At 37.2% G+C, this 46,567-nt stretch carries 35 protein-coding genes and 1 pseudogene; 27 read left to right on the top strand and 9 right to left on the bottom strand.

Going from position 1 to position 46,567, the window contains the following annotated elements:
- Nucleotides 1-132 precede the first annotated feature (132 nt).
- The gene (locus ACFP65_RS02690; RefSeq protein WP_379915647.1) at nucleotides 133-753 is read right to left on the bottom strand and encodes a general stress protein; all 621 of its coding nucleotides are present in this window, start codon (nucleotides 751-753) and stop codon (nucleotides 133-135) included.
- Nucleotides 754-1,062: 309 nt separating this feature from the next.
- Between ACFP65_RS02690 and glmU the strand changes: the two genes are divergently transcribed.
- From glmU to ACFP65_RS02705, 3 genes are all read left to right on the top strand, one after another.
- Complete coding sequence (glmU, locus tag ACFP65_RS02695) at nucleotides 1,063-2,436, top strand: bifunctional UDP-N-acetylglucosamine diphosphorylase/glucosamine-1-phosphate N-acetyltransferase GlmU (RefSeq protein WP_379915649.1); 1,374 nt, start codon at nucleotides 1,063-1,065, stop codon at nucleotides 2,434-2,436.
- 111 nt (nucleotides 2,437-2,547) lie between these two features.
- Nucleotides 2,548-3,522 carry a ribose-phosphate diphosphokinase gene (locus ACFP65_RS02700; RefSeq protein ID WP_379915651.1) on the top strand — a complete coding sequence of 325 codons (975 nt, stop codon included), beginning with the start codon at nucleotides 2,548-2,550 and terminating at the stop codon, nucleotides 3,520-3,522.
- A 117-nt stretch (nucleotides 3,523-3,639) separates the two neighbouring features.
- Nucleotides 3,640-4,077: a NusG domain II-containing protein gene (locus ACFP65_RS02705; protein ID WP_379915653.1), complete on the top strand. Its 438-nt coding sequence runs from the start codon at nucleotides 3,640-3,642 to the stop codon at nucleotides 4,075-4,077.
- A 70-nt stretch (nucleotides 4,078-4,147) separates the two neighbouring features.
- On the opposite strand, the gene menA is transcribed toward ACFP65_RS02705, so the two are convergent.
- The 3 genes from menA to ACFP65_RS02720 form a co-directional block, all read right to left on the bottom strand.
- Nucleotides 4,148-5,086 (bottom strand): 1,4-dihydroxy-2-naphthoate polyprenyltransferase, encoded by a 939-nt coding sequence (gene menA / locus ACFP65_RS02710; RefSeq protein WP_379915655.1) that lies wholly within the window; start codon nucleotides 5,084-5,086, stop codon nucleotides 4,148-4,150.
- A complete protein-coding gene (locus tag ACFP65_RS02715; RefSeq protein WP_379915657.1) occupies nucleotides 5,083-6,162 on the bottom strand; it encodes an FAD:protein FMN transferase in 1,080 nt (359 codons plus the stop codon). The genes menA and ACFP65_RS02715 overlap by 4 nt, the downstream gene beginning before the upstream one ends.
- A gap of 126 nt (nucleotides 6,163-6,288) precedes the next feature.
- Nucleotides 6,289-6,786 (bottom strand): FMN-binding protein, encoded by a 498-nt coding sequence (locus ACFP65_RS02720; RefSeq protein ID WP_379915659.1) that lies wholly within the window; start codon nucleotides 6,784-6,786, stop codon nucleotides 6,289-6,291.
- Nucleotides 6,787-7,106: 320 nt separating this feature from the next.
- Here ACFP65_RS02720 and ACFP65_RS02725 point away from each other — a divergent pair, with 320 nt between their 5' ends.
- Together ACFP65_RS02725 and ACFP65_RS02730 are read left to right on the top strand one after the other, a co-directional pair.
- On the top strand, nucleotides 7,107-8,948 hold the full coding sequence (locus ACFP65_RS02725) for an FAD-dependent oxidoreductase (RefSeq protein ID WP_379915661.1): 1,842 nt from the start codon (nucleotides 7,107-7,109) through the stop codon (nucleotides 8,946-8,948).
- 86 nt (nucleotides 8,949-9,034) lie between these two features.
- Nucleotides 9,035-10,015 carry a polyprenyl synthetase family protein gene (locus tag ACFP65_RS02730; RefSeq protein WP_379915663.1) on the top strand — a complete coding sequence of 327 codons (981 nt, stop codon included), beginning with the start codon at nucleotides 9,035-9,037 and terminating at the stop codon, nucleotides 10,013-10,015.
- A gap of 144 nt (nucleotides 10,016-10,159) precedes the next feature.
- Here ACFP65_RS02730 and ACFP65_RS02735 read toward each other — a convergent pair whose 3' ends face one another.
- Complete coding sequence (locus tag ACFP65_RS02735) at nucleotides 10,160-11,134, bottom strand: L-lactate dehydrogenase (protein ID WP_379915665.1); 975 nt, start codon at nucleotides 11,132-11,134, stop codon at nucleotides 10,160-10,162.
- Nucleotides 11,135-11,495: 361 nt separating this feature from the next.
- Between ACFP65_RS02735 and ACFP65_RS02740 the strand changes: the two genes are divergently transcribed.
- The 3 genes and pseudogenes from ACFP65_RS02740 to ACFP65_RS02750 all read left to right on the top strand — a co-directional run bounded on the left by ACFP65_RS02740 (nucleotide 11,496) and on the right by ACFP65_RS02750 (nucleotide 17,011).
- Nucleotides 11,496-13,472, top strand: a complete 1,977-nt coding sequence (locus ACFP65_RS02740) for a S9 family peptidase (RefSeq protein WP_379915667.1) — start codon at nucleotides 11,496-11,498, stop codon at nucleotides 13,470-13,472.
- Between the two features lie 217 nt (nucleotides 13,473-13,689).
- Nucleotides 13,690-15,264, top strand: a complete 1,575-nt coding sequence (gene aspD / locus ACFP65_RS02745) for an aspartate 4-decarboxylase (RefSeq protein ID WP_379915669.1) — start codon at nucleotides 13,690-13,692, stop codon at nucleotides 15,262-15,264.
- A gap of 409 nt (nucleotides 15,265-15,673) precedes the next feature.
- A pseudogene (locus ACFP65_RS02750) lies at nucleotides 15,674-17,011 on the top strand (PTS sugar transporter subunit IIC).
- A gap of 56 nt (nucleotides 17,012-17,067) precedes the next feature.
- Here the strand turns inward: ACFP65_RS02750 and ACFP65_RS02755 are convergent.
- Together ACFP65_RS02755 and ACFP65_RS02760 are read right to left on the bottom strand one after the other, a co-directional pair.
- Nucleotides 17,068-17,706: a uridine kinase family protein gene (locus tag ACFP65_RS02755; RefSeq protein WP_379915671.1), complete on the bottom strand. Its 639-nt coding sequence runs from the start codon at nucleotides 17,704-17,706 to the stop codon at nucleotides 17,068-17,070.
- Between the two features lie 75 nt (nucleotides 17,707-17,781).
- Nucleotides 17,782-19,152 (bottom strand): MATE family efflux transporter, encoded by a 1,371-nt coding sequence (locus ACFP65_RS02760; RefSeq protein ID WP_379915673.1) that lies wholly within the window; start codon nucleotides 19,150-19,152, stop codon nucleotides 17,782-17,784.
- A gap of 79 nt (nucleotides 19,153-19,231) precedes the next feature.
- Between ACFP65_RS02760 and ACFP65_RS02765 the strand changes: the two genes are divergently transcribed.
- The gene (locus ACFP65_RS02765; protein WP_379915675.1) at nucleotides 19,232-20,053 is read left to right on the top strand and encodes a MerR family transcriptional regulator; all 822 of its coding nucleotides are present in this window, start codon (nucleotides 19,232-19,234) and stop codon (nucleotides 20,051-20,053) included.
- A 64-nt stretch (nucleotides 20,054-20,117) separates the two neighbouring features.
- Here the strand turns inward: ACFP65_RS02765 and glmS are convergent, their stop codons facing one another.
- Nucleotides 20,118-21,926 (bottom strand): glutamine--fructose-6-phosphate transaminase (isomerizing), encoded by a 1,809-nt coding sequence (gene glmS, locus ACFP65_RS02770; protein WP_379915677.1) that lies wholly within the window; start codon nucleotides 21,924-21,926, stop codon nucleotides 20,118-20,120.
- A gap of 429 nt (nucleotides 21,927-22,355) precedes the next feature.
- Between glmS and ACFP65_RS02775 the strand changes: the two genes are divergently transcribed.
- The 15 genes from ACFP65_RS02775 to hpt all read left to right on the top strand — a co-directional run bounded on the left by ACFP65_RS02775 (nucleotide 22,356) and on the right by hpt (nucleotide 39,685).
- Nucleotides 22,356-23,816, top strand: coding sequence for a PTS mannitol transporter subunit IICB (locus ACFP65_RS02775; RefSeq protein ID WP_379915679.1), 1,461 nt, complete (start codon nucleotides 22,356-22,358; stop codon nucleotides 23,814-23,816).
- Between the two features lie 114 nt (nucleotides 23,817-23,930).
- Nucleotides 23,931-26,015: a BglG family transcription antiterminator gene (locus ACFP65_RS02780; RefSeq protein WP_379915710.1), complete on the top strand. Its 2,085-nt coding sequence runs from the start codon at nucleotides 23,931-23,933 to the stop codon at nucleotides 26,013-26,015.
- Nucleotides 26,016-26,029: 14 nt separating this feature from the next.
- Entirely contained in the window at nucleotides 26,030-26,473 is a 444-nt protein-coding gene (locus ACFP65_RS02785; RefSeq protein ID WP_379915681.1) for a PTS sugar transporter subunit IIA, read from the top strand.
- The gene (locus tag ACFP65_RS02790; RefSeq protein WP_379915683.1) at nucleotides 26,473-27,624 is read left to right on the top strand and encodes a mannitol-1-phosphate 5-dehydrogenase; all 1,152 of its coding nucleotides are present in this window, start codon (nucleotides 26,473-26,475) and stop codon (nucleotides 27,622-27,624) included. Before ACFP65_RS02785 ends, ACFP65_RS02790 begins: the two co-directional genes overlap by 1 nt.
- A gap of 287 nt (nucleotides 27,625-27,911) precedes the next feature.
- Nucleotides 27,912-28,466: a hypothetical protein gene (locus tag ACFP65_RS02795; RefSeq protein WP_379915685.1), complete on the top strand. Its 555-nt coding sequence runs from the start codon at nucleotides 27,912-27,914 to the stop codon at nucleotides 28,464-28,466.
- A 152-nt stretch (nucleotides 28,467-28,618) separates the two neighbouring features.
- Entirely contained in the window at nucleotides 28,619-29,020 is a 402-nt protein-coding gene (locus ACFP65_RS02800) for a hypothetical protein (protein WP_379915686.1), read from the top strand.
- A 173-nt stretch (nucleotides 29,021-29,193) separates the two neighbouring features.
- Entirely contained in the window at nucleotides 29,194-29,754 is a 561-nt protein-coding gene (gene pth, locus ACFP65_RS02805) for an aminoacyl-tRNA hydrolase (protein WP_379915688.1), read from the top strand.
- A gap of 57 nt (nucleotides 29,755-29,811) precedes the next feature.
- Nucleotides 29,812-33,354 (top strand): transcription-repair coupling factor, encoded by a 3,543-nt coding sequence (gene mfd / locus ACFP65_RS02810; protein ID WP_379915689.1) that lies wholly within the window; start codon nucleotides 29,812-29,814, stop codon nucleotides 33,352-33,354.
- The gene (locus ACFP65_RS02815; protein WP_379915691.1) at nucleotides 33,347-34,936 is read left to right on the top strand and encodes a putative polysaccharide biosynthesis protein; all 1,590 of its coding nucleotides are present in this window, start codon (nucleotides 33,347-33,349) and stop codon (nucleotides 34,934-34,936) included. The genes mfd and ACFP65_RS02815 overlap by 8 nt, the downstream gene beginning before the upstream one ends.
- A gap of 18 nt (nucleotides 34,937-34,954) precedes the next feature.
- Nucleotides 34,955-36,007 carry a MazG nucleotide pyrophosphohydrolase domain-containing protein gene (locus tag ACFP65_RS02820; protein ID WP_379915693.1) on the top strand — a complete coding sequence of 351 codons (1,053 nt, stop codon included), beginning with the start codon at nucleotides 34,955-34,957 and terminating at the stop codon, nucleotides 36,005-36,007.
- 1 nt (nucleotide 36,008) lies between these two features.
- Nucleotides 36,009-36,272 carry an RNA-binding S4 domain-containing protein gene (locus ACFP65_RS02825; protein ID WP_379915695.1) on the top strand — a complete coding sequence of 88 codons (264 nt, stop codon included), beginning with the start codon at nucleotides 36,009-36,011 and terminating at the stop codon, nucleotides 36,270-36,272.
- A gap of 183 nt (nucleotides 36,273-36,455) precedes the next feature.
- Nucleotides 36,456-36,899 carry an FtsB family cell division protein gene (locus tag ACFP65_RS02830; protein WP_379915697.1) on the top strand — a complete coding sequence of 148 codons (444 nt, stop codon included), beginning with the start codon at nucleotides 36,456-36,458 and terminating at the stop codon, nucleotides 36,897-36,899.
- A 198-nt stretch (nucleotides 36,900-37,097) separates the two neighbouring features.
- Complete coding sequence (locus ACFP65_RS02835; protein ID WP_327756887.1) at nucleotides 37,098-37,541, top strand: S1 domain-containing RNA-binding protein; 444 nt, start codon at nucleotides 37,098-37,100, stop codon at nucleotides 37,539-37,541.
- Between the two features lie 178 nt (nucleotides 37,542-37,719).
- A complete protein-coding gene (gene tilS / locus ACFP65_RS02840; protein WP_379915699.1) occupies nucleotides 37,720-39,108 on the top strand; it encodes a tRNA lysidine(34) synthetase TilS in 1,389 nt (462 codons plus the stop codon).
- A 40-nt stretch (nucleotides 39,109-39,148) separates the two neighbouring features.
- Nucleotides 39,149-39,685, top strand: coding sequence for a hypoxanthine phosphoribosyltransferase (hpt, locus tag ACFP65_RS02845; RefSeq protein ID WP_225744680.1), 537 nt, complete (start codon nucleotides 39,149-39,151; stop codon nucleotides 39,683-39,685).
- Nucleotides 39,686-39,844: 159 nt separating this feature from the next.
- On the opposite strand, the gene ACFP65_RS02850 is transcribed toward hpt, so the two are convergent.
- Nucleotides 39,845-41,161: a Na+/H+ antiporter NhaC family protein gene (locus tag ACFP65_RS02850; protein ID WP_379915702.1), complete on the bottom strand. Its 1,317-nt coding sequence runs from the start codon at nucleotides 41,159-41,161 to the stop codon at nucleotides 39,845-39,847.
- Between the two features lie 485 nt (nucleotides 41,162-41,646).
- Here ACFP65_RS02850 and ftsH point away from each other — a divergent pair, with 485 nt between their 5' ends.
- The 3 genes from ftsH to lysS all read left to right on the top strand — a co-directional run bounded on the left by ftsH (nucleotide 41,647) and on the right by lysS (nucleotide 46,459).
- Complete coding sequence (gene ftsH, locus ACFP65_RS02855; RefSeq protein ID WP_379915704.1) at nucleotides 41,647-43,758, top strand: ATP-dependent zinc metalloprotease FtsH; 2,112 nt, start codon at nucleotides 41,647-41,649, stop codon at nucleotides 43,756-43,758.
- Nucleotides 43,759-43,867: 109 nt separating this feature from the next.
- Nucleotides 43,868-44,752, top strand: a complete 885-nt coding sequence (gene hslO / locus ACFP65_RS02860; protein WP_379915706.1) for an Hsp33 family molecular chaperone HslO — start codon at nucleotides 43,868-43,870, stop codon at nucleotides 44,750-44,752.
- A 204-nt stretch (nucleotides 44,753-44,956) separates the two neighbouring features.
- The gene (lysS, locus tag ACFP65_RS02865; RefSeq protein ID WP_379915708.1) at nucleotides 44,957-46,459 is read left to right on the top strand and encodes a lysine--tRNA ligase; all 1,503 of its coding nucleotides are present in this window, start codon (nucleotides 44,957-44,959) and stop codon (nucleotides 46,457-46,459) included.
- The last annotated feature ends 108 nt before the right edge of the window (nucleotides 46,460-46,567 follow it).

Below are 46,567 nucleotides of genomic sequence, written 5' to 3' on the forward strand. Positions count from 1 at the left end.
CCAATCGAGTATCGACGAACTCATACAAACGAGTGTAAAATAGCATAAAAAAACAGAGCAGAATATCTGCTCTGAAAAAAGTCTAACTTTTTGGGGTCACTATAAATAAATCCATAGCTTTTTCTATGTGCTTTAAAGTTCGTCGTCTATACGTTTTTCTCTTTTGTTCTGAGTATGGTCGACATCAGCCTGAGCATCTGTATCCTCAAGTTCTGGAGGTGTGCCCTCTGACTGCTCTGGCTCTAAAGGCGGTTGTCCACCGTCAGTCATTCCCTGAACAGCGCCTTCTTCAGGAAAACCAGCAATAGATCCCATAGCTCCGGTTGCTTGTGAAAAATCTTGAACTTCATCTGAAGAATCAGTCGGTTTAGAAGAATGATCTGGACCTTTTTCTTTGAAGTTATTGACAACAACAATAATTTCACCTGAAGATAAATTATCTCTATAGTGATGGAGCAAATCATCTTCAGTTGTATAGTTCGGATCATCAAAATGGTGGTCTTCTCTTACTTTAAAGGCATCCTTAATAGAATCCCAGAAAGTTTTTTCATTTCCATGGTCTGCATCATTGCCATTAATATCTGGCTCAGCCACATCTAAATGCTCAGGATTTTTAAGAGAATCTTTTCTTTTCTGGTTAGTGAATAACGTGATTTCGTCTTTCAAATAACCTTCGCTTATTAAACGATCGACAACTTTAATGACTTCTTTTTCAGTTTTGTAGCTACCAATAACGGTTTGATTTTTTTTCATACGAACCTTCCTCCTATTGTAAGTTATAAATTTTAATAGAAAATGAGAAATATTCTCTAAAACACTTAATTGTGACCAAAATATGTCAAGTCCTATAACTACAGTATAAAAAACTTCCCCTTTTCAAACAAACGAAACAACTCAGTAACTTGAAAAGGATCGTTAGGTAAAGTATGATAGATTCAGTATTTAAAACAAAATTTTTGAAACTTTTAGTGAAATAGCTTATAAAGCAATAGAACGCAGATGTAGAATATGAGAACAAAAATAGTTCAAGTAATAACAGAATAGTAGAATGGGAGAATGATCGTGAGTAATCGTTATGCAGTTATATTAGCCGCTGGACAAGGCACGCGTATGAAATCAAAATTATATAAAGTAATGCACCCGGTAATGGGTAAGCCAATGGTAGGACACGTTGTAGATCAAGCACAAATCGTTGGAATGGACCAAATCGTTACCGTTTCTGGTGTAGGAGCTGAAACCGTTCAAGATTATTTGGGAGACAAAAGTGCCTATGTGCTTCAAGAAGAACAATTGGGAACGGCTCATGCAGTGAAACAGGCTTCTTCTGTTTTAAAAGATAAAGAAGGGACGACACTTGTAATTTGTGGAGATACGCCGCTTCTTACAGCTGAAACGCTGAAAGGTTTAATTGAATTTCACGAAAACGAACAGGCAAAAGCAACTGTTTTGACTGCATATGCAGAAAATCCTTTTGGATATGGTCGTGTCATTCGCACGGAAGAAGAAGGCGTTACGAAAATAGTAGAACAAAAAGATGCCACAGATGAAGAAGCAAAAGTAAAAGAAATCAACACAGGAACGTATTGCTTCGACAACAAAGCACTTTTTGAAGCGTTAGAAATGGTCAAAAACGAAAATGTGCAGGGAGAATATTACCTTCCTGATGTTATTGAAATTTTGAAAAAGCAAGATGAACTAGTTGAAGCTTATCAGTTAGCCAACATGGATGAAGCGTTAGGTGTTAACGACCGTGTCGCACTTGCGCAAGCGAATAAAGTCATGAAAGAACGAATTAACGAAAAACATATGCGTAATGGTGTTTCTATCATAGATCCGTCTAATACGTATATTGAAAGTGACGTTCAAATCGGACAAGATACGACGATTGAACCAGGTGTTTACTTGAAAGGTGAGACAACGGTTGGAGAGGAAACTTTTATCGGAGCTCACTCTGTTATTGTAGACAGTACAGTTGGTGATCGAGTCAAAGTAACCAGCTCAATGCTTGAAGAATCTATTATGGGCAATGATAGCGATATCGGACCGAATAGTCATTTGAGACCGCAAACGGTGTTAGAAGAATCCGTTCATATCGGAAACTTTGTAGAAATTAAAAAAGCAACTGTTGGTAAAAATACGAAGATTGGCCATCTGACTTATGTTGGAGATGCCGAACTTGGTGAAAACATAAATGTTGGATGTGGAACGATTTTCGTTAATTATGATGGAAAAAATAAGCACAAAGTTATTGTGGGAGATCATTCTTTTATCGGGTGCAATGCAAATCTGATTGCCCCAGTAACTGTAGAAAAAAATGCTTATATTGCTGCTGGATCAACGATTACGGATACGGTTCCTGAAAATTCTTTAGCGATTGCACGTGCTAGACAAACCATTAAAGAGTCTTATTTTACAAAAATGAAACAAAAAGATTAGAACTCTCTCTAAAAAAGCGTTATTATTGAAGAAGAATATTGATTTATCTCAAACTTCATCATAAACTAATAGATGGAAAAAATAGATGCATAGAAAAAATTGGAGGCCCACATGTCCGAATTATATTCTGATCCAAAACTTAAGATTTTTGCTTTGAGTTCTAACGTTCCCCTTGCAGAAAAAATTGCAAAAGACGTAGGTGTTGAACTAGGTGACGTTTCTGTCAAGAAATTTAGTGATGGAGAGATTCGTATCAATATTGAAGAAAGTATCCGTGGTGATCATGTCTACTTGATTCAATCTACATCCGCTCCTGCTAATGATCATTTAATGGAAGTATTGATCATGATCGATGCATTGAGAAGAGCAAGTGCTAAAACGATTAATGTCGTGATTCCTTATTATGGTTATGCAAGACAAGATAGAAAAGCTAGATCTCGTGAACCAATCACAGCTAAACTAGTTGCGAATATGATTACTCAAGCAGGTGCAGACCGCATCCTAACGCTTGATTTACATGCTTCTCAGATTCAAGGGTTCTTCGATATTCCAGTAGATCATCTTTTAGGTGCTTCACTACTTGCAAACTGGTTCTTAGATAAAGGGCTCTCTGGAGAGGACACAGTTGTTGTATCTCCCGACCACGGTGGGGTAACTCGTGCACGTAAACTAGCAGAATTTCTTAAATCTCCGATCGCCATCATAGACAAGCGTAGACCTAAAGCAAACGTAGCTGAAGTCATGAATATTGTTGGAAATGTAAATGGTAAAACAGCGGTATTGATTGATGATTTAGTGGACACAGCAGGCACAATCACACTTGCTGCAGATGCCTTAATCAATCAAGGTGCAAAAGAAGTGTATGCATGTGGGACACATGCAGTATTTTCAGGTCCAGCTATTGAGAGACTGGAAGCTTCTCCGATCAAGAAAATGGTTGTTACGGACTCAATCAACTTGCCGGAAGAACAGAAAATTGAAAAAATTGCTCAAGTAAGTGTTGGTGAATTGATGGGACACGCAATCAAGCGTATCCACGAAAATAAATCAGTTAGCCCGTTATTTGAGAAAAAATTCAAAAAATAAACGAATCGTGTATGATAAAACACTAGACTTTTAATCCGTAAATCTTCAAGAGATTTACGATGTCTAGTGTTTTTGATGCTTACATAGATCCACCGGATAGAGAGGATGAATGAAGTGATGAAGAAGATCAGGTTTCATTTAAGTAAAATGAAACCATTAGATGCCGTTATTATTGTCTGCTTGTTTATCGCATCTTTCATTCCGCACATTGTCTATGGGGTTCATTTAAGTACGATCGATGAAGGTGCTAAAACAATTGCTACAGTTAAAATTGCTGGAGAAGAAGTATATAGCGTAGAATTGTCCGAGGAAACCCCTCACGAACTGATGACGTTCTATCCGTCTGACGATCAGTACAATATCGTCGAGGTAGAAGGAACTAGAATTCGGAATAAAGAAGACAATAGTCCAGATCAGTTGGGCGTAAGAAAAGGCTGGATCAGTCGTCCAGGAGAAACCGTTGTGGTCCTCCCGCATAAATTGATTATTGAAATTCAATCAAAATCATCTGATGAGGAACCAGATGATCAAGAAGAAATTATTATCCCACTTTAGATAATAAGCAAGAGTATTAAAAAGAAGCTGACAGTTTTTTGAACTGTTAGCTTCTTTTTTTAGTGTGTCATTATAAAAATAAACTGATAGCAAGTAAAATAGTTTCCGCTCCACAAAATAGGACAAGATTCTTGATTGCGATAACAAATGTCTTTTCTTTGATCTGAGCTTGATTAAACTTCTGCAGATTTTTTCTGATAGGAAACAAAGTTAATAGTATCAGTAATAGAATAGGATGCAATAAAGTAGACAAAACGGCAACTACAACGACAATATAACTAGCATACACCAATATATTAAATAACTGAATGCCTCTTTTTTTGCCAATATAATACGGTAGAGTATAGCGGTGATTTGAAATATCTTGTTCAAGGTCACATAAATTGTTCGCCAGCATAATATTTGCAATCAAAAAAACGAGAGGCAGCGAAACGAATAAAAGCACAATTAGCAACAAGCTATTTCCTGTAACATTAAAATTAGGAAACTGGTAAATCAAGTCCAGTAATAATCCACTTTCTGTATTAACAAACACAGAAAGGAAAAAAATACCGAATCCCATTGTCATACCAGAAACAGCTTCCCCTAAAGGCATTCTAGAAATAGGAATAGGACCAAAAGTATAAAAAATACCAATCAAAAAACATAATCCTCCCATAAACAACAGTAAGATACTGGTTCTAAAAACGAGTAAAATCCCTAGTAAAGAAGCAGCTGCAAGCATTGCAAAAATCAATGTAATAACGAGTTTTTCTGAGATTCGAGCTTTCCCAATGATGTTGACCTCTTGCTTATATCCATCAGCTTGAGCTTTCTGATAATCGATTAGATTATTAATAGCCGTTGTGGTCATATCAAAGATCAGCATGGAACAGAAAAAAATCAGTGTGTTCATAAAATCAAACATATGAAAATAGTAAACTGTAAATAACGTGCCAATCATGAATGGGAATAAACTGGCCAGTTTAGTTTTAATTTCTACTAAATCAAAAAAAGCTCTAACTGTCATTGGTCGTCTCCGTTCATTAGAGTAAACGCATCATTGGTAAGATCAAAGTCTTTCAATCCATTAGATACATAAACATCTTTATCTTTAGTAACAAAAATAGCATCGACATCATCTAGCTGATTAACAAAATCCAGGCCCTCATTTAATCCTTTTGAAAAAAGAGAAGTAGACAATCCATCTCCATCAATAGATTCCTTTGTAACGACACTGACTCCAGCGAGTTCGTTATCAAAAGGATAACCTGTCTCAGGATTCATTAAATGAGCATATTGTTTGCCATCAATTTCGAGGAAACGTTCATAGACTCCGGATGTCACAATAGATTCATTGCTAGCCGGTAATGATCCAAGAATAGTCCCCCGATCTTCAAAAGGATCTTGAATACCTACTTGCCACTCGGCTTGCTCATCTCTTGGGCTCTTACCCATTACAAACAGATTCCCACCTAAGTCAATTATAGCCGTGTTTACGTCGTTTTCTTTTAGCACCTGGACGATTTCATCTGTAATAAATCCTTTTGCGATAGCGCCAAGATCCAGACGCATACCAGGATCTTTTAAAAAGACAGTCTGATCCTGATCATTAAGGACAACCTTATGATAATCAACGAGTGCCAAGGCTTGATCAATTTCAACTTGATCAGGTAATCGAGCATCAGGATAACCAATTCTCCACAAGTTTGTAAGAGGACCAATCGTTAAATCAAAGCGCCCATTTGTTTCTTCGCTATAAGTTACAGCTGATTTAATGAGCTTGTAAAGATCGTCTGATATGGCAACCGGTTCTTTACCGGCTTGCTCATTGATTTTAGAAATCAAAGAATTTTCTCCATCTTCTTCTGTTGTAATAAATCCTGCAAGTTCTTTAATACGATCAAAAGCAACATCTAAAACAGCCTCTGAATCTTTATTATAAATAGCTATCCTCACAACGGTTCCCATTAAAAATTCCGTTTCTTCATAAGGTGTAGCTGCCAGATTTCGGTTATCGGAAGAAGTAAATGGACCGCAACCTGATACAAATAACAATAGGAAACACAAAAGTAAAAAAGCATGGTACCCCTTAGTTTTTTTCATTTATATGAACTCCTTTAAAAATAAAACTGAATACAAAAGCAGACCTTAGACGATTATCCAAGGTCTGCTTACCGTAAGGTTCTTTTCCTATTATAATTCAAAACGATAGGCGATGAAAGACCTAGATTAGTTGCTCACTTCAATAGTATCTGTATTGCCTTCTTTAGCAGCATCAACTAATTGCTTGGCATACTTGATAAAGCTTTCAGAAGAATGTGTTGCACCAGATACAGCATCGACTTCAGATGGATCTTGTTTCTCTTCCAATTCTCCGTTTAACTGAGGAATATAATCAGCTGGACCAACGCCAACCTTTTCAGACATATTTTTCTGATACTCTTCATTTTCAGATTTCAAATTTCCGTCTGCATCTTCATAATCGTAATTTGACTTTGTAATTTTGCCGTCATTGACAGTTAAATCAAACAAAACGCGCCAGCCATTTTCATCAAAGTTTTCTTCTTCTAAAGAATAAGTGCCATCTTGTAGTTCAGCAGAAGAGGTTTCTTCTGTTGTGCCTTCGTTAGCGTTAGATGCTGAATCATCCGAATTTCCACAAGCTGTTAATACGATTGTTGAAGCAAATAATGTTGTTGCGAACATGATACCTTTTTTGATAAACATAGTATTCCCTCCATAATAAGTATGATAATCAAAAGAAGAATTCTCTTGATAAGTATTTAACAAGTGTAGTATACAACACTAAAATAATATTGTCTATATATTCACAAATAATTGTTAATAATTATTTTCTTTTTCTGATAAAAGGTAGTAAACTTCTCTATTTATAGCTTAAGGGGTGAATTTAAAAAGAAAATAAAGATTATATAGACAAACTATCTCATATTAGTTATAATAAACATGTAAATTAATTTGTGAATAAATTATCAATAATGATTGAAATTAATTCACAAATAATAAGTATCTTAAAGGAGTATACCATTATGCCACAGATTAATGTTGTTGTTGTTGGAGGAGGTTTTGCGGGAGTATCTGCTGCGAAACTACTTTCAAAAAAGCTGAAGAAAAACAATCGAGTAGAGATTACTTTGATTGATCGTCATCCATATCATACTTATATGACAGAATTACATGAGGTTGCTGGAGGAAGAGTTGAACCAGATGCCATCCAGTATGATTTACAGCGCTTATTCTCTAGAAGAAAAAACGTTCAACTTGTTACGGATAATGTTATTGAACTTAATCATGATGACAAAACAGTGGTCACAGAAAATGGTCAATACAAATATGACTATCTTGTACTTGGTATGGGTGGAGAAGCGAACGACTTTGGGACCCCTGGTGTTAAAGAAAATGGTTTTACGCTATGGTCATGGGAAGACGCTGTTCGTATCAGACGTCATATAGAAGATACTGTTGCTCTAGCTGCTAGAGAGCGCGATTTAGAGAAAAGAGCAGCAATGCTTAGATTCGTTGTTTGCGGTTCTGGTTTAACAGGAATTGAAATGATTGGGGAATTAGTTGATTGGAAACCTGTCCTTGCAGAAAAATATCATATCGATGCGAGTGAAATTGAATTAATTGTAGTCGAAGCACTTCCAGAAATACTGAGTACGATTCCTAAAGTTTCTTCTAGTAAAGTAGAAAAATACTTACGTAAAAAGAAAGTACGCATATTAACGGAAGCGCCAGTTGTCAATGTTACGGCGCATTCAGTTGAACTGAAAACAGAGGAAGTACTAGCGACGCATACACTTATTTGGGCAGCCGGTGTAAAAGCAAATTCAGATATAGAAGATTTCGGAACTGAAAAAGCACGTGCTGGAAGATTAGTTGCGAATGAGTATATGGAAGCGAAAGATCTAGAAGACGTTTATGTCATTGGAGACTTGGTTTACTATGAAGAAAACGGAAAACCTACACCACAGATTGTTCAAGCAGCGGAACAAACAGGACACACAGCAGCAAAAAATATTGTGGCTAAAATAGAAGGTGGAGAAAAACATCCTCACGAATCGAATTATCAAGGTACGTTGGTGTCCGTAGGATCAACCTATGGTGTAGCCTACCTATTCGATAAAATTCATTTAAGCGGTTTTCTTGCTATTTTGATGAAACATATTGTGAATTTAAAGTACTTCTTTGATATTCGGTCAGGCTATTATATGACACAATACATCTTTCATGAATTTTTCCATATCAAACACAAGCGAAATATTTTCCGCGGACACCTTTCTAGATATGGCAATGTTTTATGGAGTGTTCCTCTAAGGGTATTTTATGGTAGCATGTGGTTAGTAGAAGGTTTGAAGAAAGCGTTTGGTATATTAGGGTCGGAGAGTTGGTTTAAAGATCAGGTACTGCTGCCATTCTCATGGCTTCAAAATCCAACTTCCGGAGCTTCAGAAGCTGTTGAAGAGGTTGCGAAACCAATATTCGGTTTAAGCTATGCGTACGGAGAACAGCCGATGATGATTTTAGATCACGCACCTGGCTGGTTTGAGAGTATAATGAAAATTTTGATACCTAATACAGAAATGGCTCTATTCTTCCAGAAATTTATGACATGTGTTGAAATCGCGATTGCATTAGCTCTAATTTTTGGATTATTCACTTGGTTAACGAGCGCAGCAACCATCGGCTTAGTTTTATCATTTACACTTTCTGGAATGTTCTACTGGGTAAACATCTGGTTTATCTTTGTAGCCATCGCGTTAATGAATGGATCCGGTCGAGCATTCGGTCTGGACTATTATGTCATTCCGTGGATACAAAAGAAAGCGGGCACCATCTGGTATGGAAAAAGTACGTCTATACACACATAAAAATTGAATAGAACTAAACAGAGTGGAGGCGGGGGAAACAGCTCGCTTTCACTTTTTTTAACTTATGGGATTAAAAGGAGATACCAATGAAACTACATTCGATATGGGAACCGTATCCTGAATTAGCGACCGAACTAGGAGAAGTAACTAAGCTCATCGAAGGTTCGATTCAGATGCGGAACAAAGAAGTGGAAACCGTTTTAAAAGATGTCTTCAATAAAGGCGGGAAGATGCTAAGACCAGCGTATACTCTTCTTTTTTCGACATTCGGATCAGAACATGATGCAAAACGAGCACAAGCAGTAGCTGCTTCAATCGAATTGCTTCATACAGCCACGCTGATCCATGATGATATCATAGATGATTCACCAAAAAGAAGGGGACAGGAAACGATTCAGTCTCGTTATGGAAAAAATGCTGCTGTTTATGCAGGAGATTATTTGTTTACAGTCTCCTTTCGATTACTTGCACAATATGCAAAAAGTAATCAGCAGTTTGAAATCAATACAAAAGGAATGGAACGAATCTTAATGGGTGAGCTGGATCAGATGAGGCTGTATCATCATACGGATATGACAATCCGACAATATCTCACACAAATATCTGGAAAAACAGCACAGTTATTTGCTTTATCGTGCTATGCGGGAGCACTTGAAGGTGGATTAACAGAAAAGAGAGCTAGGATTGCTTATCACATAGGTAGTCATATGGGGATGGCCTTTCAGATATTAGATGATATTTTGGATTACACAATATCCTCAGAGGAATTTGGTAAGCCGGTTCTAGAAGATGTTAGACAAGGAATTTATACTGCACCACTAATTTTTGCCATGCGAAAAAATCGTCGTGCGTTGCTCCCTTTACTAGAGAAGAAAGAACAGATGACAGAAGAAGAGGCAAAAAAAGTGCGTCAGTTGGTTATTGAATCGGATGGAATAATTGAAGCGAAACGACTAGCAGAAAAATACACGGAAAAATCATTGAAAAAAATCTTGTCTTTACCAGATACGAAAGAGAAAGAGATTATTTATCAATTGACTAAACAATTACTCAGCAGAAAAAGTTAAAAAAGATCATTCGGGTATAATTTATCCGAATGATCTTTTTTAACCGTCAATAATGATCCTCTATAAAAATAAATAAACAGTAAATGCCCGTTCTTTAAAGTGTAATAAAAAGCATGAATCTATGTAGACTCATGCTAAAGGTCATTATTCGAAAGCTAAATCAGGACTCTTTTTGATTACTTCATCCAAGTGTTCTCTGATTGTCTGTGCTGAATGTTTCATTTTCTCTTTTTCAGAATCATTTAACGGAATTTCAATAATCGTTTTGATTCCACCACGATTAATTATGGCGGGTGTACCAAGGTAAATATCATTTTCTCCATACTGACCTTCCAGATAGACAGATAGCGGAAGAACAGCGTGCTCATTGTTTAAAATCGCTCGAGTGATTCTTGCTAGAGAAACACCGATACCATAAAAAGTAGCGCCTTTTTTCTCAATGATTGTATAAGCTGCATCTCTTACAGAGAAGAAGATATCTACCAGCGCTTGTTCATCTGTATCAGGGTTGTGTTCTAACCATTCATTGATTTGTAGACCAGCTACATTAGCATGAGACCAAACTGGGAATTCAGTATCGCCATGTTCTCCGATGATATAACCGTGAACATTTCTTACATCGACGTCTAAAAGGTTTGCAATCGCTTGACGGAACCGAGCGCTATCTAAAGAAGTACCAGAACCAATAACTTGTTTAGAAGGTAGCCCAGACCATTTGTATACGGCATAAGTCAAAATATCTACGGGATTTGTTGCGACTAAGAAAATACCATTGAAACCACTTGCCATAACACTATCCACAACGCTCTTAGTTATACGTAGATTTTTTTCGGTTAGATCAAGTCTTGTTTCTCCAGGTTTTTGATTTGCGCCAGCAGTATAGACGATCAAGTCAGCATCTGAGCAATCTTCATAATCAGCAACATATAGTTTTTTAGGCGCGGTAAAAGCGAGAGCACTACTTAAATCCATCACATCGCCTTCAGCTTTGTCTCGATTAACATCAATAATACCTAGTTCTTGACCGATATTCTGATTGATCAGAGAGTAAGCATAACTAGATCCTACGGCGCCATCCCCGATTAAGATGATTTTTTGTTTGTCATTTAGTGAACTCATGTGAACACGCTCCTCTTAAAATTAAACTATCCCTTACAAGTTCATTATATCACAAACTTGAATTGAGTACAGTATTATCATCAAATAATCAAAAGAAATTATTGGTAATTAGCTGAATATACATGTAGTTTTATTTGATTAGAAATTTATCATTAAATACTATTGACTATCTAACGTAGGAGTGGCAGAATTGTATTAAGTTATTTATGCGTAAATTAGAATAGATAAGTAGTTATATTCATTTTACTAATGTTGAAGCTATTTTTGAATTTTTAAATATGTAGTAAGCTAAGTATTTAAAGTGGTTTTATAATGAATAGTTATATTTTAATGTACGCTAAAAATGGAGGATGATTTGATTTTGAAAACTTTAACACCAGAAAGCCTATTTGATTTAAAAACTGTTTCACAACCAAAAGTGTGGAAAGATCATGTTTTTTTTGTCGAAACGAATCTGAAAGAACAAACAAATGAATACCGTACCTCTATTTATAGTGTACATCAAAAGACTGAAGAGAAAACCCACTGGGGAGATAGTGGATCTGCTAATGTGGAAATCAGTATTTCTCCTAATGGTAAGTGGTTGGCCTATCTTTCAAATAATACAGAAGATAAAAAAACTCAAATTTTTTTAATTTCACTATCTGGAGGTTCAGCTTCTCAATTAACTTCAGAAAAAAATGGTGTATTTTCGTATGAATGGACTAGTAATAGTGCAAGTGTTTATTATCAGACTTCAAAGAAAACAAATGAAGATTCAGATGCCAATAAAAATGAAGAGATGAAAGACAAGAAAAAGCACCCAGAACCTAAAGTTATTACGACCCTTCAATATAAAATGGATGGAAGAGGTGTTAATCCCGTAGATCTCACTTATCAGATCAAAAAAGTAGATATCGCGACTAAAAATGACCAGCTTATTTTGGAAAAAGATCGTCCAGTTGGATTAAGCTATGTTTCAAAAGATGAAAGTTATCTTTTGGTTTCTGACAAGCTAGATCCAGAAGATGAATGGGTTTATGGGGGGAGCGTCTATAAGTATTTTATTGAATCAAAAAAGACAACTACCCTTACAAAAGAAATTCCCCAAGGTAGTTTCCAGTTTGTAGCAGCAAACGAGGCTGAAGATTTCTATCTTTTAGTAGGGAATGATTTTAAATTTGCATTTGTATCGCAAGCCAAGCTTTATGGCTACGATGTAAATCAACAAACACTTGTCTGTTTAACCGAAAACTTGGATGCGGAAATAGGTGATACGATCATCGGAGATTTCCAGCAGAATGTATCTGACTTTCCAGTGCAGTGGCTAGATAATGAAAACTATCTTTTCCCAGTAACAGAACACGGAAAGTTGCAAATCTATAAGGGGAATCGAAAAGGGAAGTTAGAGAAACTTGTCGATGAGAAAGTTCAGTTCACTGGTGGAGAGCTAACAGATGAACAAGATAGAGTGGCTGTGACATACTCGACAGCAACGATTCCGAGTGAGGTTGGCTTACTAAATTTAAAAACTGGTGCAATTGAAAAATTATATGATCCGAATGCGGATGTGGTTTCTGAATACACAATCGTGGAACCAGAAATGTTCTGGTATAAAGGGGCAGACGACTGGGATATTCAAGGATGGTATATGCCTCCCGTTGAAAAAAAAGAAAAACATCCAGCAATTCTTTATGTTCACGGTGGACCGCAAGTTTGTTATGGAGAAACCTTCTTCCATGAAATGCAAAAATTATCTGCTCAAGGATATGGTGTCATTTTACTGAACCCGCGCGGAGGAAATGGCTATGGTCAGGATTTTGTTGCTTCAATCTTAGGTGATTACGGTAACAAAGACTATGAAGATTTAATGCTTGGAACAGATTACGTTCTAGAGCAACACCCGGAAATTGATACAGAAAAGTTATATGTTGCAGGTGGTAGTTATGGTGGATTCATGACGAACTGGATTGTTGGACATACGGATAGATTTAAGGCCGCCGTTACACAACGCTGTATTTCTAATTGGATTAGTTTCTATGGAACAAGTGACATTGGCCCTCATTTCGTAGAATTTCAGTTGCAACATGATCTCAGCGAGATGCAAGAACTCTGGAGAATGTCTCCTCTAGCATATGCTGAGAATGTAAATACACCGCTACTTGTTATTCATGGAGAAGAAGATTTAAGATGTCCACAAGAACAAGCAGAGCAAATGTATATCGCGATGAAGAAACATAAGGTCGATACAAAATTGATCACATTCCCCAAATCCAGTCATGGACTTTCGAGAATGGGTCTACCCAATCTACGCCTTGAAAGAATGAATGCGATCACTGATTGGTTCGAACAATATTAGAAAATAAGAGACTAGCCTTCTTGATTTATAGGAAGGCTAGTCTTTTTGCTGAACAGCTCGTTTATTCATTAAATTGTTCACATAATAAGAGGCTTATATGAGAATTTATATAAATTTTTTGTCTAATGTTCTATAGACTTGGGGTCTTTCAATATCTTTGTTACAATTACAAGTGGAGAAAAAATAAAATGATTACAAAAAAACTAGGAGTGGAATTTTGAAGCAGGATCTTGAAAGTCTAAGCCCTTTTGAATTGAATCTTTATTTAGAAGAGCAAATGCAAAAAACCCCTAATACGAAAGAATTTTTGAATGCAGGTAGAGGGAACCCGAACTGGACGGCACCTATACCAAGAGAAGCTTTTTTCCTATTAGGGGAATTTGCAGTCAAAGAAACAATGCTTGGAGAAAACAGACAAATCGCTGGAATGATCAAGGAAGATGATAGTAGATCAAAAAGGTTCGAAACTTTTTTAGACTCCAAAAAGACGCAAGGAGCTGATTTACTTCGAGAGATCTGGGAAAAAGGTAACCACTTAATGGGGTTGTCAAAAGAAGCTTGGTTGAAACAAATGCTAGATGATGTGATTGGAGACAATTACCCACATCCAGAACGTATTTTAAATGCCAGTGAAGAACCGATCAAACAGTATTTGCATCATGAATTATTTGATTCAAAAAGTGCACCATTCGATGTATTTGCAGTAGAAGGTGGAACAGCGGGAATTGTTTATACATTCAATTCTTTAGTGAACAATGCCTTATTAAATCAAGGGGATACCATTGCTTTACTGATTCCTACTTTTGCACCTTATATGGAAATACCAGAACTACCTGAGTACGGATTTAATGTACATTATATTCGCTCAGAGCTCGTGACAATTAATGGAGAAACAAGTTATCAGTTTCCTAAAGAAGAGTTGGATCGTTTAAGAGATGAGGCCATCAAAGCGGTTTTTGTCGTCAATCCAAGTAATCCTACTGCTAACGCAATTTATGGTGACTCGATTGATCAGTTAATTGATATCGTTGAAAAAGATAATCCAGACTTGATGATTCTGTCAGATGACGTATATGGCACTTTCTTGAATCAATTTACTTCGTTATTTACTGTTTTGCCTTATAATACAGCGTGCATCTATTCTTACTCAAAATATTTTGGTGCAACTGGATGGAGAATAGGGACGATTGCAGTCGCAAAAGAAAATATATTCGATGATCGATTGGCTCGACTCCCGGAAAATAAGAAAGCCGAGTTAAATAATCGTTATGCAACGCTTACCTCAGATCCTGAATCAATTCGATTTATTGACCGGATGGTGGCTGATAGTCGGTCGGTCGCTTTGAATCATGCGGCAGGTCTATCGGCTCCACAGCAAGTGATGATGACTTTGTTTAGTCTGTATGCATTACTGGATACAGAAGATGTTTATAAAAAAGAAGTTATTGGGATTTGTCAGGAGAGAGGGAAAGCTCTATATGATTCTCTAGGCATGCGAATGCCGATTAAAGAGTTAAATACCGCTTATTATTGTGAAATCGACTTCGAATGGTGGTTGAAAGAAAAATATGAAGAATCCTTCGTCGAGTATATTCAAACCAACTGGTCTATGACAGACATTGTCACTAAACTCGCAAGAGAAGAGCAATTAATGTTATTGAAGTCTGAGGCTTTTGGTTCAAGTAAATGGACCGTAAGAGTATCTTTAGCGAATCTTCCAACTAAAACTTATACAGAAATCGGTCAAAGAATCACGAACATGATCGACCGGATGTACCTTTCATTCAAATAAAGAAAAGGAGCATGTGACTGAGCATGCTCCTTTTTTATGGTTTTAAGCGATAGATGTTGCTTTTTTATAAGTTCTTTATGTATAAATTCAATGAAGAGTTATAATGAAAAAAATTTTTGAACTAGATAAGTGACAACGACGCATATGTAATGGATTACACACTGTAAACGTTGATATAACAACAAAGAAAACGCTTGCTTAAAATATGGTGTCCACATATAATTGAATTATAGAAAAGGTTATAACTTTTCAGTTTTAGTTTTCTTTATACTCTCAAGGTGCATAATGATAGAAAAGAAATTTTCTTGAGCTCACATTATGAATCAGAGAAAATTCAAAGGATCATCATTTTAAAATGAAATCGCTTTAATATTAAGTTTTGACTATTTTGAGGAAGAAGGTTTTATAAATGGAAAACGCACTGAATAAATTATCGGATGTACTTTCTCCTATCGCATTTAAATTAGATTCAAATCGTTACTTGACCACTGTCAAGGCGGGATTTTTTGGGGCTATGTCTTTACTTATTATTGGATCTATTTTCTTACTTTTTGCCAATTTACCTATTGAGAGTTACCCAGGATTTATGGAAGGATTGCTCGGAGCCGATTGGAAATCGTATTTTCAAGTTCCTTATGACATGACAATGGAGATTATGACACCTTTTGTTATGATTGGTATGGCTAAATCGTTGGCTAACTATTACAAAGTGGATGATGTTGGTGCAATTCTGATTTCTCTAGTAGCGTTCTTTGTTTTAACACCGACGATTACAGCTGCAAACGAAGCTAGAGGAATTCCAATGTTAAATCTAAGTGCGAGTGGTTTATTTGTTGGAATGATCTCAGCTATTATAGCGACAGAAATTTATAGATTAGTGATTCAAAAAGGTTAGGTTATTAAACTTCCGGATTCTGTACCTTCAAATGTCGCAAGATCCTTTTCAGCGCTCGTACCTGGATTTATTGTCATTATTCTTTTCAACTTTATACGAATCGGATTTAGTTTAGTTTCTTATGAAACAGCACATGCCTTTATTTTTGAGATCCTACAAACGCCACTACTAGCTTTGTCTAGAACATTACCGACGACGTTCATGATCTTTATCTTTGAAGGCTTACTGTGGTCATTTGGTATTCACGGTGCGAACATTGTTGGTGCAGTAATGAATCCGATATGGTTGAATCTAACTGCAGAGAATGCTACGGCATTTGCATCTGGAGAAATCTTACCGAATATTATTAATGCACAATTCTATAATAACTTTGTTAAATTAGGTGGATCAGGGGCTACTTTAGGTTTGGCATTTTGTATCATCATGTTTGCCAGATCGGAACAATATAAGACATTAGGTAAACTAGCTATTGTACCTGGTTTGTTCAATATCAATGAACCGCTGATCTTTGGACTTCCTATTGTTTTAAACCCAATCATGATGATTCCATTCTTATTGATGCCACTCGTCATGTCGGCCTTGACTTACTTCGTGATGTCAGCTGGTTTTGTACCTTACGCAAATGGTGCGAATATTCCTTGGACAACCCCACCAATCATTTCTGGATTCTTACTCAGTGGTTGGAGAGGGGGAGCCTGGCAGATGGTGCAGATCTTACTCTCAGCAGGAATTTACTATCCATTCTTTAGAATTGTAGATCAAAAAGCGTATAAGCTGGAAACTGAGGGTACTGAAGGCATCGAACAAGTTGAAGAAGGCGGGGTTCAAGCTACTCAACCTACTGAAGCATAAACTAAAAAAAAGAATCCTCCTCCAATTCATTTGAACTGGAGGAGGATTCTTTTTGGCTAATAGCCTTTTTCAATTTTGATTTCATTTTCCGTATGTTTAACAATAATATCGAAATGTTCGCTGAAAGGATGCATAAACTCAGTGTACTGAATCCGTCTTTCGTTATGAGAATCTGTTAGAAAAGATAAACTCCTGCCTCTATCAGATACATCGCGATCGGTCCGTCGTATCCATTCCGTATTATCATCAGTATAAAGGTAAACCGATACATCAAGTAATTCTGGATTGACAAAGGCAACACTCATACCCTCAACTATCGTAATAGATTTCTCAGAAGAGACTATTTTTTGTTCTAGATAAGAAACATCAATCGTTGGAAAAGAAAAACCTCTTTGAATCATCGACAGGTCTCTTTCTAAAGCGAGTGTATAATGGGCATCTGGATGACAGGCAGTCATCTTATATCTATGAAGAGAATCCATATAGGAATATTCAATCGTCGTATATTTCCTAACGCTTGAATTTACAATATAGGGATCCGTATTCAAATAATTGACTGCCTGTTCTCCAAGTTCTTCAATCAAAGAAAGAGCGAATGTAGTTTTGCCAGCCGCACCATGACCAGAAATACCAATGATCATAGGTTTATTAATTTGATGGATTTTATCCAATAAAAGTCTTTTCAAACGATACAATACATCACTTCCTTAATATAGTAAACATTTGTCATTCTAGTGTAGAGAAAGTCTGTCGGAAGGGTAAAGCATACTCTAAATTTTAGCGTTCTTCTTAAAAGAAGGCAAATAGTTATAGACCTTATTTTTTCTAAAGATAAAGTAAATAGAAATCATGATAGAAATAAATTCTGCTAATGGAATAGTAATCCAAATACCGGTTTCTTGTATGATCATTGGTAGAACTAAAAATCCAATAAGAACTAAACCGAAAGTTCTTAAGAAAGATATGATACCAGAGATTTTTCCATTTGAAAGAGCAGTAAATAACATAGAAGAAAAAATGTTGAAGCCCATAAAAACAAAACCAAATCTGAACAAGCTAAATCCTTCAACTGCAATCGCGTATGCACGTGTTTCAGGAGAAATCATGATCGAAATCATCTGAGTATCAAATAGAAATGTAACTAAAAGCGTTGCGAGAGATACAGCTAGAATAAACCCAAAGCTGTATTTTACAGTGTTCTGTAGCTGTTTATGGTTTTCATCTCCATAAGTGTAACTGATAATAGGGGCAATACCAGCCGAGTATCCCATAAAAATAGCCGTTAATAACATCAATATATAATTAATCACCGTAATAGCAGCAACCCCATCAACTCCATAATATTGGAGCATTAATAGGTTCAAAGCGAAAATAGTCACAGAAGCTGCGATATTGGAAATCATTTCAGAAGAACCGTTCACAGAGGTTTTAATTAAGAACGTCCAGTCTAAATCGGGTTTAACAAATTTCAAGCTAGTTCGTTCAGATCTGAAGAAGTACCAGACGCCGATAATCGCTGGAATAGCCATACCGATTCCCGTTGCTAATGCAGCTCCGGCAATCCCCATATTGAATGGAACGATAAATAGATAATCTAGTACGATATTCGCTACCCCTCCAATAATCGTAATGATGAGATTGAAATGAGGTTTTCCTTCAGTAACAAAGAAGTTCTGAAATAAAATTTGTAAAAAAGTTAAAGGAATAAAAGAAATAATGATTCCTCCGTAAATAGTTGTAAATTCATTCAAAGCTTCGCTTTCGTCTGCACCTAGTACCGACAGCATTGGCCGTAACAATAGTAGACCGAATATAGTTAACAAAACACCGAAAACAAGGCTAGTTATGATGATGAGGGAAAAGTTTTTCCTCGCTTCTAAGGTCTTTTTCTGTCCCAATTGCCTAGCGATAATGGCATTCGCCCCTGTACCGAACATCAAAGCGATTGCCCATATTAAACCATATACTGGGGAGAATATATTAATGGCTGAAAGTGCAGTTGTATTGATAAATCTGGAAACGAATATGCCATCAACCATCGTGTAAATAGCAGTGAAAATCATCATAATAATCGTTGGCATAGCGTAACTCACGAGAGAAGTAAAAGTGTGTTTTTGTCCTAAATAATTTGTCTTATTCATATCAATGCTCCTATTTTTAATCTATTTGCTATAATAAACTATGGAGTAAGCCCATAGTCAAGGAGGTATTCAGATATTCATGCAAAAAAAATATTATTTAACAACAGGACAGTTCGCCGATTTAGTAGGAGTCCCAAAAGATACCTTATTTTATTATGATAAAATTGGAATTTTTTCTCCTGAAATGAAAAAAGATAACGGATATCGGTATTACTCGATTTATCAGACGGAAGTTTTTGAGGCCATAAGGCTACTTAAAACGCTAGGAATTTCATTAGACGAAGTGAAGAGCTATATGAATCATAAGTCACCAGAAAATCTCGTAAAATTATTAAACACAGAAAAAAAGGTTTTACATAAGAAAATTTCAGAATTACAGTCCATGGAAGAAGTTTTGAACAATAGAATTGCTAATACAACTGAAGCCATTGAGAAAGACGTTAATAAAGTGGAAATTGAATTCATGAAGCCCTCATTTATGTTTACTACAAAAGCGGGCTCAGTTGTGGATGAAGATATTCTTCTTGAGAGTATGCAAAGTCATTTTGAAAGCTTGCAATCCATCAAAAAGAAATCCGCATTATCAAGGTCGATCGGCTGGATGCTTCATTCTGAAAAGATATTGAAAAAGGATTACGAAATTTATGACTCTATTTATACAACTGTGTCAGAAAGACGATATAGTAACTTTGTAAAAGAAGCTGGAGAGTATATTGTGTTCTATCATGATAATACTCAAACGGAACTTCCAGTCAGTTACAAAAAAATGATTAATTATATAGAAGAAAACCAAATAGAGATTGAAGGATACTTCTATGAAGAAACGCTTTTAGACGATTTATCAGTAAATGGTTATGAAGAGTTTGTAGTGAAAATTTCTGTTCGAATTAAAAACAAATAAAAGAACCCCCTTAAGTAGGTCTGAAAGCGACCATTGCTTAAGGGGGACAAAAAGATTTAGATGATTATTCTACAGTAACAGATTTTGCAAGGTTACGAGGTTTATCTACATCGTTACCACGGTGTAGCGCAGTGTAGTATGCGATCAATTGAGTTGGGATAACACTGATCAGTGGAGTCAACAAGTCATGAACTTTAGGAAGTACGTATGCATCTTCTTGGCGATCCAGACCTTCCATAGAAATGATCATACTGTGTGCACCACGAGAAATCACTTCGTGAGCGTTCCCTCTAGTATGCGGACCAGATACTTCATCCGTAATAATAGAGATAACTGGTGTGTTTTCTTCAATCAAAGCAATCGTTCCGTGTTTCAACTCTCCAGAAGCCCAGCCTTCAGCTTGAACGTAAGAAACTTCTTTTAATTTCAATGCTGCTTCCATAACGATATAGTAGTCAATACCGCGTCCGATATAGAAAGCATTTTTGCTAGTACTTAAGTGAGTAACAGATAGGTGTTCAAAAATTTCGTGATCGTCAATAACCGTTTCAATCGCATTTGCAATAATACCTAACTCGTGAGCTACATCAATAGAGTGTTCTACTCCATTAAATTTAGCTACACATTCAGATAGAATCGCAAGAACAGCGATTTGAGCTGTATAGGCTTTTGTGGAAGCAACTGCAATTTCTGGTCCAGCGTGTAACAATAATGTGTGCTTAGCTTCACGTGACAACGTTGAGCCAGGTACATTTGTAAGTGTTAATGAAGGGTAACCAGCTTGGTTTACTTGAACAAGCACTTGACGGCTATCAGCAGTCTCACCAGACTGAGATAAGAAGATGAAAAATGGCTTCTTAGTCAATAGTGGCGTATTGTAAGCAAACTCACTCGCTAAATGCACTTCAGTAGGTGTTCCAGTTACACGTTCAAGAAGTTGTTTACCAACCCATCCAGCGTTGTAACTTGTACCACAAGCGACAACGTAAATACGGTCACTTTCTTGGATTTCTTTTAGAATAGATTCATCAACTTCAAGTTGACCTTCTTCATTTTGATATTGTTGAACAAGTTTACGCATAACAGCTGGCTGCTCATCAATTTCTTTGATCATGTAGTATGGGTAAGTTCCTTTATCCAGGTCGTTTGCATCGATATGAGCAGTGTAGCTGTCACGTTCGATTAATTCTCCAGCTAGATCTTCAATCTTGATTGAGTCTTTTGTTAAAGTAGCCACTTCGCCATCCATCAATTCAATGAATTGAGTCGTTTCTTGTACCATTGCCATAGCATCAGAAGAAATAACATTAAATCCTTCGCCAGTTCCAAGTAATAGAGGAGATTTGTTTTTAGCAGCATACAAAGTATCTGGAGCTTCGCTATCCACTAAAGCTAAAGCGTATGACCCTTTAAGTGTAACGGTTGCTTTTTTGAATGCATCGATTGTTTCCAAACCTTCAGTTTCTACAAACCAAGCAATTAATTGAACGATTACTTCGGTATCTGTAGTACTGTGGAAGTGAACATCTGATAGATAAGCATCTTTTACTTCTTCAAAGTTTTCGATTACACCATTATGTACAATAGTGAAACGACCGCTTGTAGATTGGTGTGGATGAGCATTTTCAACACTTGGCACACCATGTGTTGCCCAACGAGTATGACCAATACCTGAATAAGCAGTAACAGAATTGTCAACTTTATCACGAAGTGCAGCAATGCGGCCTTTTTCTTTAAATAAATGACCATTATCTGATTCATCAGTAACATAGATACCAGCTGAGTCATATCCTCTATATTCTAAAGTGTCTAATCCTTTTAATAAAATCTCTTTTGCATCTTTATGTCCAATATATCCTACGATTCCGCACATATTTGTTTTCCTTCTTTCTTTTTTAAGGTATAGACCAAAAATCAATTGGTATATACTGTTTTTTTGTAATTTGTTTCCTTGACGCATCACAATATTATAATCATTGAAGACGTTTGTCAAATAGAACCTTGGAATAATAAATAAAATTGGTATACATGACAATGGAAATAGAGTATCGCTGATGTTTCACTTAACAATCTAAAGTTTGAGATAGGAGACTTTAGATTGTTAAGCGAAAAGACGTTCTTGGTTAAGAATCTAAATATGAGGAGAGCTTTTTTCAAAACAAGTGTCATAACTAGGAGTTTGTCAAAAGGGTTGTGACAAAGCTCGTACTACTTGGACTAGTATTCCTAAAACGGAGCGCTTACAATAAAAGAGTAAAGAGAGCAATTATTTTAAAATATAGATACAAAAGGAGAATGCATAATGCAACAGACACAGAGTAAAGGTGGGAAATCAGCTATTCAACGTCTAGGTTCATACCTAAGTGGAATGGTTATGCCGAATATCGGAGCGTTAATTGCGTGGGGGATTTTGACAGCGCTATTTATTCCAGACGGTTTTTTACCTAACGAAAATTTAGCTACAATGGTTGGACCAATCATTAACTATCTGATTCCAATCTTGATTGCTTATCAAGGTGGTAGCATGGTTCACGGTCAGCGTGGAGCAGTTGTAGGGGTTATTGCAACAATGGGTGTGATTATGGGAGCACCCGATGCACCAATGCTTCTTGGAGCAATGGGGGTTGGACCACTAGGTGGTTATGCAATCAAGAAATTTGATGACTTTTTTGGAGATAAAATTCCGACAGGGCTTGAAATGCTTGTTAATAACTTTTCAAGTGGTATTATTGGTTTCGTCCTTTCGTTAATAGCTTTTGCTGCTATTGGTCCAATCTTCTTAGGGTTGAACCAAGCAATGGCTGCTGGGGTAGAATGGATTATCAATGCTAACTTACTTCCGCTGGTTAACGTATTTATTGAACCAGCTAAAGTATTGTTCTTAAATAATGCTATCAACCACGGTATCTTTACACCACTTGGTGCGCAACAAACAGCTGAAACTGGTAGATCAATCGTTTACCTGCTTGAAGCAAATCCTGGACCGGGTCTTGGAATTTTACTTTCTTATATGGTGTTTGGTAAAGGTTCAGCAAGATCTTCATCATTTGGTGCGGTATTTATCCACTTTATCGGTGGGATTCACGAAATTTACTTCCCATATGTACTAATGAAACCAGCAATGTTCTTAGCAGCTATCGCAGGTGGTGTTTCTGGGACATTAACAAACGTACTTCTAGGAGGCGCATTGCGTTCGCCAGCTTCACCAGGTTCGATTCTTGCGGTATTAGGTGCAACAGCTAATGGATCTTATATCGCTGTTATTTCAAGTGTACTTGTAGCAGCAGCTGCATCATTCGCGGTAGGCGCATTAGTCTTGAAATTAGATCGTACAGAGGATAGTGATGAAGCGTTAGACGCAGCAATTGCGAAATCAAGTGCCAATAAAGCAACATCGAAAGGTCAAACAACAATGAACGATGCTGGTGCAGTAGGTGCTGGAGATGTTGCAACTGGTGTGGATGCAGTAGAAGACACACTTGTAAACAAAATCATCTTTGCTTGTGATGCAGGGATGGGATCATCTGCAATGGGTGCTTCACTGATGAAGAAAAAAGTAAAAGAAGCTGGGTTAAGCATCAACGTGACCAACTCTTCAATCAATAACTTGCAGGATGAAGAAGGTTTATTGATCATCACCCAAGAAGAATTAACAGAAAGAGCTTCACAACGTACGCCTAGTGCAGTTCATGTATCTGTAGACAATTTCTTAGGTAGTCCTAAGTACGATGAAATCGTTGAAAAAATAAAAAATCAGTCCTAGTAACCGAGTTAAACAAATAGGGTTAAATATTTGAGAGCACGGAAAACAGTGGAGAAATTCACTGTTTTCTTTGTTTTCTGTATACTAAACCTAGAAGGTAAACTACGAAAAGAGGTGAACGACCTGTACATCTCAAATAGAGAAAAAGTTATATTAGAATTATTGTTGAATCAAAAAAACGGAATCACGATCAATTATCTAGCTAGCCAATTGGATGTGAGTACGCGGACTGTTTACCGTGAGTTATCTAGTATTGAAAGTACACTAGCCCAATATCAGTTGAAGCTATATAAAAAAAATGAAGGGTACTTCATTAAAGGAAATAAAGGATTTATAGAAGAACTGAAATCGGAACTCTACAGTGCATCTGACGAACTGACCACCCAAAAAAGACAGAGTTTGCTTATGATCACGCTGCTTCTGGAAGAAGAAGAGCTGAAAACAGAATCGTTGGCGTATGATTTGAAAGTGAGTACAGGTACAGTGCAGCAAGATTTGCAAATAATAGAAGATATTTTCAAAGAATATGATATTAAAATTGTAAAAAGAAAAGCTCGCGGAATCAAAGTGATCTCTTCTGAAGCGTCTTTGCGACTCATTGTGAGTGGATTAATTGCAAGTGAACTAAATGAATACAATTTCTTTAAATTATTTGATGAACAGGCAATTATTTCAAAAGATGCATTTCATGAAAGTAGAAATCCCTTTTTAGAAGTGTTGGATCCCGATATTATGGAGACGGTTTACCGACTGGTCAGACAGTTTGGGGAATTTCAGTTTGAAGACGTCAATGATACCCAACTTCAAAGTTTAATTTTGTTTCTGACGTTTTCAGTCATGCGTATTAAACAAAACCATACTGTTAAACAAGCAATCCACGAGCATCAGATTAATGACAAAGTTCGCGAACGTAGCGTAGGGATCTCAAAAGAGATCTTCAATGACCTGAGTGAACGGTATGGATTAAAAACCTTATCACAGGAAGAAATTGTATTTCTGGCACTCCAGATTGATGGACTGAATGTGCCACTAAGAGATGAATTCTCAGACGATTATGACTTGCAGCTGAGTTTCAAAGTACGTGAATTGATTCGACTGGTTTCTGAAGATATGTATATGCCGTTTTATCAAGATGAGACATTGTTCCGGGATTTATTCGCTCATATCTCAGCGGCGATCCAGCGGAACAAAGCACCCATGCCTGAAGTGAATAACCCACTTCTTGAAAAAATCCACGAAGAATACACTGAACTGAGCTCGGTTATCCAGAACCGAATGGCCGGCTTGTTTCCTGAATTTGAATTTCAGTTCAATGAATTACTATATGTAGTTGTTCATTTCGCTTCAGCATATGAAAGGAATTCCAGTGCGCAATTACTAAATGTACTGATTATCTGTTCTAGCGGGATGGGGACTGCCAAAATATTGGAAAGTCGTTTGAGGAAAAACGTTCCAGAAGTAACGACTGTTGATGTTTCTAGAATTTCGCAGTTACACCAGCTCAATTTCGAACAGTATGATCTGATTTTATCCACGATTTTTCTACAGGGATTTGAAAAAGATTATAAAGTGGTTACGCCATTACTAATGGAAGATGAGCTTAAGAGTATTCGTAAGTACATTGAACAAGTGCTACGTGAGAAGATCAAGAAGCTGAGACAAGCTGACAATAGCCTGAAAGTAGGCGTCGAACACCAGACATTTCAGGATTTCTTTTCAAAAATCACAAAAGTGAACCAATTACTAGAGTCCTTTTCTGTTCAAAAGATAGGCAATTATGATACGCTGAGATTGACGTTACAGCAAATCTGTTTAAATTTATCTGGTAGCGTTTTGACTGACCCGCTAGCTGTATCAGAAAAACTTGAAAAAAGAATGGTTACAGCACCCATAGGTATTCCAAATACTGGTCTAGGTTTGTTTCACTGTGTGCATTCGTCTATTAAAGAGGCGCATTTCAGTATAGTGGATCTTCCAGAATCATTTGAAATGATGAATATGGAAAGAAAGATAATGAAACTAGATCGTATTTTATTATTACTTGCTCCAGATCCAATGGATGAATTGACACAAGACATGATGGGAACAATCAGTGCATCTATAGTGGAAAGTGATGCCAATCTGAACTTATTCAACAAAGGATCAGAAAAGCAAATTCAACAGCATTTAAATCAATTGTTTTTAGAGAAAATAAAGTAGGAGAGATGATGAATATGACGATTTTAAGAGAAGAAAATGTAGTTTTAAACCAAACGTTCAGCAATAAAGAAGAAGCAATCAGAAAAGCAGGTCAATTGCTAGTTGATGGTGGCTACGTTCAGCCAGAATATATTGAATCTATGCTTGAAAGAGAAGAAACAGTGTCTACTTTTATGGGGAATTTTATTGCAATCCCTCATGGTAAGGAAGACGCCAAGCAACTGATCGACAAAACAGGTATTTCAGTTGTTCAAGTGCCGAACGGTATCAACTTTGGAGAAGAAGGAGAAGATAAGCTTGCGATGATCCTAATTGGAATTGCAGGGGCAGGAGATGATCATTTAGAAGTGCTTTCTCAAATAGCGATCTATTGTTCAGAAATTGAAAATGTCACAAAACTGGCAGATGCAAAATCTGAAAAAGAAATCGTACAATTATTGGGAGGTATCGAAGGATAATGCTGACAGTACATTTTGGAGCAGGAAATATTGGTCGAGGATTTATTGGTGAGATTTTGAATCAAAATAATTCTCGTATTGCTTTCGTAGATGTGAATAAACAAGTGATCGACGCTTTGAACGAACAAAAAGAGTACACCATTGAAGAAGCGTCAGAAGAAAATCGATTGATCCTAGTTAACAATGTTTATGGAATCAATAATGCAGAAAACCCAGATGAAGTAGTCGATGAGATTGTAAATGCGGATTTGATTACAACAGCTATTGGACCGAATATCCTACCTAGAATCGCTCCACTAATCGCAAAAGGAATCCAAAAGAGACATCAAGCAGATCGTAAAGATCCATTAGATGTTGTAGCTTGTGAAAATATGATTGGTGGCAGTAGCTTTTTGAAAGCTGAAGTATTGAAGCATATTGAAGATGCTGAAGTAATCGACTATATCGAAAAGTACATTGGATTTCCGGATGCGGCAGTTGATAGAATCGTGCCCCAACAGACACATGAAGATCCATTAAAAGTAACCGTCGAACCGTATAAAGAATGGGTCATCAGTTCAACACAATCTAAAAACTCTAAGTTGAAATTAGACCATGTGCATTACGTCAAAGACCTTGAACCGTACATTGAAAGAAAGTTATTCACGGTAAATACTGGGCATGCAACAGTAGCTTATAACGGGGCCTTTGCTGGTTATAATACAATCGATGAATCTTTAAAAGATCAAGCAGTACTTGATGAGGTGAAGAGCGTCCTTAAAGAAACAGGTGCGCTATTGGTTGAAAAATGGTCGTTTGACCCCGAAGAGCATGAAGCTTACATTGAAAAAATCATTTCACGTTTTGAAAATCCAAGATTATCTGATGCAGTTACTCGAGTGGGCAGAACGCCTATCCGAAAATTAGGATACGACGAACGATTTATCAGACCAATCAGAGAAGCATCTGAAAGAGGTCTCGCTGTTGATTTTCTTGTCAGTACAGTAGGTAAAGCTTTACACTATAACGATGTTGCTGATGAGGAAAGTGTAAAACTTCAGGCTAACCTTAAAGAGCAAACAATACCTGAAGTGGTAAAAGATGTAACTGGACTTCAAGACGAAAGATTGATTGAAAAAATTGTCACAGTCTATGAAGCGTTAAAAAAGTAAAAGAAGCGACCTAAATAAATAATGATTAATATAACTAACTAATTATATTGTTATATTAATCATTATTTTTTAATTGTGTAGATTTCACTTTTTTATCGCACCTAAATAGTAAAATCACCTTTAATAATAGGGTTATTTTAAAGTGGAATAAAATATATGGAATTTCTTGAGGGAAATTTGATTGTTATAAAAACTTTTATATGGTACCATAATCTTGAAAGAAAAATTTGTCTTACTGTCTTGAAAAGTTCGGGACAGGGAATACGTATATTAGGGGGAGCAAGAAAATGGATTACAAAAAATTAGTGGGGCTTTTAACTGTATCGGGATTACTACTAGGTGCATGTAACTCTGGTGAAGAGGACGCTGCAACTGAGCCAGAAACAGAAACAGGAACTGACACAACAGATGAGTCAGCAACTGAAACAGAAGATTCAAGTGATAGCGCAATGGACATCATTGATGACATCGACTCTGACAGTTTAAGCTATACTTCTGCAATTGAATTAGAAATTGTTGGAGCACAATGGACTGCAGATGGATATGTCTATTCTCCAGTAAGTGGAGAAGCCGTTGTTACTGGATCTGTTGCTGCAACAGAAGAAGGGGTTGAACCCGTTGCTTATGTGATCTCTGACGGAGAAGTTATCGAAAAACCTGCTGTTGAAGAAGGCGGATTTACCTACGCTGTACCGACACCGGAAGAAGATATGACTTTTGAAGTTGGCGTTTCAGATGATGATAGCTGGGAAGTTGGAGACGAAGCGAACGCAGAAGATTTAGTTCGTCACGAAACAATTATCGTATCTTCAGAGGAAGCAGCACCTGCAGAAGAAGAGTAAGCATTCATTAAAAAATAGTATTGACCGGAGTTTCCTTTCGAGGAAACTTCGGTTTTTTGTGTTCAATTAAAAGCGTTTAAAGGACAGATATTCACGAATTCTTAACATTTTTTTGATAGACTGAGTAGACAAAATAAAAAGGAATGATTCTTGTGCAATGGATCCAAAAAATGCTTTTTTATATGAATGGACGCTACGGAATAGATGAGCTTTCAAAAGTATTACTGATGTTAGGGTTAATTATCAATGTACTTTCTAACTTTATAGGCGGAATGATTCTTTCAGTTATAGGGATTGCGTTGATTGCCTATGCTGTTTTACGCATATTATCTAAAGAAAAAACAAATCGTTACAAAGAATACAGATATTATAGTGCAATGAAACAAAATCTTACGACAAAAATTCAAAAACTGAAAAATAGACAAGCACAAAGAAAAGTCTATAAATTCTATACTTGTTCAAAGTGTAAGAAAGCGGTTCGTGTACCTAAAGGTAAAGGTAAAATTAAAATTACTTGTCCAAGCTGTAGAAATCAATTTATCAAGAAAACCTAAAGCATCGAGCATGGCTTTTGTCGTGACCTAATGTAAGTTAGAAAGATGTTATTCGTTATACGACTATGGTATAATTAGAGGTAAGAGAACAATAAATAAAAATAAAAGTCTGAACGGTTTATCTGTTCAGCTTTTTTGCATGTATATATCAAAAAATCAAGAGGAGTTTGAATATGAAATTAGTGATTGGCCTAGGAAATCCGGGTGCAAAATATAGTGATACGAAACATAACATCGGTTTTATCGCTTTAGATGAATTAGCTTACCAGTTGGGTTTAGCATTTAACAAAAGTAAATTTGAGTCTGTCTATGCTGAAGGGCGGATTGGTTCGGAGAAAGTCTTACTGATCAAACCACAGACTTACATGAATGATTCTGGAAGATCTATTAGACCTTGGATGGATTATTATGATTTGACAGAAGAAGATATCGTCATTGTATATGATGATATGGACCTTCCTGCTGGTAAAGTTCGTCTGAGAACAAAGGGAAGTGCTGGAGGACATAATGGAATCAAAAGCCTTATCCAGCACATTGGCACAAAAGAATTTAATCGTATTCGAATCGGTGTAGGTAGACCCTACCCAAGCCAGTCAGTTGTCTCTCATGTACTAAGTGGATTTGAAAAAGAGGTGCATCAAGATATGCTTGAAGCCGTTAAAGTGACTGCTGATGCTGTGAAGTACTGGTCAGAAGGCAAAAGCTTTCAAGACACGATGACAAAATTCAATTAAGTTAAAGACCTTAAATCATAAACGAGTAGGTATTTCAGAAAAAGGAGAAGGAAACTATTGTCTACTATAACGAATTTTTTAATAGAAAAACCATCGATTCAAACAGTCTTCTCTCGTATAGGGGAACGACAGACGCAGCTTGTTACGGGGATTGCCGGATCAGCTAGATCATTATTTCTTTCTTCTTTGTTGAAAGAAAAGCAGAAACAAATCGTGATTGTTACACAGAATTTGTATCACGCCAACCAATTATTGACAGATTTCACTGGTCTCGTTCCTGATGACCAGTTATTTGTATTTTCAGTAGATGATATGATTCATGCAGAAATGGCGATTGCGTCTCCGGAGGCCAGAGCAGAAAGAGTGCAGGCACTGGATTATCTCGTATCAGGAAAACCCGGCATTGTTATTGTGCCTTTAGCAGGCGTTCGCAAATTATTGCCGCCAAAAGAGGTATTTGAGCAGTCGCATATTACGATTGAACTAGGATCAGAGGTCGAGTTTGATCAATTGGCAGATACATTAGTGAGAATGGGTTACCGTAGAGAGCAAAAAGTTGCGGCACCAGGAGAATTCAGTGTGCGCGGGGGAATTGTCGATATTTACCCATTAACTGAAGAACACCCTGTTCGAATAGAATTCTTTGATATTGAAGTCGACTCAATGAGGTATTTTAATGCAGATACACAAAGATCTATTGGTAATGCAAAAAAACTTTCGATCCTTCCAGCGACAGATTTTCTGATAACAAAAAATCAGATGGCACCAGCAGCTGAGAAATTGAAAAAAGCTTTATCCAAAAACTTGGTAAAAATAGAAGATCATGAAGAAAAGCAGAAACTAAGTAAAAATATTCAGGCGGTCATTACGGCTCTTGAAGACGGTGAACAGCCAGATGAGCTGGTGAAATTCAGAGACTTTCTATATGAAAAACCAGCTTCTGTAATGGATTATACAACTGAAGATGCCATTATCGTAATGGATGAATATCCAAGAGTTCTCGAAAGAGATGCTTTCTCAGATGAGGAAGAAGCAGAATGGGTGACCGCACAACTAGAGCAAAGACAAATACTTCAAGGACAATCTTTTTCAAATGATTTTAAAACAGAAATCAAAAAGCATCATCAAGACACTATCCATTTTGCGCTTTTTCAAAAAGGAATGGGTGGATTGAAATTTGATGCGATTCATCCTTTTCAGTATAGAAGTATGCAGCAATTCTTTGGACAGATGCATCTGTTAAAAACCGAAATGGATCGTTGGGAGAAACAGGGCTACACAGTAGTTGTGATGACAGTTGACGAAGACCGTGCAGATAAAGTGAATCGGACTCTTTTAGACTTTGAAATCCCAAGTGTACTGTCAGATGATCAAACTATTGTTGAAAAAAGAATTCAAGTAATTCCTTCCACTGTTCAACACGGATTTGAACTTCCTACAGAGAAGTTAGCTGTACTGACTGAAAAAGAACTCTTTAACCGTGTGAATAAGAAAAGAGCACGACGTCAGAATATTTCGAATGCAGAAAGACTGAAAAGTTACTCGGAACTAAGTCCTGGAGATTTTGTAGTTCACGTCAATCATGGTATCGGTCAGTATACAGGTATGGAGACAATGGAAATTGGTGGCGTGCATCAGGACTATATGTCTGTCGTTTACGACAATGAATCCAAGTTATTTATCCCAGTCACACAAATTAACTTGCTTCAAAAGTACGTGTCTTCTGAAGGAAAGACGCCTAAAATCAATAAACTTGGTGGAACGGCCTGGTCTAAAACGAAACGAAAAGTTGCGAGTCAGGTAGAAGATATTGCTGATGATTTGATCGAACTATATGCAGAGAGAGAACGAAAAACAGGCTATCCATTCTCCAAAGATAACGCTTATCAATACGAATTTGATGATGCTTTCCCATACACGGAGACAGATGATCAGATACGTTCAATCAAAGAAGTTAAGCGAGATATGGAAAAAGACAAGCCAATGGATCGTCTGCTTGTAGGAGATGTTGGATACGGTAAAACAGAAGTAGCTATGCGTGCGATTTTTAAAGCCGTGCAAGACGGTAAGCAAGCAGCAATTTTGGTCCCAACGACTGTACTAGCGCAACAGCATTATGAAACGATGGTAGAGCGTTTCAGCGATTTCCCTGTTGAGATTGGATTGATGAGTCGTTTCAGAACAAGTCAACAGATCAAGAAAGTGAAAGATGGATTACGTAAAGGACAAGTAGACATTGTTGTTGGGACACACAGAGTACTTTCTAAAGATGTTGAGTTACAAGATTTAGGATTACTTGTGGTAGATGAGGAGCAACGTTTTGGTGTTAAACACAAAGAGCGACTAAAACAACTGAAAAATGAAGTAGATGTCTTGACGCTGACAGCAACTCCGATTCCAAGAACCTTGCATATGTCGATGCTGGGGGTTCGAGATTTATCTGTTATTGAAACACCACCGGCTAACCGTTATCCTGTTCAAACCTACGTTATGGAAATGAACGGAGCAGTCGTTGCTGAAGCTATGAAACGAGAAATCGCTCGTGGAGGACAAGTGTTTTATCTGCATAACCGAGTGAGTACGATCGAACAAAGAGCCGAAGAGCTTCAACAACTTGTACCAGATGCTAAAATAGGTATTGCGCATGGTCAAATGACAGAAGGTCAGCTTGAGAATGTTCTATTTGAATTTATTCAAGGAGAATATGACGTGCTCGTCACAACGACCATCATTGAAACAGGTATCGATATGCCCAATGTGAACACATTGTTAGTAGAAGATGCTGACCGAATGGGTCTATCTCAGTTGTATCAGTTAAGAGGGCGCGTTGGGAGAAGTAGTAGGGTAGCCTATGCTTATTTTATGCATCAACCGAACAAAATTCTGACTGAAGTGAGTGAAAAAAGACTGCAAGCCATCAAGGATTTCACAGAATTAGGATCAGGATTCAAGATTGCTATGCGAGACTTATCTATTCGTGGAGCCGGAAATCTACTTGGACAGCAGCAACATGGCTTTATCGATTCAGTTGGATTTGATTTGTATTCTCAAATGCTTTCTGAAGCCGTTGCTAGAAAACGTGGAGATAAAACGCAGCATCATACAAACGTTGAGCTTGACCTTGCAGTTGACGCTTATCTTCCGGAAACCTATGTAGAAGATGAAAGACAGAAAATCGAACTTTATAAACGAATCAGAGAATTCTCAAGTGATGAAGATTACGTTGAACTTCAAGATGAATTGATCGATCGTTTCGGTGACTATCCGCAAGAAGTCGCAGATTTACTGACAATCGGTCAGTTGAAAATGTATAGTGATCTCGCGCTAGTTAGTACGATCAAGCGTGGAAAAGGGAAAGTAACCGTCACGTTCTCAAAAGAAGGAACACAAAGCTTGCCTTTACCTGAAGTCTTTAAAGCGTTGAAATCTATTCAATTAAAAACAGACATGCATACAAATGAGTTATTGAGTATTGACTTCAAAATATCCCTTAAAATGGTGGCCAACGAATGGTTGGATGTGCTCGTATTGTTTACTAAAACAGTTGCTGAATACAGAGCTAGTAAAACAGAAACCGTGGTAGGTCAGGAAAATGAGTAATACAGTCGGTAAGCATCAGAATCATATGATGCGCGGAGCGGTTATTCTATCTGTTGCAGCATTTATAACCAAAGTTTTAAGTGCTATATACAAGGTGCCATTTCAGAACTTAACTGGAGATGAAGGGTTTTATGTTTATCAGCAAGTTTATCCTTTTTACGGTATCGCAGTCGCGCTAGCACTAAATGGGTTACCGCTTTTCGTATCAAAGCTCATTGCAGAAGAAAAAGATCCAGCTATGCAGCAATCGATTGCGAAGCAAGTGGGCGTGTGGCTGACACTTGGATCGATTAGCCTTTTCGCTGTATTCTTTCTAGGGGCATCATGGTTAGCAGAACAAATGGGCGATCCAGAATTACTACCAGTCATTCAGTCGGTTTCTTTTATTTATTTGTTTATTCCTTTTCTATCAAGTGTAAGAGGATACTTTCAAGGGAATTTAGATATGGTTCCAACAGGGATTTCGCAAGTTGGCGAGCAGGTTGCAAGAATCGCAGTATTACTGGGAGTAGCGTATTTGTTTACGATAACTGATTGGACTGTATATGAAATGGGGACTTTTGCAATCTCTTCTTCTTGGGTTGCGGGAGTGATCGGGTCAGTGATATTACTAGGATACGCATTGAAACGAATTGAAAAAACACCGAACTTACAGCCGGTGGATAAGAAAAAATTTTTAAAGATAGGAAAGAGACTGGCGGTTGAGGGTCTCCCTTTGACAGCAATGAGTAGTATGATGGTCTTATTTCAACTAATGGACTCCTTTACGATTTATAACGGTTTGCTTGATTCAGGTGTTTCTGAAGAATTATCCATGAGTCTAAAGGGAATATATGATAGAGGTCAGCCCTTTGTCCAGCTAGGATTGGTTGTTGGTCTAGGGATTTCAACAAGTGCGCTCCCGTTATTAAGAAAGTACAGACAAGAGAAAAAAGAAGTCGAGTGGCAAAATAGCACCTTTTCGGTTTTGAATCTTACGTTACTTTTTTCGGGAGCCGCTTCTATTGGATTAGTCGCAGTCATGCCTTGGATAAATGAGGCACTGTTTTCTGATAAGATGGGTACAGATGTCCTTCAGGTGTATGTGCTTAGCATCATCTTTGCTTCTCTAGTCAGCACCACACACTCTGTCATCCAAAGCGGCACAGAAAAACTGATGCCTGTGCTGGCACTGATTATTGGATTAGTATTTAAAGCATCACTTAATCGTCTTGCTGTAATGTATATGGGAATTATAGGATCTAGCTATTTAACAATTCTTGCGCTTTTAATTGTGCTTGTGCTTATGAATTTACAGATGCCAAGAACGGTGTGGCATAGATTCTTGAACGAGTGGAAAATTGTTAAAATGCTCTTTGTACTAGCCGTTATGGGAATCGTTACCTACTTGAGCATGTTAGGGTTGAGTCAGTTGCTACCTCATTCAAGTAGATTGATTTCATTAATGTTGACACTAGTGGGAACAGGAATCGGTGGATTTGTTTTTCTGATTGGTCTGATTCGGCTTGATTTATTATCGGAACAAGAGTGGCGGTATATTCCATTCAAAAAATTGATGGATCCACTTAGAAAGAAATTTTAAGGTAAAGGCGGTATGAAAATGGGGAAAATCGAAATCATCGGATTAGGTTCTTCAAACTTAGATCAGATCCCTCTCGGTGTATACAGGAAAATCAAACAAGCAGATAAACTGTTCGTCCGTACAAAAGATCATCCGGCAGTTGCAGAATTACAAGCTGAAGGCGTTGAAATGAACTTTTTTGATAATGATTACGAAAAATTCGATACGTTTGATCAAGTTTATCCAGCTATTGTAGACAAGTTAATTGAACTCGCAAAAGAAGAAGATATTGTATACGCTGTTCCAGGACATCCGATGGTAGCAGAGCGTACTGTACAGTTGTTGATTGAATCCGATCAAGAAGTGGATGTTATAGGAGGAAAAAGTTTTATCGACGATATGTTTCAGACGCTAGAACTAGACCCTGTCGATGGATTTCAACTATTAGATGCGTTTGACCTGTCGACAGACGTCATTCAAACCGGTCAGTCTGTGATCATCATGCAAGTATTCAATCAACTCATGGCCAGTGAAGTGAAGCTGACTTTGATGGAAAAGTATCCTGATGAGCATCAAATCTGTGTCGTAGATGCCGCTGGCGGTTTATCTGAGCAGAAACAATGGATGCCGTTATATGAACTGGATCGCTTTGAAGGTGTGCACAATTTAAGATCTATCTATGTTCCGGCACTAGATAGAGATGAAAGAACGACCTCTTTTGAATTACTTCAGTATTATATTGACGCAATCACAGGAGAATCTGGAGATATCTGGGTGAAAGAGCAAACAGCTCTAACACTTCTACCCTATTTGAAAGAGGAAACGCAGGAACTGATTGAAGCATACGAAAACGATGATATTGATAATGTGATTGAAGAGCTTGGGGATGTTTTGATGCAGATTCTCTATCATACAAATCTTGCAGAAAATGCTGGTATGTTCTCCTTAGAAGAAGTGCTAGATGGAATCAACCGTAAGCTTAGAAGAAGACATCCTCATGTGTTTGACGGTGTCGAAGCAAATACACCAGAAGAAGTCGATGCCTTGTGGCAAGAAATAAAGAAAAAAGAAAAAGAAGAGAGAGGGTTTTAAAATGAGATTAGATAAATTTTTAAAAGTATCGAGAATCATTAAAAGAAGATCCGTTGCAAAAGAAATAGCGGATAAAGACCGTATTCAGATCAATGGTAAAACAGCTAAATCTTCTAGTGTTGTAAAAGTAGGCGACGAGCTGGAAATCAAATTTGGAAACAAAACAATGATTGCCAAAGTAGAAGATTTAAGGGACACAACGAAAAAAGACGAAGCGAAAGAACTTTATAGTGTGATTGAAGAACGCTATAAAGAACAAGATTAATCGAACAAAAATAGCTGAAGACCTTTTTTGAACTGATTAAAAGTGATAATCTTTCTAAAACAAAACATGTCATTTAATCCATAATATTAAATTAACGTGACAATCCTTTGATTAAGGAAAGATTATTGCTATAATCAGGTTTATTACTAGAAAAGAGATTCTGTTGAAAGGATAGAGGGTAAAATGGAAAAGAAAAAACGACCAGTCGTCACTAAATTAGAAAACCAGTACATAGAAGAAAAGACACTTGAGAACATTCGAAATAAAAAAAGAAAAAAAATGATCAAAAGACGGACGACGCTGATCATGGTTGTGGGGTTGTTTTTCGTTTCTCTTTTAGTTGTGCCTTTATTCAAGAACCAGTCTCAACTTCAAGATTCAAGGATTGAACAAGCAGAAGCTAGGGAAAAATTTGAATCTTTGGAGATGGACCAAGAAAAACTAAACTATTACATCGGTCTGTTGGAAAATGAAGAATACGTTTTGAAACTAGCTAGAAGCGAATATTATCTGACAAAAGATAATGAGATTGTCTTCAGCTTTCCGGAAGATAAAAAGCCAGATCATCTGAATGTCCAAGACAAAAAAGGGTCTGATCAGGAAACAGAAGTCGATGAACAAGAATAGTCTACAGGATAAAATGAAAGTCTAGTAGACCAGGTAACTGTTATTTTTAATCAAAAAAGTACGTCTTGTTGAGGGAAATAAAGTGGGTAAAAGCGAACGATTTTGAACATTATGGTCAAAACCTTTCTAAAAGACTTTATTCTAAAAAATCAGCATGGTATAATACGTACAAATTAACTAGGAGGCAACAAAGAAAACATGTCAATCGAAGTGGGAAGCAAAGTAGAAGGTAAGGTTACAGGGATTGCGAATTTTGGTGCATTTATCGATCTTGGAGATAAAAAAACAGGATTAGTACACATTAGTGAAGTATCCGATAGTTATGTAGAAAATATCAACGAAGTATTAGAAGTGGGACAAACTGTATTGGTTAAAGTCCTGACTATAGCAGATGATGGGAAAATCGGATTATCTATTCGTAAAGCTCAGGAAAAACCTGCCGAAGAAGCTCCTAAGAGAAAAGCGCCTCAACGTCCAAAACCAAGTAATCATTCGAATAAACGCAGTAGTGCTGCAGCTCCTAAAAAAGAAGACTTTGATTCTTTAATGAATTCTTTCTTGAAAGACAGCGAAGATCGCCTGACGACTTTAAAACGTAGTACAGAAAATAAACGCGGTGGGCGTGGCGGACGCCGAGGATAAGTAAAGCATACTATCCGGATGTGTTTAACCGATTCTACTTTGAATCAGGTGCACACCTATCTGCTACTCAATTAAACAAATGTATGTTGAAAAAGGGTTTAGGGAAGTTCCCTAGCCCTTTTTTGTTTCCTGTAGACTGTAAAGAAGTATGCTGGAATCAAAAAAAGGAGAGAGCTGAATGCAATTAGCTGAAAGGTTTGCCGAACGTGTGATACGTCAAAGTTACTTTTCAAAAGATGACCAAGTACTTCTAGCGGTATCCGGCGGCGTGGATTCTATGGTCCTCTTAAACTTGATGCTTCAGTTACCAACTAAGTGCAGACCACATATTTCAGTCGCGCATCTGAATCATCAATTGCGGGCAGCCTCTGAGAAAGAACAAAAAGCCGTTGAACAAATTTGCAAACAGCACAAACTACCCTTATACACCCAAAAGTGGGCAAAACAAATTCATCCTAAGTCTGGTCTAGAAGCCGCTGCAAGAAATCAACGGTATGCATTCTTTTTAGATATAATGGTCCAAAACGATTTAAACAAACTCGTAACGGCTCATCATAGAGGCGATCAAGCAGAAACCATTTTGATGAAGTTAGTGAGAGGTAGTTCGCTAGAACATCTTTCAGGGATAAAGCCCGTAAGAGACTTTCATGGTAGAAAGGTTATCAGACCACTTCTAGAATTTTCGAAGAAAGACTTATACGAATATGCTGAGTGTGTTCAACTCAATTACTTTGAAGACGAGACCAATCAATCTCTGATGTATAGTAGAAATCGATATCGGAATCAGATATTGCCTCTGATGGAAAAAGAAAACGAAGCGGTTGAAGCACACCTCTCTAATTTTGCGCAGGAAGTCAATGAAATCGGGTCCATTGCACTACCGATAATAGAAGAACGAACCAATCAGTGCGCTGAATATACAGAAAATGAAATTAAACTGAATCGTTCTAAATTCTTGAATGAAGATAGAAGTATGCAAAAGCAAATACTTAAACAGCTGCTAGAAAAATTGTATGAACAGTCAGAAAGTCAATATAAGCAAAGTCATATCACCTTATTAATTGACTGGCTAAAGCAAAAAGACCCCAATAGCTCGTTCGATCTACCAGGTGGATATATTGCGGTAAGAGAATACGAAAAGATTTTGATTCGGATACCACAAAAGCCTTTAGCCATTTTAGCTGAACCATTGTTTATAAATGTTGGAGAATGGATTGAACTTCCTGGGCAGAAAAGATTAGGCTTATTTCGTTCCGATACTTGTCCAACAGTTGAAAGCGGAGTAGAACAAATTGCGCTTGAAATGGATTCGATCTTATTACCACTTAAAGTCAGACACAGGGAAACGGGAGATAGAATTCGAGTAAAAGGTATGGATGGTTCAAAAAAAATCAAAGATCTTTTGATTGATAGAAAGATTCCAATGTCTCAAAGAAATCAGCTGATTATCTTAGAAGATGCAAGTGGTGAAATTGTCTGGATTGTTGGGCTGCAAGAATCAAGATTGTCTATCCAGCCTAAACCTGATAGAATGCATTACGTGTTGTTACTTGAAGATTATAATTAAAAAGAAATCATCGAATAAAATAGAAGGAGTCGATTAAACAATGAAATCAGATATGGAGAAAATTCTAATCTCAGAAGAAGAAATTCAAGCAAAAGTACAAGAGCTTGGAGCAATCTTGAAAGAAGAGTATCATGACAAGAACCCCTTACTTGTAGGTGTGTTGAAAGGTGCGTTACCTTTTATGGCAGATTTAATAAAAGCCATGGAAATTTATCTAGAAATCGACTTTATGGATGTTTCTAGTTACGGAAACGAAACCACTTCTTCAGGAGAGGTTAAAATCCTTAAAGACTTGGATACTAATGTAGAAGGCAGACATGTACTATTTGTAGAAGATATTATCGATACTGGACGTACACTAGCGTACCTTAAAGATATGTTCAAATATAGAAAAGCAGCTTCTGTGAAGATTGTTACGTTACTAGACAAACCTTCTGGTCGTGCAGTAGATATGGAAGTGGACTGGATTGGATTTGAAGTTCCTCATGAGTTTGTAGTAGGATATGGCCTTGACTTTGCAGAACGCTATCGTAATCTTCCTTATATCGGTATTTTGAAACCAGAAATCTATCAGTAATCGATTCAATTAAGTTGAGTCAAGACGAACAACCTTAAGCCTATGTAATCAGCATAATGTAAAGTAAGAAGCCTACTAGTCCAAATTAACTAGTAGGCTTCTTACTTTTTAGTTTCCTTAACTTCATTGAATAGAGCAGTTTAAGAGTATACTGAAAAATTATAAGATCATCGCGCCAACGATTCCAAAAATCATGATTGGAATGTTGTAATGAAGAAAGGTAGGTACACAGGTATCCCAAATATGGTCGTGCTGTTGGTCGATGTTCAAACCTGCTGTCGGTCCAAGTGTACTATCAGAAGCAGGTGACCCAGCATCCCCAAGTGCAGCTGCTGATCCAATCAATAATACGATTGCCATCGTACTGAAACCGAGCTCTGTTGCAAGCGGGACATAAATTGCAGCGATAATAGGGATTGTTCCAAAAGAAGTTCCGATACCTAAAGTGATAAGTAAGCCTAAAACGATCATACAAGTGGCGGCTATAAGCTGATTTGTTCCAATTATGCCAACGACCGATTCAACCAAGGTATCGATACCTCCAGTCGCTCGAATCACGTCACCATATCCTGAGGCAACTAACATAACGAATGCAATGAATCCCATCATATTAATACCACTTTTTAACATATCATCAATATCTGACCACTTGATTGCCCCGCTGACAACCATGATTGTCAAACCAAGCAGTGCACCTAAAACCAAAGAACCAAAGGTCAGTTGAACAATTAGAGCAGCCACTGCTCCGATAACTGCAAAAGCATGATCTTTATTGAATAAAATCTTTTGCTCGTTTTCATCACTAATTTCTGGACCTATATCATCTTGTCTTGCGTTTTGGTAGGCTCTAGGTTTCCCGTAAGTAATTAAAACAGCCACCAAAAGTCCAACGACCATGGCGAGACCAGGTATCCACATCACTTGCCATATTTCCATATTGTTAAGGACTAAACCGCTCGTCGCCATCTCATTACGGATAGTCGTATGAAAGATCAAACCATAACCAGCTGGAATGACGATGTAAGGAGCTTTCAGGCCGAAAGTCAAAGCTGAAGCAACGGCTCTTCTGTCAATATTTAGTTTATTCATGATGGGAATAAGTGGAGGGATAAGGATTGGAATAAAAGCAATGTGTACTGGAATGAGATTCTGTGAGAATATGCTGATTATGGCAATAATAAAAATGAGTAATTTCCCAGTACCTTTCATACTTTTAGATAAGGATTGCGTAATAATTTTGGCGGCACCAGTTTTTTGAATCGCGGCAGCCAAAGCGCCTAATAAAATATAGTTTAATGCTGTTTCTGTATTCTTTCCTAAACCACCAATAAAGATTTTCATGGTGTCTTCTAAAGGCATTCCTGCTAAAAGTCCACCAGCCAGTGCGGCGATAATTAATGCCAGTAAAACATTCAATCTTAATAGCGATAAAGTAATCATTATCGCAACAGAAATCAAAACGGAATTGCTTAACACAGTGACACTCCTTTTAAATCAAATTTTTTCAACAGATTTTATAATAACATATGAATGACACTAAAATTGAGAAATATAACAAAAGTCAAAACAATACAAAAGATTATATTCAAACAAAAAAGTAAGAGATTTAGATAAAAAAATAGTTGAATCAATTTTTAAGATAAATAGCTATACAATCGGTATGAAATGAGGAACATCTACTATAAATAGGTGATCAGATTATGGTACAATAACTGGGTATGGATGCTCAATGTTTTAAAGAAAGTATATAGAATGGCGAACAAAAAATTGTATGCATGTTCTTTTTACAGTTACAGTAATCTATTAGGATGTAACATAAGATCAATGGTTAAAGAAAGGTCAAACATTTTTCATAGTCAAAAAAGGTCTAGTATGTTAACATAGTTAAGAATAAAACAATTATATTTCTAAATAGTAATTACTATTTAAATAAGATAACTTATAGTTAGATGGAGGATGGCATGAAGAAAGGATTTTTCAATAGCGGTCTCTTCTACATCATTGTATTTTTTGGAATCATCGGATTAGTTAGCTACTTCACGAGCGGTTCGGGTGAAACCTCACAAGGATATAGTTCAACAGAGTTTGTTCAACTCCTTGAAGATGATAAAGTAGAAGAATTTACGATTCAACCAACTGGAGGCATCTATGAAATCACGGGTACATTCCGTGAAGGAGAAGAAGTCCAAGTTGAAAACGAGACAGGCGTATCCCTTTTTGGGAATGTAGAGCAAGAAACAAGAAACTTTTCATCAGCAATTCTACAAAATGATTCTGCTGTACAAAATGTTCAAGCTTTAGCGAATCAAAACAATGTAGAAGTCCAACCAATCGAAGAGCCTTCGGTTAGTATCTGGGCAAGTCTTCTAATCTCAGTATTACCTCTATTATTACTGGTCGGGTTCCTTTACTTTATGATGAATCAGGCTGGTCAAGGTGGAGGCGGAGCAGGTGGCGGACGTGGCGTAATGAATTTCGGTAAGTCCAAAGCCAAAGAAAACGATGCTAAAACCAGTAAAGTTCGATTCTCGGATGTTGCGGGTGCGGATGAAGAAAAAGAAGAACTTGTAGAAATTGTTGAATTTCTTAAAGATCCTCGAAGATTCTCAAATCTTGGTGCTAGAATCCCAGCAGGAGTTCTGCTTGAAGGACCTCCAGGAACAGGTAAAACATTACTTGCAAAAGCTGTTGCCGGTGAAGCAGGCGTACCTTTCTTCTCAATCTCAGGTTCTGAGTTTGTAGAAATGTTCGTTGGTGTTGGGGCAAGTCGCGTAAGAGACTTGTTTGAGAATGCAAAGAAAAATGCACCAGCAATTATCTTTATTGATGAGATCGATGCAGTTGGTCGTCAGCGTGGAGCTGGAATGGGTGGAGGTCACGATGAGCGTGAACAAACCTTGAACCAGTTACTTGTTGAGATGGATGGTTTTACGGGTAATGAAGGCATCATCGTTGTAGCGGCTACAAACCGTCAAGATGTACTAGACCCTGCTTTGCTTCGTCCAGGTCGTTTTGACCGTCGTATTTTAGTTGGACGCCCTGATGTAAAAGGACGTGAAGCGATTCTTAAAGTCCACTCTAAGAACAAACCAATAGGATCAAGTGTTGACTTGAAACAAATTGCTAAGCAAACTCCAGGTTTTGCTGGAGCAGACTTAGAGAACTTAATGAATGAAGCAGCGCTAATTGCTGCTAGACGTGATAGCAAAACAATCGAAGCTTTAGATGTAGACGAAGCACATGACCGAGTCATTGCTGGACCTGCTAAAAAAGATCGAGTGATCTCTAAAGTTGAACGTAGCATGGTAGCTTATCATGAAGCAGGACACACGATCGTCGGATTAGTCTTGAGTGATGCACGTATTGTCCATAAAGTAACAATTGTACCACGTGGGCGTGCAGGTGGATATGCCATCATGCTTCCAAGAGAAGACCGCTTCTTGATGACCAAAAAAGAAATGTTCGAACAAATTGTTGGACTTCTTGGTGGTCGAGTTGCAGAAGAAATGGTATTTGACTCTCAATCGAGTGGCGCTTCAAATGATTTCCAACAAGCAACTCAACTTGCTCGTAGTATGGTAACAGAATACGGTATGAGTGATTTACTTGGACCGGTACAATATGAAGGTAACAGTCAAGTATTCCTTGGAAGAGATTATTCTCAATCTAAAGCTTACTCTGAACAATTTGCTTACCAAATTGATCAAGAAGTTTTAAGAATTCTGAACGAAGCGCATGACGAAGCAAGAAAAATTCTTGAAGAGCATAAAACTTCACATGAATTGATTGCTCAAAAACTTCTTGAAGTTGAAACATTGGATGAAAAAGAAATCAAGAGCTTATTCGATAATGGCGAAATGCCAACTGAACGTAGCGAAAATCCAGTAGAATTCCCTCGTGAGAGTGAAGAAGCTGAAAGAGATCCTAAAGAGGAACCGATTGGAACTTCATTTGAAGAGGCTAAAAGACTTCGCGAAGAACGCGAAAAAGAACGTGAAAAAGAATTTGAACAAAAACAAGAATACACTGAGTCAGACTCTGAAGATACCTCAGAAAAAGACAAAGATAATTAAATCAATGAACTAGTTAAGAAGAGGAGGTGATATTTTAACCCTCCTCTTCTTTCCTTGTATAATTAAGTATCTGAAAAGTATAATGAACCCATATTAAGGAGAGAATAGATTGAACGATAAATTAATCAAAGCACTAGCGTATGAAAATGAAATCAGAATATATGTAATTGATGCAACAGAAATGGTAGCTGAAGCACAAAAAAGACATGATACATGGGCAACGGCTACGGCAGCTTTAGGAAGAGCAATGATTGGAACAACTCTTTTGGGTGCAACCCTTAAAGGGAATGACAAAATCACGGTTAGAATCGAAGGAGACGGACCGGTCGGATACATTTTAGTAGACAGCAATGGTAAAGGACAAACTAAAGGATATATTCATAATCCTCAAGTGAATTTACCGTTGAATGAAAAAGGTAAATTGGATGTTAGAGGTGCTGTTGGTACAGAAGGAATGTTAACAGTGAGTAAAGACCTTGGAATGAAAAAACCATTTGTCGGTCAAGTACCCATAATCAGTGGAGAGCTTGGGGAAGATTTCACTTATTACATGGCCAATTCAGAACAGGTGCCTTCCGCTGTTGGCGTATCCGTACTTGTAAATCCTGATGAGACTGTAAAAGCAGCAGGTGGCTTTATGATCCAAGTATTGCCAGGAGCTAAAGAAGAAACAATAGCAAAAATTGAATCGATTATCGAAACCTTACCATTAGTTTCAACGTTAATGGAAAACGGAGAAACGCCAGAAGAAATACTTGGTAGACTAGTAGAAAACAAAGATTATAACATTCTAGAAACAACTGGAGTGGAGTTTGAATGTGACTGTTCAAAAGAACGCTTTGCGGATGCAATCATTTCTCTAGGAGTAGACGAAATTCAAAGTATGATCGACGAAGATCATGGTGCAGAAGCCGTATGCCACTTTTGTAGAACAAAATACCAATACACTGAAAGTGATTTAGAAGAATTGAAAGTAGAAGCAGCAAATCAGTAAGTTAAATAAATGAATGGTCAAAGACGCATTTTGAACCTTTCAGAAGGTGAAAAGATGTGTTACTATAGTGCAGAATGTAACTCATTCAATGAATTTGAGATTTGTATGAGTTAAACAATAGTAATAAAAAGTAGGCATCAAAGATACCTTTTAAAAAGCCGTGTTTAAAATAAAAAAGGTAAAAGATAGGGAGCGAAGAAACGAATGACTCAAGAGCCGTCTAATCAAGAAACATTGAATGACCAATTAATGGTGCGGAGAGAGAAGATGAACGAATTACGCGAACGTGGAATTGATCCTTTTGGAGGAAGATTTGAAAGAACTCATTTTTCTTCAGAATTACATGAAGCTTTTGAAGATAAATCCAAAGAAGAGTTATCTGAAGAGGAACACTCTGTTACGATTGCTGGTCGTATGATGACTAAACGTGGTAAAGGAAAAGCTGGGTTTGCTAATTTAAAAGATAAAAAGGGTATAATTCAAATTTATGTACGTAAAGATGCAGTAGGCGATGAAGAATATGAGAGCTTTACAGCAGCCGATTTAGGTGACTTTTTAGGTATTGAAGGTACTATCATGAAGACGAATACAGGAGAAGTCACTGTAAGAGCTAAAAAGCTGACATATCTTTCAAAAGCACTACGTCCTCTACCTGACAAATACCATGGACTGACCAATGTGGAACAAAAATATCGTCAAAGATATCTTGACCTGATTGCAAATGAGCATTCGTTTGATCGATTCACTAAACGTAGTCAAATTATTCAGGAAATCAGAAATTATCTGAATGGAAAAGATTATCTTGAAGTTGAAACACCACTCCTACACAATCTGGCAGGGGGCGCAGCAGCTCGTCCTTTCATCACTCATCACAATGCATTGGATATGGAACTCTATCTACGAATTGCCATTGAACTGCACTTAAAACGTTTGATTGTTGGAGGAATGGAGAAAGTTTACGAAATTGGTAGAGTTTTCCGTAATGAAGGAATTGATACAACGCACAATCCGGAATTCACGATGTTGGAGCTTTATACAGCTTATCATGATGTATCAGACGTTATGAACTTAACCGAAGATATGATTAAGTCTGTAGCAAAAAAGGTTATTGGCTCAGATACATTGACATATGGAGAAGAAACAATCGACTTAGGTTCTTCGTGGGCTCGCAGACACATGGTAGACCTAATCAAAGAACAAACAGGTATTGATTTCTGGCAAGACATGTCAAACAATGAAGCGCGTCAACTTGCAAAAGAACATAATGTTGCAGTAGACGACTATGCTACATTTGGCCATGTAGTGAACGAATTCTTCGAAACTTTTGTAGAAGAAACGCTGATCCAACCAACTTTTGTGTATGGACACCCGCTTGAAATATCACCCTTAGCGAAGAAAAATGATCAAGATCCAAGATTTACTGATCGTTTTGAACTGTTTATAGCTCGTCACGAATATGCAAATGCATTCAGTGAATTGAATGATCCTATTGATCAAAGAGAACGATTTGAAGCGCAAATGAAAGAAAAAGATCAAGGTAATGATGAAGCTCATGAAATAGATGAAGACTTTATTGAATCTCTGGAATATGGTATGCCGCCAACAGGGGGATTAGGAATTGGAATTGACCGTTTAGTTATGCTTTTAACAGATGCGAATACGATCAGAGATGTTCTCCTGTTTCCTACTATGAAAAATCAAGATTAAAATAATGGCTCTGTGTCAAATAGTGTTGGTAACATTAGTTACCCTTAAGAAGATTTATCGATTTCATTCGATAAGTCTTCTTTTTTTGGGCTTCATTTTTAGTGAGAG

The organism is Marinilactibacillus sp. GCM10026970 (assembly GCF_042660675.1).
In the GTDB taxonomy this organism is placed as follows: domain Bacteria; phylum Bacillota; class Bacilli; order Lactobacillales; family Carnobacteriaceae_A; genus Marinilactibacillus.

What these genes read in the sequence shown, in the direction of transcription:
- ACFP65_RS02690 (WP_379915647.1), bottom strand. Translation starts at nt 753, where the DNA reads ATGAAAAAAAATCAAACCGTTATTGGTAGCTACAAAACTGAAAAAGAA.
- ACFP65_RS02700 (WP_379915651.1), top strand. Translation starts at nt 2,548, where the DNA reads ATGTCCGAATTATATTCTGATCCAAAACTTAAGATTTTTGCTTTGAGT.
- ACFP65_RS02705 (WP_379915653.1), top strand. Translation starts at nt 3,640, where the DNA reads ATGAAGAAGATCAGGTTTCATTTAAGTAAAATGAAACCATTAGATGCC.
- menA (WP_379915655.1), bottom strand. Translation starts at nt 5,086, where the DNA reads ATGACAGTTAGAGCTTTTTTTGATTTAGTAGAAATTAAAACTAAACTG.
- ACFP65_RS02715 (WP_379915657.1), bottom strand. Translation starts at nt 6,162, where the DNA reads ATGAAAAAAACTAAGGGGTACCATGCTTTTTTACTTTTGTGTTTCCTA.
- ACFP65_RS02720 (WP_379915659.1), bottom strand. Translation starts at nt 6,786, where the DNA reads ATGTTTATCAAAAAAGGTATCATGTTCGCAACAACATTATTTGCTTCA.
- ACFP65_RS02725 (WP_379915661.1), top strand. Translation starts at nt 7,107, where the DNA reads ATGCCACAGATTAATGTTGTTGTTGTTGGAGGAGGTTTTGCGGGAGTA.
- ACFP65_RS02730 (WP_379915663.1), top strand. Translation starts at nt 9,035, where the DNA reads ATGAAACTACATTCGATATGGGAACCGTATCCTGAATTAGCGACCGAA.
- ACFP65_RS02735 (WP_379915665.1), bottom strand. Translation starts at nt 11,134, where the DNA reads ATGAGTTCACTAAATGACAAACAAAAAATCATCTTAATCGGGGATGGC.
- ACFP65_RS02760 (WP_379915673.1), bottom strand. Translation starts at nt 19,152, where the DNA reads ATGAATAAGACAAATTATTTAGGACAAAAACACACTTTTACTTCTCTC.
- ACFP65_RS02765 (WP_379915675.1), top strand. Translation starts at nt 19,232, where the DNA reads ATGCAAAAAAAATATTATTTAACAACAGGACAGTTCGCCGATTTAGTA.
- glmS (WP_379915677.1), bottom strand. Translation starts at nt 21,926, where the DNA reads ATGTGCGGAATCGTAGGATATATTGGACATAAAGATGCAAAAGAGATT.
- ACFP65_RS02775 (WP_379915679.1), top strand. Translation starts at nt 22,356, where the DNA reads ATGCAACAGACACAGAGTAAAGGTGGGAAATCAGCTATTCAACGTCTA.
- ACFP65_RS02785 (WP_379915681.1), top strand. Translation starts at nt 26,030, where the DNA reads ATGACGATTTTAAGAGAAGAAAATGTAGTTTTAAACCAAACGTTCAGC.
- ACFP65_RS02790 (WP_379915683.1), top strand. Translation starts at nt 26,473, where the DNA reads ATGCTGACAGTACATTTTGGAGCAGGAAATATTGGTCGAGGATTTATT.
- ACFP65_RS02795 (WP_379915685.1), top strand. Translation starts at nt 27,912, where the DNA reads ATGGATTACAAAAAATTAGTGGGGCTTTTAACTGTATCGGGATTACTA.
- pth (WP_379915688.1), top strand. Translation starts at nt 29,194, where the DNA reads ATGAAATTAGTGATTGGCCTAGGAAATCCGGGTGCAAAATATAGTGAT.
- ACFP65_RS02815 (WP_379915691.1), top strand. Translation starts at nt 33,347, where the DNA reads ATGAGTAATACAGTCGGTAAGCATCAGAATCATATGATGCGCGGAGCG.
- ACFP65_RS02820 (WP_379915693.1), top strand. Translation starts at nt 34,955, where the DNA reads ATGGGGAAAATCGAAATCATCGGATTAGGTTCTTCAAACTTAGATCAG.
- ACFP65_RS02825 (WP_379915695.1), top strand. Translation starts at nt 36,009, where the DNA reads ATGAGATTAGATAAATTTTTAAAAGTATCGAGAATCATTAAAAGAAGA.
- ACFP65_RS02830 (WP_379915697.1), top strand. Translation starts at nt 36,456, where the DNA reads ATGGAAAAGAAAAAACGACCAGTCGTCACTAAATTAGAAAACCAGTAC.
- ACFP65_RS02835 (WP_327756887.1), top strand. Translation starts at nt 37,098, where the DNA reads ATGTCAATCGAAGTGGGAAGCAAAGTAGAAGGTAAGGTTACAGGGATT.
- tilS (WP_379915699.1), top strand. Translation starts at nt 37,720, where the DNA reads ATGCAATTAGCTGAAAGGTTTGCCGAACGTGTGATACGTCAAAGTTAC.
- hpt (WP_225744680.1), top strand. Translation starts at nt 39,149, where the DNA reads ATGAAATCAGATATGGAGAAAATTCTAATCTCAGAAGAAGAAATTCAA.
- ftsH (WP_379915704.1), top strand. Translation starts at nt 41,647, where the DNA reads ATGAAGAAAGGATTTTTCAATAGCGGTCTCTTCTACATCATTGTATTT.
- lysS (WP_379915708.1), top strand. Translation starts at nt 44,957, where the DNA reads ATGACTCAAGAGCCGTCTAATCAAGAAACATTGAATGACCAATTAATG.